The organism is Blastomonas sp., assembly GCF_046294995.1.
Classification (GTDB): Bacteria; Pseudomonadota; Alphaproteobacteria; order Sphingomonadales; family Sphingomonadaceae; genus Blastomonas.
Genome location: NZ_JBKBOG010000006.1, coordinates 54,925 through 110,093 on the forward strand (window position 1 = coordinate 54,925; position 55,169 = coordinate 110,093).

General features: G+C 65.6%; 56 protein-coding genes (2 of these 56 only partly in view). 46 read left to right on the forward strand and 10 right to left on the reverse strand.

What is annotated here, in order from left to right; genetic code table 11:
• Positions 1-811 carry the 3' portion of a threonine synthase gene (locus ACK4R0_RS09170; RefSeq protein WP_409673443.1) on the forward strand. Its footprint begins 419 nt before the window's first position, so 811 of the gene's 1,230 nt are visible here — the last part of the coding sequence; its start codon lies off the left edge, out of view; it ends in the stop codon at positions 809-811.
• Between the two features lie 204 nt (positions 812-1,015).
• Here ACK4R0_RS09170 and ACK4R0_RS09175 read toward each other — a convergent pair whose 3' ends face one another.
• The gene (locus tag ACK4R0_RS09175; protein ID WP_409673445.1) at positions 1,016-2,119 is read right to left on the reverse strand and encodes an acyl-CoA dehydrogenase family protein; all 1,104 of its coding nucleotides are present in this window, start codon (positions 2,117-2,119) and stop codon (positions 1,016-1,018) included.
• A gap of 104 nt (positions 2,120-2,223) precedes the next feature.
• Positions 2,224-3,399, reverse strand: a complete 1,176-nt coding sequence (locus ACK4R0_RS09180) for an acyl-CoA dehydrogenase family protein (RefSeq protein ID WP_409673448.1) — start codon at positions 3,397-3,399, stop codon at positions 2,224-2,226.
• 177 nt (positions 3,400-3,576) lie between these two features.
• Between ACK4R0_RS09180 and ACK4R0_RS09185 the strand changes: the two genes are divergently transcribed.
• The gene (locus ACK4R0_RS09185) at positions 3,577-5,241 is read left to right on the forward strand and encodes an FAD-dependent oxidoreductase (RefSeq protein WP_409673451.1); all 1,665 of its coding nucleotides are present in this window, start codon (positions 3,577-3,579) and stop codon (positions 5,239-5,241) included.
• A 180-nt stretch (positions 5,242-5,421) separates the two neighbouring features.
• Here the strand turns inward: ACK4R0_RS09185 and ACK4R0_RS09190 are convergent, their stop codons facing one another.
• Entirely contained in the window at positions 5,422-6,216 is a 795-nt protein-coding gene (locus tag ACK4R0_RS09190) for an enoyl-CoA hydratase/isomerase family protein (protein WP_409673454.1), read from the reverse strand.
• Positions 6,217-6,377: 161 nt separating this feature from the next.
• On the opposite strand from ACK4R0_RS09190, the gene ACK4R0_RS09195 reads away from it, so the two are divergent.
• Positions 6,378-7,109, forward strand: coding sequence for a methyltransferase domain-containing protein (locus ACK4R0_RS09195; RefSeq protein ID WP_409673457.1), 732 nt, complete (start codon positions 6,378-6,380; stop codon positions 7,107-7,109).
• A 38-nt stretch (positions 7,110-7,147) separates the two neighbouring features.
• The gene (locus ACK4R0_RS09200) at positions 7,148-7,570 is read left to right on the forward strand and encodes a VOC family protein (RefSeq protein ID WP_409673460.1); all 423 of its coding nucleotides are present in this window, start codon (positions 7,148-7,150) and stop codon (positions 7,568-7,570) included.
• A 133-nt stretch (positions 7,571-7,703) separates the two neighbouring features.
• Here ACK4R0_RS09200 and ACK4R0_RS09205 read toward each other — a convergent pair whose 3' ends face one another.
• Positions 7,704-9,017 (reverse strand): hypothetical protein, encoded by a 1,314-nt coding sequence (locus ACK4R0_RS09205; protein WP_409673463.1) that lies wholly within the window; start codon positions 9,015-9,017, stop codon positions 7,704-7,706.
• A gap of 208 nt (positions 9,018-9,225) precedes the next feature.
• Between ACK4R0_RS09205 and ACK4R0_RS09210 the strand changes: the two genes are divergently transcribed.
• The 6 genes from ACK4R0_RS09210 (at position 9,226) to ACK4R0_RS09235 (ending at position 17,011) form a co-directional block, all read left to right on the forward strand.
• Positions 9,226-10,770, forward strand: coding sequence for a DUF389 domain-containing protein (locus tag ACK4R0_RS09210; RefSeq protein WP_409673465.1), 1,545 nt, complete (start codon positions 9,226-9,228; stop codon positions 10,768-10,770).
• A gap of 66 nt (positions 10,771-10,836) precedes the next feature.
• Positions 10,837-12,297 (forward strand): glycosyl transferase family protein, encoded by a 1,461-nt coding sequence (locus ACK4R0_RS09215; protein ID WP_409673468.1) that lies wholly within the window; start codon positions 10,837-10,839, stop codon positions 12,295-12,297.
• Entirely contained in the window at positions 12,290-13,456 is a 1,167-nt protein-coding gene (locus tag ACK4R0_RS09220; protein WP_409673471.1) for a hypothetical protein, read from the forward strand. Before ACK4R0_RS09215 ends, ACK4R0_RS09220 begins: the two co-directional genes overlap by 8 nt.
• Positions 13,457-13,529: 73 nt before the next feature.
• Entirely contained in the window at positions 13,530-14,447 is a 918-nt protein-coding gene (locus tag ACK4R0_RS09225; RefSeq protein ID WP_409673474.1) for a sulfite exporter TauE/SafE family protein, read from the forward strand.
• Positions 14,444-15,208: a TIGR02186 family protein gene (locus ACK4R0_RS09230; RefSeq protein ID WP_409673477.1), complete on the forward strand. Its 765-nt coding sequence runs from the start codon at positions 14,444-14,446 to the stop codon at positions 15,206-15,208. Before ACK4R0_RS09225 ends, ACK4R0_RS09230 begins: the two co-directional genes overlap by 4 nt.
• 141 nt (positions 15,209-15,349) lie before the next feature.
• Positions 15,350-17,011 carry an ATP-binding protein gene (locus tag ACK4R0_RS09235; RefSeq protein WP_409673480.1) on the forward strand — a complete coding sequence of 554 codons (1,662 nt, stop codon included), beginning with the start codon at positions 15,350-15,352 and terminating at the stop codon, positions 17,009-17,011.
• A 48-nt stretch (positions 17,012-17,059) separates the two neighbouring features.
• Here the strand turns inward: ACK4R0_RS09235 and ACK4R0_RS09240 are convergent, their stop codons facing one another.
• Both ACK4R0_RS09240 and ACK4R0_RS09245 read right to left on the reverse strand, forming a co-directional pair.
• On the reverse strand, positions 17,060-17,800 hold the full coding sequence (locus ACK4R0_RS09240) for a 7-carboxy-7-deazaguanine synthase QueE (protein ID WP_409673483.1): 741 nt from the start codon (positions 17,798-17,800) through the stop codon (positions 17,060-17,062).
• Positions 17,801-17,905: 105 nt separating this feature from the next.
• Positions 17,906-18,739, reverse strand: a complete 834-nt coding sequence (locus ACK4R0_RS09245) for a TorF family putative porin (RefSeq protein WP_409673486.1) — start codon at positions 18,737-18,739, stop codon at positions 17,906-17,908.
• Between the two features lie 321 nt (positions 18,740-19,060).
• Here ACK4R0_RS09245 and ACK4R0_RS09250 point away from each other — a divergent pair, with 321 nt between their 5' ends.
• The 4 genes from ACK4R0_RS09250 (at position 19,061) to ACK4R0_RS09265 (ending at position 21,159) form a co-directional block, all read left to right on the forward strand.
• On the forward strand, positions 19,061-19,384 hold the full coding sequence (locus ACK4R0_RS09250; protein ID WP_409673489.1) for a hypothetical protein: 324 nt from the start codon (positions 19,061-19,063) through the stop codon (positions 19,382-19,384).
• Positions 19,385-19,439: 55 nt separating this feature from the next.
• Positions 19,440-19,973 (forward strand): MmcB family DNA repair protein, encoded by a 534-nt coding sequence (locus ACK4R0_RS09255; protein WP_409673492.1) that lies wholly within the window; start codon positions 19,440-19,442, stop codon positions 19,971-19,973.
• Positions 19,974-20,077: 104 nt separating this feature from the next.
• Positions 20,078-21,001 carry an IS1595 family transposase gene (locus ACK4R0_RS09260; RefSeq protein ID WP_409673495.1) on the forward strand — a complete coding sequence of 308 codons (924 nt, stop codon included), beginning with the start codon at positions 20,078-20,080 and terminating at the stop codon, positions 20,999-21,001.
• On the forward strand, positions 21,001-21,159 hold the full coding sequence (locus ACK4R0_RS09265) for a hypothetical protein (RefSeq protein ID WP_409673498.1): 159 nt from the start codon (positions 21,001-21,003) through the stop codon (positions 21,157-21,159). The genes ACK4R0_RS09260 and ACK4R0_RS09265 overlap by 1 nt, the downstream gene beginning before the upstream one ends.
• Here ACK4R0_RS09265 and ACK4R0_RS09270 read toward each other — a convergent pair.
• Complete coding sequence (locus ACK4R0_RS09270; RefSeq protein ID WP_409673502.1) at positions 21,156-21,983, reverse strand: hypothetical protein; 828 nt, start codon at positions 21,981-21,983, stop codon at positions 21,156-21,158. The two genes, ACK4R0_RS09265 and ACK4R0_RS09270, sit on opposite strands and share 4 nt — an antisense overlap.
• A gap of 169 nt (positions 21,984-22,152) precedes the next feature.
• Between ACK4R0_RS09270 and ACK4R0_RS09275 the strand changes: the two genes are divergently transcribed.
• The 24 genes from ACK4R0_RS09275 (at position 22,153) to ACK4R0_RS09390 (ending at position 41,151) form a co-directional block, all read left to right on the forward strand.
• A complete protein-coding gene (locus ACK4R0_RS09275) occupies positions 22,153-22,638 on the forward strand; it encodes a hypothetical protein (RefSeq protein ID WP_409673505.1) in 486 nt (161 codons plus the stop codon).
• The gene (locus tag ACK4R0_RS09280; RefSeq protein ID WP_409673508.1) at positions 22,635-23,963 is read left to right on the forward strand and encodes a DNA-packaging protein; all 1,329 of its coding nucleotides are present in this window, start codon (positions 22,635-22,637) and stop codon (positions 23,961-23,963) included. Before ACK4R0_RS09275 ends, ACK4R0_RS09280 begins: the two co-directional genes overlap by 4 nt.
• A 1-nt stretch (position 23,964) precedes the next feature.
• Positions 23,965-25,104 (forward strand): phage portal protein, encoded by a 1,140-nt coding sequence (locus tag ACK4R0_RS09285; protein WP_409673510.1) that lies wholly within the window; start codon positions 23,965-23,967, stop codon positions 25,102-25,104.
• Positions 25,104-25,412, forward strand: a complete 309-nt coding sequence (locus ACK4R0_RS09290) for a DUF6127 family protein (protein ID WP_409673512.1) — start codon at positions 25,104-25,106, stop codon at positions 25,410-25,412. The genes ACK4R0_RS09285 and ACK4R0_RS09290 overlap by 1 nt, the downstream gene beginning before the upstream one ends.
• Complete coding sequence (locus tag ACK4R0_RS09295) at positions 25,409-25,795, forward strand: HK97 family phage prohead protease (RefSeq protein WP_409673514.1); 387 nt, start codon at positions 25,409-25,411, stop codon at positions 25,793-25,795. Before ACK4R0_RS09290 ends, ACK4R0_RS09295 begins: the two co-directional genes overlap by 4 nt.
• Positions 25,796-25,900: 105 nt before the next feature.
• Complete coding sequence (locus tag ACK4R0_RS09300) at positions 25,901-27,106, forward strand: phage major capsid protein (protein ID WP_409673516.1); 1,206 nt, start codon at positions 25,901-25,903, stop codon at positions 27,104-27,106.
• A gap of 136 nt (positions 27,107-27,242) precedes the next feature.
• Positions 27,243-28,415: a tail fiber domain-containing protein gene (locus tag ACK4R0_RS09305; RefSeq protein ID WP_409673518.1), complete on the forward strand. Its 1,173-nt coding sequence runs from the start codon at positions 27,243-27,245 to the stop codon at positions 28,413-28,415.
• Between the two features lie 194 nt (positions 28,416-28,609).
• A complete protein-coding gene (locus ACK4R0_RS09310; RefSeq protein WP_409673520.1) occupies positions 28,610-28,891 on the forward strand; it encodes a hypothetical protein in 282 nt (93 codons plus the stop codon).
• Positions 28,891-29,433: a phage head-tail connector protein gene (locus tag ACK4R0_RS09315; protein ID WP_409673522.1), complete on the forward strand. Its 543-nt coding sequence runs from the start codon at positions 28,891-28,893 to the stop codon at positions 29,431-29,433. The genes ACK4R0_RS09310 and ACK4R0_RS09315 overlap by 1 nt, the downstream gene beginning before the upstream one ends.
• The gene (locus ACK4R0_RS09320; RefSeq protein WP_409673524.1) at positions 29,430-29,654 is read left to right on the forward strand and encodes a hypothetical protein; all 225 of its coding nucleotides are present in this window, start codon (positions 29,430-29,432) and stop codon (positions 29,652-29,654) included. The genes ACK4R0_RS09315 and ACK4R0_RS09320 overlap by 4 nt, the downstream gene beginning before the upstream one ends.
• Positions 29,651-30,043 (forward strand): DUF3168 domain-containing protein, encoded by a 393-nt coding sequence (locus ACK4R0_RS09325; protein ID WP_409673526.1) that lies wholly within the window; start codon positions 29,651-29,653, stop codon positions 30,041-30,043. The genes ACK4R0_RS09320 and ACK4R0_RS09325 overlap by 4 nt, the downstream gene beginning before the upstream one ends.
• Positions 30,044-30,060: 17 nt before the next feature.
• On the forward strand, positions 30,061-30,468 hold the full coding sequence (locus ACK4R0_RS09330; protein WP_409673528.1) for a phage tail tube protein: 408 nt from the start codon (positions 30,061-30,063) through the stop codon (positions 30,466-30,468).
• On the forward strand, positions 30,465-30,785 hold the full coding sequence (locus ACK4R0_RS09335) for a gene transfer agent family protein (RefSeq protein WP_409673530.1): 321 nt from the start codon (positions 30,465-30,467) through the stop codon (positions 30,783-30,785). Before ACK4R0_RS09330 ends, ACK4R0_RS09335 begins: the two co-directional genes overlap by 4 nt.
• A complete protein-coding gene (locus ACK4R0_RS09340) occupies positions 30,782-31,003 on the forward strand; it encodes a phage tail assembly chaperone (RefSeq protein ID WP_409673532.1) in 222 nt (73 codons plus the stop codon). The genes ACK4R0_RS09335 and ACK4R0_RS09340 overlap by 4 nt, the downstream gene beginning before the upstream one ends.
• Positions 30,993-31,559 (forward strand): tail tape measure protein, encoded by a 567-nt coding sequence (locus tag ACK4R0_RS09345; protein ID WP_409673534.1) that lies wholly within the window; start codon positions 30,993-30,995, stop codon positions 31,557-31,559. Before ACK4R0_RS09340 ends, ACK4R0_RS09345 begins: the two co-directional genes overlap by 11 nt.
• A gap of 4 nt (positions 31,560-31,563) precedes the next feature.
• Entirely contained in the window at positions 31,564-33,897 is a 2,334-nt protein-coding gene (locus tag ACK4R0_RS09350) for a DUF2460 domain-containing protein (RefSeq protein ID WP_409673536.1), read from the forward strand.
• The gene (locus ACK4R0_RS09355; RefSeq protein ID WP_409673538.1) at positions 33,894-34,715 is read left to right on the forward strand and encodes a DUF2163 domain-containing protein; all 822 of its coding nucleotides are present in this window, start codon (positions 33,894-33,896) and stop codon (positions 34,713-34,715) included. Before ACK4R0_RS09350 ends, ACK4R0_RS09355 begins: the two co-directional genes overlap by 4 nt.
• Positions 34,715-35,146: a peptidoglycan endopeptidase gene (locus tag ACK4R0_RS09360; RefSeq protein ID WP_409673540.1), complete on the forward strand. Its 432-nt coding sequence runs from the start codon at positions 34,715-34,717 to the stop codon at positions 35,144-35,146. Before ACK4R0_RS09355 ends, ACK4R0_RS09360 begins: the two co-directional genes overlap by 1 nt.
• A gap of 3 nt (positions 35,147-35,149) precedes the next feature.
• Positions 35,150-37,348, forward strand: a complete 2,199-nt coding sequence (locus tag ACK4R0_RS09365; RefSeq protein ID WP_409673541.1) for a phage tail protein — start codon at positions 35,150-35,152, stop codon at positions 37,346-37,348.
• Positions 37,349-37,393: 45 nt separating this feature from the next.
• Positions 37,394-37,837 carry a DUF2793 domain-containing protein gene (locus ACK4R0_RS09370; protein WP_409673543.1) on the forward strand — a complete coding sequence of 148 codons (444 nt, stop codon included), beginning with the start codon at positions 37,394-37,396 and terminating at the stop codon, positions 37,835-37,837.
• 218 nt (positions 37,838-38,055) lie between these two features.
• On the forward strand, positions 38,056-39,174 hold the full coding sequence (locus ACK4R0_RS09375) for an OmpA family protein (protein ID WP_409673545.1): 1,119 nt from the start codon (positions 38,056-38,058) through the stop codon (positions 39,172-39,174).
• A 145-nt stretch (positions 39,175-39,319) separates the two neighbouring features.
• Positions 39,320-39,661, forward strand: coding sequence for an iron-sulfur cluster insertion protein ErpA (erpA, locus tag ACK4R0_RS09380; protein ID WP_409673547.1), 342 nt, complete (start codon positions 39,320-39,322; stop codon positions 39,659-39,661).
• A gap of 116 nt (positions 39,662-39,777) precedes the next feature.
• Positions 39,778-39,951 (forward strand): DUF1328 domain-containing protein, encoded by a 174-nt coding sequence (locus ACK4R0_RS09385; RefSeq protein ID WP_409673549.1) that lies wholly within the window; start codon positions 39,778-39,780, stop codon positions 39,949-39,951.
• A 138-nt stretch (positions 39,952-40,089) separates the two neighbouring features.
• Positions 40,090-41,151, forward strand: coding sequence for an AI-2E family transporter (locus ACK4R0_RS09390; RefSeq protein WP_409673551.1), 1,062 nt, complete (start codon positions 40,090-40,092; stop codon positions 41,149-41,151).
• 9 nt (positions 41,152-41,160) lie between these two features.
• Here the strand turns inward: ACK4R0_RS09390 and ACK4R0_RS09395 are convergent, their stop codons facing one another.
• Entirely contained in the window at positions 41,161-43,497 is a 2,337-nt protein-coding gene (locus ACK4R0_RS09395; RefSeq protein WP_409673553.1) for a DNA translocase FtsK, read from the reverse strand.
• A 141-nt stretch (positions 43,498-43,638) separates the two neighbouring features.
• On the opposite strand from ACK4R0_RS09395, the gene ACK4R0_RS09400 reads away from it, so the two are divergent.
• Entirely contained in the window at positions 43,639-44,859 is a 1,221-nt protein-coding gene (locus ACK4R0_RS09400) for a UbiH/UbiF/VisC/COQ6 family ubiquinone biosynthesis hydroxylase (protein ID WP_409673555.1), read from the forward strand.
• Positions 44,860-44,991: 132 nt separating this feature from the next.
• Here ACK4R0_RS09400 and ACK4R0_RS09405 read toward each other — a convergent pair whose 3' ends face one another.
• Positions 44,992-45,633, reverse strand: a complete 642-nt coding sequence (locus ACK4R0_RS09405; protein WP_409673557.1) for a TetR/AcrR family transcriptional regulator — start codon at positions 45,631-45,633, stop codon at positions 44,992-44,994.
• 197 nt (positions 45,634-45,830) lie between these two features.
• Here ACK4R0_RS09405 and ACK4R0_RS09410 point away from each other — a divergent pair, with 197 nt between their 5' ends.
• Complete coding sequence (locus tag ACK4R0_RS09410) at positions 45,831-48,197, forward strand: TonB-dependent receptor (protein ID WP_409673559.1); 2,367 nt, start codon at positions 45,831-45,833, stop codon at positions 48,195-48,197.
• Positions 48,198-48,590: 393 nt separating this feature from the next.
• Positions 48,591-49,370, forward strand: coding sequence for a MerR family transcriptional regulator (locus tag ACK4R0_RS09415; RefSeq protein ID WP_409673561.1), 780 nt, complete (start codon positions 48,591-48,593; stop codon positions 49,368-49,370).
• Positions 49,371-49,492: 122 nt separating this feature from the next.
• Here the strand turns inward: ACK4R0_RS09415 and ACK4R0_RS09420 are convergent, their stop codons facing one another.
• A complete protein-coding gene (locus ACK4R0_RS09420; RefSeq protein ID WP_409673563.1) occupies positions 49,493-51,088 on the reverse strand; it encodes a phytoene desaturase family protein in 1,596 nt (531 codons plus the stop codon).
• Positions 51,089-51,202: 114 nt separating this feature from the next.
• Between ACK4R0_RS09420 and ACK4R0_RS09425 the strand changes: the two genes are divergently transcribed.
• The 5 genes from ACK4R0_RS09425 to ACK4R0_RS09445 form a co-directional block, all read left to right on the forward strand.
• Positions 51,203-51,478: a ferrous iron transport protein A gene (locus ACK4R0_RS09425; protein ID WP_409673564.1), complete on the forward strand. Its 276-nt coding sequence runs from the start codon at positions 51,203-51,205 to the stop codon at positions 51,476-51,478.
• On the forward strand, positions 51,475-53,331 hold the full coding sequence (locus tag ACK4R0_RS09430; RefSeq protein ID WP_409673566.1) for a ferrous iron transporter B: 1,857 nt from the start codon (positions 51,475-51,477) through the stop codon (positions 53,329-53,331). Before ACK4R0_RS09425 ends, ACK4R0_RS09430 begins: the two co-directional genes overlap by 4 nt.
• Before the next feature lie 76 nt (positions 53,332-53,407).
• Positions 53,408-53,968 carry a single-stranded DNA-binding protein gene (gene ssb / locus ACK4R0_RS09435; protein ID WP_409673568.1) on the forward strand — a complete coding sequence of 187 codons (561 nt, stop codon included), beginning with the start codon at positions 53,408-53,410 and terminating at the stop codon, positions 53,966-53,968.
• Positions 53,969-53,985: 17 nt separating this feature from the next.
• Entirely contained in the window at positions 53,986-54,339 is a 354-nt protein-coding gene (gene arsC, locus ACK4R0_RS09440; protein ID WP_409673569.1) for an arsenate reductase (glutaredoxin), read from the forward strand.
• 165 nt (positions 54,340-54,504) lie between these two features.
• Positions 54,505-55,169, forward strand: partial view of a 3-hydroxybutyrate dehydrogenase gene (locus tag ACK4R0_RS09445; protein WP_409673571.1) — the 5' portion only. Its footprint extends 118 nt past the window's final position; 665 of the gene's 783 nt are visible here — the first part of the coding sequence; the start codon lies at positions 54,505-54,507; the stop codon falls past the right edge of the window.

Below are 55,169 nucleotides of genomic sequence, written 5' to 3' on the forward strand. Positions count from 1 at the left end.
CAACGGCAACGCCGGCGCGGCACTGGCGGCTTACGCCACCCGCTGCGGGATCGAGACGATCGTGTTTTGCCCCGAGGACACCCCCGATATCAACGTGCAGGAAATCGCTTTGCAGGGCGCGCGCGTGTGGCGGGTCAACGGGCTGATCGATGATTGCGGTGCGATCGTCGGCGAAGGCGCGAAGCAGGGCCGCTGGTTCGATTTCTCGACGCTGAAAGAACCCTATCGGATCGAGGGCAAGAAGACGATGGGGCTGGAGCTCGCTGCGCAGTTCGGCTGGGAACTTCCCGATGCGATCTTCTATCCTACCGGCGGCGGCACCGGCCTGATCGGCATGTGGAAGGCGTTCGACGAGCTCGAGGCTCTGGGTTGGATCGGCCCGAAGCGACCCAAGATGTTCGCGGTGCAGGCTGCGGGTTGCGCGCCGATCGTCAAGGCGTTCGACGATGGCGCCGAGCATGCCGAACGCTGGGAGAACGCGCAGACGGTGGCGGCGGGCATTCGCGTGCCACGCGCGGTGGGCGATTTCCTGATTTTGCGCGCGGTGCGGCAAAGCGGCGGCAGGGCGCTGGCGGTCGAGGATTCAGCGATCGAGATGGCGGTGCAGCAAGCGGCGCGCCAGGACGGGCTGCTGCTGTGCCCCGAAGGCGGCGCGACGCTGGCGGCGTATCATCAGGCGCTGGCCGCCGGGCTGGTGAGCAAGGTAGACAGGGTTGTGCTGTTCAACTGCGCCACCGGGCTGAAATACCCGATGGCGGATGATTCGCGCACGCTCGATCGCCATGCGCCGATCGACTTCGACGCGCTGTAGTTCTCCGGCGGAAGCCGGAATCCAGGAGTCATATTGTACTGTAGTCGCTCTGGACTCCGGCTTTCGCCGGAGAACGGGGATTCGTTTGGAACCCAACCCCGTCATTCCCGCGAACGCGGGAATCCCGTTTTTCTTGGCGATCGTGGCGCAGAAGCGGGACCCCCGCCTGCGCGGGGGTGACGATGATGGTGCGGCGTAGATCTGTTAAAGCGGGAACGCCTGGCGGATCGCCAGCAGGCGGCGCAGCGCGCGGCCCAAGGGCAGCTCTTCGGACATGCCCATGCCGCCGTGCAGCTGGATCGCCTGCTTGCCGACCTCGACGCCATCCTCGCTGACCGCGCGATAAGCGGCGCGGGCCGAGCGGGTCATGGCGTCGGCATCGCCTGCAGCATCGTGCGTCACCGCCTCATAGACCAATGACCGCGCCTGATCGAACGCCACCGACATGTCGACCATGCGGTGCTGCAGCACCTGGAACGAGGCGAGAGGCACACCGAACTGCTTGCGGTCCATGGTATAGGCCTGTGTCGCGAGGCACACGCGGCGCATGATGCCGGTGCCCTCTGCGGCGAGCAGCAGCCGCGCCTTGTCGATCACCTTTTGCAATGCGTCAGCCGCCGCACCGGTGCCGAGCAGCAGCGCGTCGGCGCCAACCGAGGCATTGTCGAGCGCGACATCGGCAGCCCAATGGTCGTCGCGCAGGCGATACGGCGTTACGGTAACGCCCGCGTCATCGGCGGGGACGAGGAACAGGCCGAGGCCTTCGCCGCCGCTGCCCGGTTCGCCGTCGATCCGGGCAAGGACGATGATCTGTTCGGCCGCTGCCGCGCCATGCGCCAGCGACTTGTGACCGACAAGCGTCCAGCCGTCGCCGCTTTTGGTCGCGCGTGCTTCGCAATACCAGATGTCGTGCCGCGCGCGCGGCTCGTGCAGTGCCACGCCGATCGGCGCGCCGCCCGAGACGATGGCTTCGATCAGATCGCTGCGCTGCTGGGATTCGGGGGCGGCGGCGATCAGGCCGCCGGCGAGGATGGTGCTCGCCAGCACCGGCTCGACCACCAGGCCTTCGCCCAATACCTCGAACAGGCTGACGCAATCGCCAAGCCCCGACTGGCCTTCGCCCTGCAGCCCGCCATCGGCCTCGGCGAAGGGCAGCATCAGCCACCCGGCTTCGGCCATTTCGGCCCAGAGCGCGGTGTTGAGAGGGGCCTCGCCCATCTGGCCAAGCTTGTCGTCGGCATAATGTTTCTGGGTGAAGCGGCGGGCGCTGTCGGTCAGCAGCTGCTGGTCGTCATTGGGTGCGAACATGTGGGTGATCCTGTCACTAGTTCCGTCTGTCCCGAGCGCAGTCGAGGGACGTGCTCACGTGTCTCGACTACGCTCGACTCAGACGGGTAGGGAATTGGTGGTTATTACAGCCCTGCGGCCATCATCTTGGCGAGGATGTTCTTCTGCACCTCATTGGTGCCGCCATAGATCGACTGCGCGCGGCCGAAGAGGAACACCGACATCGCGTGCTCGCCTTCCTGGCCATAGGGGTGCGCCGGGTTCTCCGCCGGACGCGGCAATGCTGCCGGCCCTGCAATATCGAGCGCGAGTTCGGAGACGTCCTGCGACAGCTCGGTGCCGAGCAGCTTCAGGGGCGCGACCAGGCGCATCGCCTCCATCGACTGGCTGGGAGATTCGAGCGCTCGGGCTTCCAGCGCCGCCAGCTTGGCAAGCCGTTGCTCGAGATCGTCGAGCCGCTGCGCGATCCTGGGATCGTTGATCGGCGGATCGATGAAGCGTTCGGTCGAGCTCGCCCATTCGCGCAACCGCGCGAGATCGCCGCTGGTGCGGGTGACCCCGGCGATCCCGGCACGCTCGTTGCCCAGCAGGAACTTGGCATAGGTCCAGCCGTCGTTCTCGTTGCCGACCAGATTCTTCACCGGCACGCGCACATCGGTGAAGAACACCTCGTTGAGGTGATGCATGCCATCGATCGTGCGGATCGGGCGGACTTCGATGCCCGGCGTGTTCATGTCGATCAGCAGGAACGAGATGCCGTTCTGCTGCTTCACCTCGGTGTTGGTGCGCACCAGGCAGAAGATCCAGTCGGCCCAATGCCCCTGCGTCGTCCAGGTCTTCTGGCCGTTGACGACATAATCGTCGCCATCACGGACCGCTCGGGTCTTCAGGCTGGCCAGATCCGACCCTGCGCCGGGTTCCGAATAGCCCTGGCACCAGAATCGCGTGCCGTTGAGGATGTGCGGCAGATGCTCTGCCTTCTGCTCGTCGGTGCCGAAGGTGTAGATCACGGGCGCCACCATGGTGATGCCGAACGGGCTGTAGGATGGCGCGCCCGCCTTGGTCGATTCATCGGCGAAGATGCGCTTCTTGGCGAGCGACCATTCGCAGCCGCCATATTGCTTGGGCCAGCCCGGAGCGCCCCAGCCGCGCTTGGCGCGTACGCCCTGCCACCAGGCGGTCAGTTCCTTGCTGGCATTGGCAAAACCGTCGGCGGCAAAGCGCTTTTCGGGGGGAAGTTCGGCATCGAGAAAGGCGCGCACTTCGGCGCGGAAGCTTTCGAGGTCTTCGTCTTCAGTCATGGTCCTCACCTTTGGTGCCTGTGTTGGGCGTTGGCGCGCAATCTGCACCGGAAGCGCGCAAAAGCAAAGCGCATCTGCCAAAAAAGCTACGCATTTCCGCGCCATTCGCATAGGCTGCGGTGCCATGCCGGGCGCTGACGCTACGGCGCGCGAACATCCTTGTGGGAGACAACCGCGATGCGAAGTGCACAGACCAGCGGCACGCGCGGCGATGGCAGCGATCCTTATGCCCGGCCCGAGCAGACGTTCCCGGTGCTCAGCGAAGAGATGGCGGCGCGACTCGCCCGGTTCGGGTCGCGCGAATCGGTCGCCGATGGCGCCTATGTCTTCCACAGGGGCGAGCGGACGGTTGATTTCTTCCTGATCTGCGCGGGCGAAGTCGCGATCATCGACCATAATGATCATGGCGAGGAATCCATCGTCCACACCCACCGCGAACGCCAGTTCACCGGCGAACTCGACCTGTTCAACGACCGCAAGATCCTGGTCAGCGGGCGGGCGGTGGGCCCGGCCGAAGTGGTGCGGGTGCCGCGCGCCGATTTCCGCGCGATGATCGTCGCCGAACCCGATATCGGCGAGATCATCATGCGCGCGTTCATCCTGCGGCGGGTGGCGCTGATGCAGCACCAGCAGGGCGCGGTGACCCTGGTCGGCCCAGTGCGCAGCGCAGATACGGTGCGGATCAACGCCTTCCTCACCCGCAACGGCTATCCGCACCGGACGATCGACTCCGCGTCCGATCCCGATGCCGCGACGTTTCTGCAGGGCTTCGGCCTGACCAGCGGTGATCTGCCGGTGGTGATTTCCGAAGACCAGATCCTGCGCAACCCCAGCACCCACGAACTGGCCGACGCACTGGGCGTCGCGGTTGCGATCGATCACGATCGGCTGCACGATGTCATCGTGGTGGGCGCAGGTCCCGCCGGGCTGGCAGCAGCGGTCTATGCGGCCTCCGAAGGGCTCGACACGCTGATCGTCGAATCCACCGCGCCGGGCGGACAGGCGGGCACCAGCAGCAAGATCGAGAATTACCTCGGCTTTCCTACCGGCATTTCGGGCCAGGCGCTGGCCGGACGCGCGCAGGTGCAGGCGCAGAAGTTCGGCGCGCGGCTCGCGGTGTCGCGCGCCGCGACCGGGCTGGAGTGCAGCGGCGATCATTTCAGCATCGCGCTCGAGGACGGCACACGGGCCAGGGCCCGCGCCGTGGTCGCAGCGACCGGCGCGCGTTATCGCAGGCTCGATCTGCCCGATTACGCCCGGTTGGAGGGTGCGGGCATCTATTACGCGGCGACCGCGATGGAGGCGCAACTGTGCTCGGGGCGCCCGGTGGTGGTGGTCGGCGGGGGCAACTCGGCGGGGCAGGCGGCGGTGTTTCTTTCGCGCCACGCCGCGCATGTCCACATCCTGGTGCGAAGCCAGGGGCTGGCCGCGACGATGTCGAGCTATCTGATCGACCGCATCGAGGCATCGGACGCGATCACGCTGCACCCATTCACCCAGATCACCGCGCTTGAAGGCGATCCGCATCTCGAAAGCCTGGTCTGGCGCGACCGCAACACCGGCGAGACGACACACATCGAGCTCGGCGCGCTGTTCGTGATGATCGGCGCGCAGCCTTGCTCGGACTGGCTGCAGGGGTGCGCCGCGCTCGACGACAACGGCTTCATCGTCACCGGCGACGGCTGCACGCCGTTCGAGACCAGCAGGGCCGGCCTGTTCGCGGTGGGTGATGTCCGCTCCGGCTCGGTCAAGCGCGTCGCCTCGGGCGTGGGCGAGGGATCGGTGGTGATCCAGGCCGTCCACCGCTTCATCGAGCGCCAGAAGGTGGCGGAGATGGGGTGACCTTTTCTTAGATCCTTCCCCAGCTTGCTGGGGGAGGGGGACCGCCCGCGCAGCGGGGGGTGGAGGGGAAGCGGGATCGTGAAGCCGATTGGGCGCCGTGCCATCTCGCTTCCCCTCCACCACCGACCTTCGGTCGGCGGTCCCCCTCCCCGAGACAAGCTCGGGGAGGATTTCTTAAAGTCACCGGTCCCTGAACACGGGTGCGCGCTTCTCGATGAATGCCCGTCTCGCCTCGGCATAATCCTCGGTCATGCTGAGCATGATCTGCTGGCGGTCCTCCAGCGCCAGCGCCGCCTCGAAGCCGGGCGCATCGATGTTGCGGTTGAGCACGTCCTTGCTGAGCCTGAGACCCATCGGACTGGCCAGCAGCATGTCGCCGGCGAGCGCCTCAGCCCTGGCGAGGATGTCGCCGGGCTCGGCGATTTCGCTGACGAAGCCCGCCGCCAGCGCGCGATCGGCACCGACGAAGCGGCCTGACAGAATCATCTCGGAGGCGAGCGAACTGCCCACCAGCCGCGGCAGGAAATAGCTCGACCCCATGTCGCACCCGCCCAGGCCGATGCGGATATACGCTGCGTTCATCCGGAAATCGGGGGTGCAGTAGCGCACGTCGCTGGCGAGCAGCAGCGACATGCCGCCGCCGCAGGCCGCGCCTTGCGCACACGCGATGATCGGCTGCGGGCAGCTGCGCATCAGCTGCATCACCGTCGCGATGGCGCGCTGGGTGCGCCAGCCGCCATGCACTGCGCCGTCTCCCTCGCGCGGGGGCCAGCCCTTGAGGTCGAGTCCTGCGCAGAACGCGCGGCCTTCGGCGTTGAAGATCACCACCCGCACCTCGGGCCGGTCGGCGAGCGACCGGAAATAGTCCTGCAAGCCCAGGATCATCGGCTCGTCCATCGCGTTGAGCGCTTCGGGACGGCTGAGCGTCAGCGTCTCAACCTCTCCGCGCGAAGTGATCCGAATTGGGTCGGCCATGCTCTCCATCCTTAATCTGGGCAGATATGCCTTCTCATTTTACATCGGGCGTCCGCGAATGTTGGTTAAGCAGGTTCAAACGCCCGGTGCCATCGCGTAATCGGCACAATTCGTTTTTGGGCTCCGGCGCGCCGCAGTCCACCCACAAAGGCCCCTGTTTCATGATGTCATCGCTCGCTCGCCGCCTCAAGGGCCGCTCAACTGCCGAAATCGTCCGGCTGATCGGCCACAACATCGCCTATCATGCCAAGGAGATGACCCCGCAGGCGCGCGCGCGCAACCGCCAGTTCCGCGCGTTCGACGAGACCTGGGGCACCGACACCTTCGCGATCCGCGAGCTGCACACGCTGGACGTCGACCGGGCGGTTGCCGCCCATGCACGGCGCTATCAGGCAAGCAACGGCACCGATATGCCGGTGTGGTTCGCTGATCTGGATGTGGATTTCGTGCGTACCGTCTTCATCGATTACGGCTGCGGCAAGGGCCGGGCGCTGCTCGAGGCGGCGCGGTTTGCGTTCGCCAGGGCAATCGGCGTCGAATTTGCGCCCGAGCTTGTCGCGATCGCACAGCGCAACCGCGACATCATGCAGGCCAAGGGCGCGCTGGCAGCGCCTGTCGAGATCGTGTGCATGGATGCAGGGCTTTATGTGCCGCCCGCAGATGTCCCGCTTGTCTGCTATTTCTACGATCCGTTCGATGATGCGGTGATGGCCCCGGTGGCAGATCGGTTGACAGCGCTCACCCAGCCGGTGACGATCATCTATCTCGAACCCAATTGCATCGGCCAGTTCCGTCGCTGCGGCGGCTGGGCCGAGAGCCGCAGCGCAGGCACGCTGGTGCTGCGCAACACGGCAGCGCTGGACGCTGCCGGTGCCGGGCGTCTATCGGCCTGACTGTACCGATCAGCTATGGTCCGATATGGAGGCGCGTTATGACGATCAGACCCTTTCACCTCGCATTTCCGGTTGATGACCTGGCGGCGGCGCGCGGTTTCTATCGCGATGTGCTGGGCTGTGGCGAGGGACGCTCGTCCGATCACTGGATCGACTTCGACCTGTTTGGCCACCAGATCGTCGCGCATCTCGATCCTGCGGCAAGCCGCACGCGCGCCCACCACAATCCGGTCGACGGGCACGACGTGCCGGTGCCGCATTTCGGCGTCGTGCTGACGATGGATGACTGGCAGGCGCTCGCCGATCGCCTGCGCGCTGCGGGGACGCGTTTCGTGATCGAGCCGCATGTGCGCTTTGCCGGCCAGGTCGGCGAGCAGGCGACGATGTTCTTTCACGATCCGGCGGGCAACGCGCTCGAGTTCAAGGCGCTCGCCGACGACGCGATGCTGTTTGCGCGCTGATCGGGCGTTGGTTGCTGCAGCATCAAGCCCCGTCACCCCCGCGCAGGCGGGGGTCCCGCTTTTGTATTGGCCTAGGCTGAAAAGCGGGATTCCCGCGTTCGCGGGAATGACGAGGGGGTGAGGCAGCCGGTTGCTAACGCACCGCCAGATCGGCAGGCAGGGTCGGCTCGCTGATCACCCGCTCCATCGCGGCCCAGCGGGACTTGGCGTCGGGTCCCGCCGCTTCGACGAACTGGGCCACCATATCCTGACCCAGGCCGTAATTGATCACATAGCTGCGATAGGTGTCGGTGAACCCGATCGACTGTTTCGCCCGCGCTTCGCTCATCAGCTGGTATTTCTGGGTCAGCGCGATCGCCTGGGCGCGGTCGATCTGGCCGTCGAGATACATCTGCGCGATGGTGAAGCGCGCGCCGCGCAGGCCCGTCAGCGCCTTTTGCAGCGCGGCAAGGCGCGGGGCATCGGCGGTGGCCAGCCCGGCGAGCGGATAAAGCTCGCGCGTTTCAAAGGCGAGCTTCTCCTCGCCAGGAAAGGCAAGGTCGATGCCGTAGTTCGCCGAGCCTTCGGCGATCAGGCTCTGCGGGCTATAGAGCGGGTAGACGCTGTATTCCATCCAGCCGCGCGCGCGCATCAGCCTTTGTTCGAGCAGATAATTGAGCGCGTGGTGGCCGGGATAGCCTTCATGGCAGCCCAGATCGACCGCTCGGCTGATGCGGATCGGCAGATCGGTGTTGATCTGGATCAGGCTGGCAAGGTTGCCCTGATAGTAATTGTACCCGCTCCACGGCTTGCCGGTGACGAACTCCATGCGGAAGCTTTCGCCCTGGGGAAGCGGAATATGCGCAGCGGTGCGGTTGCGGCATTCGGCGATGGCGCGGTCGAACACCGGTTGCAAACGGTCGGCGGGGATGACGAAGCGTTCCTGGAACGCATCGACCCGCTCGGCCAGCGTGCCTGGCCCGGGCAGCAGCGTCTCGATCTCGGCGAGCACCGGGTCATAGCTGGCCAGCGGCTGGATATCGGGCGTCGCGCCGAACAGGCCGAGCGATTCCTCGCGGAAGCTCAGCCGTTCGCCGCGCAGCATGCGCAGCCGGGTGCGCGCGGCGTTGAGCTGGGCGCGCAGGAACGTGGCGCGGCGCTGCACCAGCAACTCGCTGCCCGACACGTCCACCGCCGAGATGTCGGCGTCCAGCGCATCGACCGCCTGGGCCAGCGCGGGCAGCGCGCGCGGCGATGCTTCGGCGGTGCGCTTCCACTCCGCCGGGCCGTAATAGGCATCGATATAGCCATCCTCGTGCGTGCCGATCTCGAGCGACAGCATGACATATTGCCGGGCGATGTCATCCAGCGGATCGGTGTTCGCGGTGGCGCGCGGTCCGGCCTTGGGCGCGCAGGCGGCGCACAGTGCCAGCAGGGCCAGCAACCCGAACCGTCTGATCGTGATCATGCGCACATCACCTTTGTCTTTGCTTTTCAGGTTTCTAGCCCAGGCGCTTCCGCCGACGGTGGGTGTCGATTTGCGTCCGTCTGGTCCCTGCCGAAAGAGGAATTGGAACACAAAAAGGCTGCGGGCGGCTGGCAAGGCTTTCGATATCCGTCTATCGGCAAAGCACAAGCCGGTCCACCCCTGGCCGGGCAGCAGATGGTAAGACACTATGATCGACCAGTCCGACCAGGCTGAAGTTGGCCGGAACGCCCGCGTGACTCCCGGCAGCGTGGGGGCGCTGGCGGCAAAAGTGGCGGGACCGTTGGGCACCTGGTGGCGCGGGTCCGTCATCCCGTCGATCGAACACCGCGCGGTGATCGCCAAGGTCGATGACGAATCCGGGCTCACTCCGCGTTATGCGTTCATGATCCTGATGTCGGCGGGCATCGCGGTGCTGGGGCTGTTGCTGTCTTCGCCTGCAGTGGTCATCGGCGCGATGCTCATTTCGCCGCTGATGGGACCGATCATCGGCCTGGGTTTCGGCATGGCGATGATCGATGGCAACGAAATCCGCCGGACTGCGGTGACGCTGGCCGGCGGGGTGCTGCTGGCGGTGCTGTTCACCGCCTTGGTGGTCTTCTTTTCGCCGATCAAGGATATCACGCCTGAAATCGCGGCGCGCACCCGGCCCAACCTGTTCGATCTTCTGGTGGCGCTGTTTTCCGCATTGGCAGGCGCTTATGCGATGATCCGCGGGCGCGAGGGCACCATCGTCGGTGTGGCGATCGCAACCGCGCTGATGCCGCCGCTGGCCACGGTCGGCTTCGGGCTGGCGACGCTCAACGGCCCCGTGTTCTTCGGCGCGCTGCTGCTGTTCGTCACCAACCTGATGACCATCGCGATCGCCGCTGCGGTGATGGCGCGGCTCTATGGGTTCGGGCCCAAGCTCACCAGCCGTCAGAGCGGGGTGCAGGCTGCGGTGATCACTGCGGCATTCCTGGCGCTGGCCATTCCGCTGGGCTATTCGCTCAGCCAGATCGCCTGGGAGGCACGGGCGCAGCGGCAGACGCGCGACATGCTGGCCAATGAATTTCCGCGCCAGGCCAAGATCGACCAGCTCGACATCGATTTTTCCAGCGATCCGCTGACGATCCGGGCGACCATCCTGACGCCGGAGTTCAGGGCGCAGGCCGCCGCGCGCAGCGAGGCGCTGCTGGCCGAGGCGCTGGGGCGGCCGGTCAAGCTCAGCCTCGACCAGTTCAGGGTCGGCACCGCCGCCGGCGATGCGGAAGCCGCTCAGCTGGCATCGGCATCGGCGCGCGAGCAGGCGAGCAAGGAGCGCGCTACCGTGGCGCTGGTCGGGCGAGAGCTGGCGATGCTGGCGGGTGTCTCGCCCGATGCGGTGCTGATCGATCGCGAGAAACGGCTGGCGCAGGTGCGTGCCGCGCCGTTGCCGGGGGCGACGCTCGCAACCTATCGCGCGCTCGAGCAGCGGCTGGCGCAGGCAGAACCGCAGTGGCGCATGCAACTGATCCCGCCGCCGCTCGATTTGCCGACGGTAAGCTTCGGGGGTGACGCTCCCGATGCCGCTGGCGCGCAGAACCTGGCGCTGGCCATCTGGGCTGCAAGGCGCACCGGCCTTGCGGTGACCGTCGGCGGAGACGGCGATGCTGCCGATTATGTTTTGACGAAATTGCGCGAAGCAGGCATTGAAGCGCAAACAGACGGATCGCGCAATTCAGCGGGCCCCATTCGTATCGACTGGGCGCTTTGATGGGGGCATGACTGCCCCGCCGGGGGGCATTGCTTGGGGTCGATTGGGGCAACAGCCGGGCAAGAGATGTGTGCGCCAGCAGCGTGCGCTGTTTTCGCATCGCTAGACTTTGCTACCTCAGAGCTTTTGTTATTCTCTTCAATCTGGTTCTTTATCGGGGCGCTCGATGATCTTGCCCTCGATGCCGTCTGGTTGTGGCAGTGGGTTGCCCGGCGGCAGAACCACGAGACGCGCGGGCTGGTCTTTGCACCGCCACCGCCAGCAGACCTGACGCGAAACGCCGATGCCTTTCCGCGCCATGCGGTCTTCATCCCGGCCTGGGATGAATCCGATGTGATCGCCGACATGGTCGGACATTGTCTCTACCGGTGGCCGTACCAGAACTACCGGTTGTACGTCGGCGTCTATGCCAACGATCCGGCGACCGGGCTGGCCGCGTTGCGCGATGCACGCGGCGATGACCGGGTGAGGATAGCGCCGCTGGGCGTCGACGGGCCGACATCCAAGGCCGATTGCCTCAACCGCATCTGGCGCGCGATGCAGGCCGATGAGATTGCCGAGGGTTTCAGCTTTGCATGCATCGTGCTGCACGATGCCGAAGACGTGGTGCATCCGTGCGAGCTGCAGGTGTATGACCGGCTGCTGGCCGATCATGCCTTCGTGCAATTGCCGGTCAGCCCGTTGATCGACCCGGCGGCGCCGCTGATCAGCGGCCATTATGCCGACGAGTTCACCGAAGCCCATGTCCGGGTCATGCCGGTGCGCAGCCGCCTGGGTGTCGCGATACCATGCGCAGGCGTGGGCTGCGGATTTGCGCGCCAGACGCTGCAGGCAATCGCCGACCTGTCGCCGGATGCATCCCCGTTCGCGACCGACAGCCTGACCGAGGACTATGAGCTTGGCATCCGAATCCATGAGGCAGGCGGGCGCGGGCGGTTCGTGCGTGCGCGTGATGACGCAGGCAATCTGATCGCGACGCGCGCCTATTTTCCCAGCGATCTTTCCGCCTCGGTGCGGCAGAAGACACGCTGGACGATCGGCATCGCGCTCAGCGGTTGGGACCGCACGGGCTGGGGCAGGGGTGTCGCCGACATCTGGATGCGCGCGCGAGACCGGCGGTCGGCGCTGGCCGCACTGGTGCTCGTCACCGCCTATCTTGGGCTGATCGGCTGGGTTGTGGTCGGTGCGGGCGCGGTTGTAGGGGTCTATCGGCCATTGCCGCTCGATGCGGCGTTCCACGCGCTGCTGATCGCCAATGGGTTCATACTGGCCTGGCGGACGATGGTGCGCGCGGTGTGCACCGGGCGGGAATATGGCTGGCGGCAGGCTGTCTGGTCGGTGCCGCGCGTTCTGGTGGGCAACATCATCGCGGTCATGGCGGCGCGCCGGGCGCTGGTGGCCTATGTCGCGACGCTCACCGGGTCTAAACTGGCGTGGGACAAGACCCGCCATCACATCCCGCCCGCGCCGCCTGCAGCACTGGCATCGCAGGGGGCAGGCGCGCCGGGCGGATTGGCCGATGGCTGACGGCGGCCTCCAGCCGCGCGCGCGTGCCCCGATGCGCGGACAGCCATTGGTGTTCCTAGGCACCGTCGTGCTGGTGTGGACGGCGGCGCGCACCTTCCACCATATGCCCGATTTCGGCCCGGTGGCTGCTGTGGTGCGGACCGCGCCGACCGGCTCGGTGCGTGCGCAGGCCCGTTCGCGGTCGAAGGGGCCGGTTGGGCTGGTCCAACCGAGCGCTTCTGCGGGATCGGCAAGACCCGTGGCGAGGCAACATCTCGGCTTGCAGCGGACCCGTTTCCAAGGCGCCGATGACGCGCATGCTGATATCGCAAACGGCCTGGATGATTGGCTTGTATCGGCTGCAGGCCCTGCCCGTTCCGCGGCACCGATCGATCCCGGCGGAGTGCCGATCGCAGGTGGACCCCTGCCGTTCGATCCCGAATGGATCGCATTGCGCCCCGCCGCCGACGAATCCAGACCCGCGCCAGGTACAGCGTCGATCGTTTCTGGCACGCGATGGTCGGTCTATGGCTGGTCGCTTCTGCGGCAGGGCACGCGCGCGGGCGCATTGGCACCCGGCGCGCAATATGGCGGCAGCCAGGCCGGGCTGATCGTGCGTTATGCGATGGGGGATCGTGCGCGGGCGCTGTCGGTCTATGCCCGCGCGGCGACGGCGCTTGCCAGTGACGACGACCGGACGCTGGCGATCGGCGCTGCGGCGCGACCCTGGGCGGGTGTTCCGGTCGATCTTGCGGTCGAGCGCCGATTCGGCCTTGCCGATGGCCAGCGCGACCGGTTCGCCGCGATGCTGCTGGCTGGTGGTGGCGGCGCGATTGCGCGCAGCCAGGTCCGTCTGGATGCTTTCGGTCAGGCAGGCATCGTCGGGCGAAGCCAGCCCCAGGGTTTCTTCGATCTGCAGATGCTGGCCACGCGGCAGGTGGCCCAAGCGGACAACCATGTGATCACGGTCGGCGGCGGGGTGTGGGCGGGAGGTCAGCAGGAGTTCGATGCGACAGGAGGCAAACGCTGGGTGCACCGGGTCGATCTGGGTCCGCGCGTGGCGGTTGCGCTGCCTGTCCGCGAGGGGCGGCTGACCGTGGCGTTGGACTGGCGGCAGCGGGTCGATGGCAATGCGTTGCCCGCATCGGGTGCCACGATCACGGTGTCGACAGGTTTTTAGCCTCCATCCCGGCATCCCGGTCGCGTGCCCCCTTCTGCTTGGGCCGTAAAGCGTCTAGCGTCGCGCGCACACCATGGACGTCTATCTTCCCATTGCGAATCTGTCGGTCAACGGCCTCGTCATCATCGGGCTGGGCGGGCTTGTGGGTATCCTGTCGGGGATGTTCGGCGTCGGCGGAGGGTTTCTCACCACGCCCTTGCTGATCTTTTATGGCATCCCCCCCACGGTTGCAGCGGCATCCGCCTCCACCCAGGTCACCGGATCGAGCGTCTCGGGCGTCATCGCCTATAGCCGCCGCAAGGGGGTGGATTACCAGATGGGCGGGGTGCTGGTGGTCGGCGGGATATTCGGTACGTTTGCCGGCGCCGCGCTGTTCCGGGCGCTGCAGCAGCTCGGCCAGATCGATACCGTGATCAACATCGTCTACGTTCTGCTGCTCGGGTCGATCGGCGGCATCATGGCGCGCGAAAGCCTGGCCAGCGTGCTGGCGATGCGGCGCGGCGAAAAGCTGCCCGCCAAGAAGCGGCGGCACCACCCGCTGGTCGCCAACCTCCCGCTGCGCTGGCGGTTCTATCGCTCGGGCCTGTATATCTCGCCGCTCGCGCCGCTGATCCTGGGATTTGCGACGGGTATCCTGACGATCCTGCTCGGCGTGGGCGGCGGCTTCGTGATGGTGCCTGCAATGCTGTATCTGCTGGGCATGGGCGCGCAGGTCGTGGTTGGCACGTCGCTGTTCCAGATCCTGTTCGTGACGCTGGCATCGACCATGGTGCACAGCCTGACGACCAAGGCGGTGGACATCGTGCTTGCGGTGCTGCTGCTGATCGGCAGCGTTACCGGCGCGCAAATCGGAGCAAGGTTCGCGCAGAAACTGCCGCCCGAATATCTGCGACTGCTGCTGTCATTGCTGGTACTGCTGGTGGCGTTGCGGCTGGGGATCGGGCTGGGCTTTCGTCCGGCGGAAATCTACAGCGTCGAGTTGCTGCAATGAAGGCGCTGCGGTGGGTGGCCCTGCTGATGGGTGCGTGGCTGATGACCACCGCCGCGACCGAGCCCGTGCTGGTGCCCGAAGTGTCGCAGCGCGACATCCAGATCCAGTACGGCTTTACCGGCGCGGAACTTCTGCTGTTCGGCGCGATCGTCTATCCCGGCGGCATACCGCCCTCGGGCAACAGCGATATCGTGGTGATCCTCAAAGGTCCGCCCCAATCGATCATCCTGCGCGAAAAGCAGCAGATTGCCGGCATCTGGATCAATGCTGCAAGCACCGAGTTCCGGTCGGCGCCGGCCTATTATGCGCTGGCCTCATCGCGCCCGATCGACCAGATCGTCGATGGCCGTACGGCGGCGATCTATGAGTTCGGCCTTGGCAACCTTCAGCTGTCGCCCGCCGGATCGATCGATCCCGAAGAACAGAGGCGTTTCCTTTCGGGCCTGGTCGATCTCAACCGGCGCGAAGGACTCTACAAGCAGCGGGAGGGCAGCGTCGAGATCCTGGAGGGCGTGCTCTATCAGGCCCGGCTTTCGATCCCCGCCAGCGTGCCGACCGGAATGTACACCGCAGAAACCTTTTTGGTCCGCGACGGGCAGGTGCTGGCTGCGGCGGTGCGCGAGATCGAGGTGCGCAAGTTCGGGTTCGAACGTTTCGTCGCGACCGTGGCAGAGGTTCAGCCGTTTTTCTATGGCGTCAGCGCGGTGCTGGTATCGTTGCTGCTGGGGTGGCTTGGCGGCGTCGTTTTCCGCAAGATCTGACGCCGACGCAGCATCCGGGCACAAGTTCCGGGCATAGATGGAAAATTTACCCTCTATGGCTAAACCGACAGCTGTACTTGCAGCAACAAGGCAGCGGACGGTGCGATGACCGAATTCAATCCCAGGAGCTTTCAGACCCGTATGCCAGCCGCTCCAGCCGATATTCCCGAATTGCCACGCCCGGCCCAGCGTCCTGCAGAACAACTCAAGATCGGCGAGGTGATCGAGATCGCCGGGTCAAGCTCGCAGGTTCTGCTCGACGCCAGCCGTCTTTCGGCCCTGATGGAAAACCCCGACCCCAGCGTGTCGATGGCCGGGCAGGTCGGCAGCCAGGTCAAGATCCGCATGGGCACCCGCTGGCTGGTCGCCAGTGTGCGCACCCAGCGGATGCACCAGCGCGAGGCCGGGCTGATCGTCTGTCAGATCGACTTCCTGGGCGAGGGCGACGAGGAAAAGCTGACCGGGCGCATCTTCAATTTCCGGCGCGGGGTGACGCGCTATCCGGTGCCGGGCACGCCGATCCATGCGATGACCAGCGCCGACCTCAAACAGGTCTATGCCGCCGATTCGCGCCCGCACATCGAGGTTGGCACGGTCTATCCGACCGCCGATACGCGCGGCGCGCTCTACGTCGATTCGCTGCTCGGCAAGCACTTCGCGCTGCTGGGATCGACCGGCACCGGCAAATCCACCGCTGCCGCGCTGATCCTCCACCGGATCTGCGACATGATGCCCGACGGGCATATCCTGATGATCGATCCGCATGGCGAATATGCCAGCGCGTTCAGCGAAAACGGTGCGCTGTTCGATGTCGGCAACCTCGCGATGCCCTATTGGCTGATGAATTTCGAAGAGCATTGCGAGGTGTTTCTGACTTCGTCGGGCGCCGAGCGGCAGACCGATGCCGAAATTCTCGCCAAATGCCTGCTCGCCGCCCGGATGAAGGGCAAGCTGGCGCAAGGCTCGACCAAATTCACTGTCGATACGCCGATCCCCTATATGCTGTCCGATCTCGTCGCCAACATCCAGAACGAGATGGGCAAGCTCGACAAGGCAACCTCGAGTGCACCCTTCCTGCGCATCAAGGGCAAGATCGAGGAGATGAAGGCCGACCCGCGTTACCATTTCATGTTCTCCGGCATGCTGGTGGGCGACAACATGGCCGATTTCATCGCCAAGATCTTCCGTCTGCCCGCAGACGGCAAGCCGATCTCGATCATCGATGTCTCGGGCGTGCCTTCGGACATCACCTCCACGGTGGTCGCGGTGCTCAGCCGCATGGTGTTCGATTTTGCGATCTGGAGCCGCAAGGACCGGATCACCCCGGTGCTGCTGGTCTGCGAGGAGGCGCACCGCTATATTCCTTCCGATCGGGTGCTCGAGCACAGCGCGGTGCGCGACGTGCTCAGCCGCATCGCCAAGGAAGGCCGCAAATACGGCGTATCGCTGGGCCTGATCACGCAGCGCCCGTCCGATCTTTCCGAAGGCGTGTTGTCGCAGTGCGGCACGATCATCGCGATGCGCCTCAACAACGATCGCGACCAGGCGCATGTCCGCTCGGCGATGCCGGAAGGTGCGCGTGGTTTCCTCGATTCGATCCCGGCGCTGCGCAACCGCGAATGCATCATCTGCGGCGAAGGTGTCTCGATCCCGATCCGCGTCGCCTTCGACGATCTTGCCGAATCGCGGCGTCCGGCATCGGCCGACCCGCTGTTCAGCAACCTGTGGTGCGAACGCGGCGGGGAGAAAGAGATGGTCGCGCGCGTCGTCGGGCGCTGGCGCAACCAGGGCAGCCACCGCTAGGATCAATCTTCGGTCCGATCCGGTCCGATCCGGTCCGATTTGCGCCGATCAGGTTCCGCGGGTATCGCCGTACAGGTGAATGTGCAGCCTGTCGGTGAACCGCCAGCCACGTTCCAGACACAATGGACCAAGCCAGGCGCTGCGCGCATGGAGCTCGGCCGGACTGGTGCCTTCGGGCATCAGCATGATGCGTTCCGGCGCGATGCCGCAGCGCGCCGCGAGATGTGCGATCTCGTCGGCATCGGCGGGGCTGGCAACGACGAACTTGAACCATGCACGGCTGTCGCGCGCATGGGCCGCAAGTGTCGCCTCGGTGAACCGCAGTTCCGCAGCGTTGCCCGAATGGGCGAGCTTGGGGGACAGATTGAGCTGGTCGACATGTGCGTCGAAGGCCGGGGTCAGCGCGACCGTCCCGTTACTTTCGATCTCGATGTGGTGCTCCGGCCCCAGCAGGTTGCACAATGCGGCAAGGGCAGGCTGTTGCAACAACGGCTCGCCACCCGTGAAGACGATGTGGCGGCAGCCAAATGCGGTGATCTGCCGGGCGACCTCCGAGACATCGAGCGTCACGCTGTTGTCGCTGCGGCTGTAGAACTGCCCGCCCCGATGATCGGCGGCATGGCCGGTGAAGTACCAGGTATAGGGCGTGTCGCACCATTGGCAGGCGAGGTTGCAGCCTGACAGGCGCACGAACACGGAGGGCCTGCCAGCCGAAATGCCTTCGCCCTGCAGCGAATGGAAGATTTCCGGTTCTCCCGGACGGGTGGTGGCGAGGCGAAGGCTGGGCATGGGTCCCAGCCCATAGCGAAAAACCCGGCGGCTGCCAAAGAATGTGGCCGCACCCGTCGCTGACAGATGCGGCCACGCCCCCCGAAAGGTAAGGTCGAACGGTGATCAGAAAGCTGCGGTGACGCTCACAACCACGGTGGCATCGGCGATCTGGCCGCCCTGCGCGTTGGCAAAGCCACCACCGAGATAGGCCGATTCCGCGCGGGTGATGTCGGTATCGACATAGGCAATGCCCAGCGTCAGTGGTCCATAGACATTCACCGATGCGCCCAGCGACCAATCCCAGTACTTTCCTGTCGGTGCAATGCTGGTTCCGTTGGGGCCAAGGCCGGGGTTGCCGTCCGAATAACCGATATGCGCGCTAAAGCTGACCGGCGTGTCGGGAATGCTGAAGCTGGCATCGCCGGCAAGATAGAGGTTATCCTGCTTCTGGCCGCGGCTGAACGGCGTGTTGGAGAAATTCCCAAGCGCCTCCTGCTTGGGTGCGTAGAACACAGATGCCGTGAGCTCGACGGGGCCAGCAGTTCCGCTCAGCTTGGCATAGCCTTCGAAGAAATCGGTGTTGTCGGCACCGGCGGGATACATGTACCAGGTGACGCCGACGTCGACCCCTGCCGAGCCAATGGTCGTGGCGTAGCCTGCAAAGATGTCGAGTTCCATATTGGTGCCGCCAAAGGTGCCCCAGCCTGCGAGGTTTGATCCCCAGGTGCCGGCATAGAAGCCGTCTTCGTGCGCGATCGTGAAACCGCCCTGAATGGCCAGGTTTTCATCGGACTGCGAAACGCCGCGGAAGCGATAGTCGGACACAAGGCCGACGGAGCCCGACACCATCACCGGCGGCGCGGGTTCAGCCTCCTGCGCGAATGCAGGGGTGGCGACAGCCGACGATACGAGAATAGCGAGGCCAGCAAGGCCCCGGTGGAATTTGGACGTACGCATGGTTTTCCTTTCAACTGGATGCGTTTCGTCCCTGCCTGCACTGCAATGGCGACCCTCTGTCGTTGCGGCGTCCCTGTGCGCCATACCGGGGTGCTCATGATCAGCGACAGAAATGCTGCCCTGTCATGCTGCGCTGCACAAGATAAAAATGACAAAATACACAAGGTAAGTGAAAGATTGTGTCTTTCACGCCACGCGTACTTGACCGGATCGGACCTTTAGACCGCTGTTAACCTTGCCGCGCTATCCGATGTTCCGATGTATTCCCCGCTCGCCCCGATTCTGGCCGCCGACTCGCCAAGCCAGGCAGATCTTGCGCAAATGCATGCGCGGATCGAAGGGCTTGCTGTCGTGCTGGCGACCGTGTCGCGGCTGGCAGGCACCGCACAGGGTGCCTTGTTCGACGCATTTGCGAGCAGGGCGCAACTTGCTGCGGCGCTGGCATCGGCGGCTCCAGACAAGGCTGGTCAGGCGGCGCGCGCGCTCGATACCTTGGGGGTCCAGCTTCAGGCTGGCCTGCTTTCGCTCGAAAAGGCCCGCAGGTCCGCAAGGCTCAACCGTGCCGCGGCAGCGATGCTGTACCGCGAATCCTTCGAGAGCCTTGGGTCGATACTGGCCGCTTTGGGGTACCGCACCGCGCAATAAGCGCGAGACGGTCACTTCGCCTTTTATTTGTTCCCGTTTTGTATTAGGGTCGGGCATGGCCAATTTCTCCTCTCATGCCCTGTCCGACGCGATAGCCGATCAAGCTGCCGCAGATGCCGTGACGATCAGCGGCCCGCCGCAAGGTGCGGCGGCGGTCGCGCGCGGCATCGCCCGGCTGTTCCGTCGCAACCAGATTTGGGTCGCCCCCGAAATCGCCCTGCCCAATGGCCGCCGCGCCGATCTGATGGGGCTCGACGCGCGTGGCGGGATCGTGATCGTCGAGATCAAGGTGTCGCGCGCCGATCTGCTGGGCGATACCAAATGGCCCGAATATCTTGACCATTGCGACCGGTTCTATTGGGGGCTGCCGCCCACGCTCAACGCTGCGCTGGTCGAGGCGCCCTCGTTCCTGCCGGAAACCACCGGACTGATCATCGCCGATGCCTATGATGCAGAGATCATCCGTCCCGCCGCGACCCGGCCGCTGGCCGCTGCGCGCCGCAAGAGCGAGACCGCGCGGCTGGCCTGTCTGGCGCTGCGCAGGCTCAACCTGCTGTGCGACCCGGCGCCGCCCGATGAACCATATTGATAACCAGGTAGGTTATTTTCGATTGACATCGTCACGGCGATATTATACTTGACATACCCACGCAAAGCAGGGAAAAGGGACCATCTTAAACGAGGCTCCTAACCATGTCGGCACTTTCAGCACCCCATTTCCACAACGAAGAAGCGGCCTACGCCTATGTGGAAGCGCGCATTTGGCCTGAAGGCCCTGTTTGCCCGCATTGCGGTGGCGTTGACCGCATCGGTAAAATGGGTGGCAAGTCCACCCGCATTGGGGCCTATAAGTGCTACCAGTGCCGCAAGCCGTTCACCGTCAAGATCGGCACCATCTTTGAAGCCTCACACGTGCCTATGAACATCTGGCTCCAGGCGATGTATCTGATCGCTGGCAGCAAGAAGGGCATCAGCAGCAACCAGCTTCACCGCATCCTTGGCGTGACCCTCAAGACCGCTTGGTTCATGTCCCACCGCATCCGCGACGCCATGCGCGACGGTGCACCCGATCTAATGGGCGGTAGCGGTGGCCGGGTCGAAGTTGACGAGACTTTCATCGGCTACAACCCCCGCGTGAAGAAGGCCAAGGGCAAGGGTGGCTCTGCTCACAAGTTGCGCGTGGTGGCCCTTATCGACCGTGACAGCGGCAAGGCGCGCTCCATGCCCGCTAACTCACTGGTCCGCGATGAGGTGGCCCAGATCGTGCGCACCAACGTCGCCAAAGAAGCCCAGCTTACCACCGACGAGAGCCGCCTGTATGCCGCTGTCGGCAAGGAATATGCCTCGCACGAGTTCGTGACCCACGGTCGTCACGAGTATGTGCGCGGTGACGTTTCGACCAACACCGTCGAAGGCTATTTCAGCATCTTCAAGCGCGGAATGCGTGGCATCTATCAGCATTGCCACGAAAACCACCTGCACCGCTATCTGGCTGAATTTGACTTCCGCTACACCAACCGTCAGGCTCTGGGCTGCAATGATGCAGACCGCGCCGATCGCCTGTTGCAAGGCGTGGTCGGCAAGCGGCTCACCTATGAAACGATTGGTGCGCGGTAATGCCCGAAAAGAAGCAGCCAGAAAGCCAGGAGCAGCAAAGCGCGAGGTTTCGCGCCGAAGTCGAGCGCATGATCGCCGATGGCGAACTAAGCCCCACCGAGGCTAGTTCGGCGCTTGATAAGTTCGTTTCCAAATTGATTGCACCGAAAGCACCTTAGGCTTCCGGCTTTCCGTCTTCATCCATACGCTCGGCCAGACGCCGCATAAAGGATTTCACAACATTAAAAACGTTTGAAGCCTGCTCCTCGGTATAAAATTGATCGAGATGCATTGTGGCATTTCGCCAAGGGTTTTGCATTCCTGCTAGCGCGCCGTAAAGCTCGTCAAATTCGCGACCGTCGCCAGCAAGCAAGTCCTTTGCGAGCCACCTCTTTTTTCGCTCCGCATCTATTGAACCAAGTATTTTGCTCCAACTGCGCTCTGCCCCTTTGGTTGGGTCAGGAAGGCAAAGACATCGTGATAGTGCGAGGATTCCAGCTTCCAAGCAGCGCAATGAATGAAAAGCTGATGCGGTATAACGGCCCAAGCCGAGGCATTTGCCCGCTTCGGTTATGTCATCCTGAATGCTTGGGAATCCCTGCGCCACCTTGTCACCCCACAAAGGCGATTTTGGCTCAAATAGTGCCACCTCTGCCTGCGATAGCGTCAGCAAATACGAGCTTTCTATCTCGTCCATGATCCGCCCATGAAGCTCACGCATGATATGGCCGAACCCCTGCGGGGTGATTGCCGGATCGGCGATCTGGGCTTTTGCCCTGCTCAGGGAAATTAGCGCTATTTTGAAATCCAACGACACCAGTTCAGTTCTGAGTTCATCGAGTTGATGCTCGATGTGCCCGACTGTGTCGGGAGCAAACCTTTTGACATGCTGGTCATGCATAGCCAGCATCAGCTGCGTTATTAGATAATGAGCCGACAAAATCGGCTTCCCCTTGATTTCCAGCATTTCCCACAAGCCACAGATTTGATGTTCGCTACGCATCACCTAGCACCCCCTTTCTCGGTTGGGTATGCGAAATATAACAACGCCCATCGTCACGCTGATATGGCACAAATCGTGAACATCGAGATGGAGCGACTCGGGCCGATGGCCTGACGGGACGCCCTTTCGATCTTCCCGTTGCTGGTGCCTTTCGTGCGGAGATCCCCGTTTGTCCGATACCGTGTCGGAGGAATGCCTGCGGGCGTTTCTCGATCATCTGGCCGAAACGTCCAACGTTTCGGTCGCCGCGAAGCGTGCCGGGGTGTCGCGCTCGGCGGTGTACCGGTTGCGCGCGATCAGCCCGGCGTTCAGCAACGGCTGGCAGTCGGCCATCGCCACCGGCTATGACGAGCTCGAATTCAGGATGCTCAAGACCGCGCGCTTCGGCACGCTCAAGCCGGTCAAACGCCCCGACGGCACGATTGGCCGGGCGACCGAGTATGACGACGCGCAGGGCCTCAAGTTGCTGATGGCGTACAAGGCCAGCGTGGAAAAGGGCCGCACTGACGCCACGCCCGACCCGCTGGCGGCCAAAGGTGCGCGCGACCAGCTTGCAGCGACGCTCGAGCAGATTCGTCAGCGGCTCGATACTGCCATCGGAACCGACAAAGCCGATGGTTCTCCCGATGACCAGAGCGCGGCGGCGCCGACATGAACGGACGCTCGCTCGCCGAACGGCTGGCGGCGATGCCGGCTGCTGCGGCGCGGCGCTATATCGACGCGATGAGCGACACCGAAGCGGCGGGTCTGGCGCATCACTGGGAGTTCTGGGCACGGCCCGCACAGATAGCACCTCCGGGCGCCTGGCGAATCTGGCTGATCATGGCCGGGCGCGGCTTTGGCAAGACCCGCGCCGGCGCCGAGTGGGTCCGCGCGATCGGCGAGGCGCAGCCCGAGGCAAGGATCGCGCTGGTGGCGGCCAACCTCGCCGAGGCGCGCAGCGTGATGGTGGAGGGGCAAAGCGGTTTGCTGCAGATCGCACCCGATGCCACGCGGCCACACTGGGAGCCCTCGCTGCGCCGCTTGCGCTGGCCCGGCGGGGCGCAGGCGATGCTGTTTTCGGCCGCAGAGCCCGAGAGCCTGCGCGGGCCCGAGCACAGCCATGCATGGTGCGACGAGATTGCCAAATGGGACAATGCCTCGGGCCGTGCGATGGCCGCGTGGGACAATCTGCAGCTGGGCCTGCGCGTCGGTGCGCTGCCGCAGATCGCCGCGACGACCACGCCGCGTGCGGTGCCCTTGGTGCGGCATCTGCTCGGCGATCCTTCGGTGGTGGTCAGCCGGGGCAGCAGCCACGCCAACCGGGCGAACCTGCCGCCTGCGTTCCTGGACGCGGTGCAGCGGCATTACGGCGGCACAGCGCTGGGGCGGCAGGAGCTCGATGGCGAACTGCTCGACGATATCGAAGGCGCCTTGTGGAGCCGCAGCCTGATCGAGGCGTGCCGGGTCCGCTGGAGCGCGCAAGCATTGGTGCGGGTGGTGATCGGGGTCGATCCACCGGCGGGGTCGGCGGGCGATGCCTGCGGCATCATCGTGTGCGCGCTGCTCGAGGACGGGCGTGCCGCCGTGCTCGCGGATGGCTCGGTCGAACGCGCCTCGCCAGAGGGCTGGGCCCGCGCCGTCGCGAACGCTGCCGAGCAATGGAACGCCGACCGGATCATCGCTGAGGCCAACCAGGGCGGCGAGATGGTGGGTGCGGTGCTGCGCGCATCGAACATCGCGCTGCCGGTGCGGCTGGTGCATGCGAGCCGCGGCAAGGTCGCGCGGGCCGAGCCGGTCGCCGCGCTCTACGAGGCGGGCCGGGTGATCCACTGCGGCACCTTTGCGCGGCTCGAAGACGAGATGTGCGGGCTGATGACTGGCGGCGATTATCAGGGCCCGGGCCGCTCGCCCGACCGCGCCGATGCGCTGGTCTGGGCACTGACCGAATTGATGCTGGGACGGCGCGGAACCCCGCGCATCCGCTCGTTGGAGGATTGAGATGGGATATTGGAAGGAGCTTGCCCTTGCGCTCAAGGGCGGCAGAGCGACCGAGCGGCCTCCACTGGCGCGCGCGTTCACCAGCCCGTGGAGCCTGGCGCTCGCCGATCCGCCCGCATCGTATTCCGAGCAGGTGCGCAGCGCCTATTGCGACAACCCGATCGCCCAGCGCGCGGTGCGGCTGGTGGCAGAAGGGGTGGGCGGTGCGCCGATGACGGCATCCGATCCTGCCCTTGCCGCCCTCGTCGCTACCACCAGCGCGGGCCAGGGATTGCTCGAGACGCTGGCGGCGCATCTGCTGCTCCACGGCAACGGCTATGTGCAGATATTGCGCGATGCCGATGGCAGGCCGGCGGAGCTGTTCGCGTTGCGCCCCGACCGGGTGACGATCGAGCCCGATGCGCGCGGCTGGCCAGCCGCCTATGTCTACCGCGTCGGCGACACCGCGACGCGGTTGGCGGCGCAGGAGGGCGATGGCGCGCCGGTGATCGTCCACATCAAGGGCTTTCACCCCACCGACGACCATTATGGCTTGGGCTGTTTGGGCGCGGCGGCGCGCGCGGTGGCGGTGCACAGTGCCGCCAGCCGCTGGAACCAGGCGCTGCTCGATAACGCCGCGCGGCCCTCGGGCGCATTGGTCTATCGTCCCGACGAGCCCGGCGGGGTGCTTTCGCCCGATCAGTTCGCGCGGTTGAAGGCAGAGCTCGAGGCGAGCTTTGCCGGAAGCGCCAATGCCGGGCGGCCGATGCTGCTCGAAGGCGGCCTGAGCTGGCAGAGCATGGCCCTGTCGCCCGCCGACATGGATTTCGTCGCGCTCAAATCGAACGCTGCGCGCGAGATCGCGCTGGCGTTCGGGGTGCCGCCGATGCTGCTCGGCCTGCCGGGCGACAACACCTATGCCAATTATCGCGAGGCCAACCGCGCCCTGTGGCGGCTGACATTGCTGCCGCTCGCGGACAAGATCACCGCAGCGTTGCGCCAAGGCCTCGGTCATTGGTGGCCCGATGCCGTGCTGACGATCGACCAGGACAGGGTGCCGGCGCTGTCCGAGGACCGCGAGCGGCTGTGGGCGCAGGTCGGTGCGGCGGACTTTCTGTCGCCTGAGGAGAAGCGCGCGATGTTGGGGATTGGAAACACGTGATGGACAATGAGGATATGCTCGCCAGCCTGATCGCGCAGGCGGCGGAAGAAGGCGCGGACCTAGGTTCGCTGCGCGCGATCGTCGAGGAATCGGGCGATCTTGGCGCGGCGCGCGCGCTGGCGCGGATCGGTCTCGACGATGCCCGCGCCGGGCAGGACATGCGCGAGCTGCGCGAACTGCTGCAGGCCTGGCGCGATGCACGCTCCGGGCTCTGGGGTGCAACGTTCGACAAGTTCGTCCGCGCGGTGATGGCGATTTTGCTTGCTGCACTCGCGGTGAAGCTCGGCGTCGGCGACCTGGTCCAGTGACGGTGCGCTTCGCTGGCTATGCCGCGCTGTTCGACCGGGTCGACCGCGGCGGGGACATCGTGCGGCGCGGTGCATTCGCCGGGTCGCTGGGGAATAGTAACCTGCCATTGCTGTGGCAGCACCGGCCCGATGTCCGGATCGGCACTATCGAACACGCAAGCGAGGATCGGCGCGGCCTGAGGGTGATCGCCGAGCTCGACCGGCAAGCGGATCATGCGCTGGATGCGCTGCGCAGCGGCCATGTCACCGGCCTCAGCTTCGGCTACCGCGTCCGTAAGGCGCGGGGCACGTCCCCGCGCGAATTGCTCGCGCTCGATCTGGTCGAGGTGAGCCTGGTCACGCTGCCGATGATGCCGGGCGCAAAGGTGCACATGCTGCGCTGAATGCCCGACTGAACTGGACCATCATTCTCCCCGCTCTGGCGGGGTTTTTTGTGCCTGAATTCCGGGGACGGTCCCCGTGAGATGTAGCAACCGAAGGAACAGCATATGGAAATGCCCCCCAATCCGATCGAAATGAAGGCCGACGCCGATCCGCTCGAGGCGTCGTTCGATGCGATCCTGCAATCCGAAGACCACGAAGAGCGCATTGGAGCACTCGAAACCGGGCTCGACGGCGTGAAAGGCGAGGTCGATGGACTCAAGGCCGAAGGCGCGACGATGCGCGAGCGGATCGAGCGGCTGGCGCGCGCATCCGGACGCCCATCGCTCGGCGGTGGTGATGCCATGGCGCCCGAGACCAAGAGCTTCGTCGACCAGTATCTGCGCCGCGGGCTCGAGACCGGGGTCAAGAGCTTTGCCGCCACCACCGGCCCCGATGGCGGCTATGCGGTTCCGCGCGAGATCGACGCGCTGATCGCGCGCACGCTTGCCGACATCTCGCCGATCCGCGCCATCGCCTCCGTCGTACAGACCGGCACCGCGGGCTATCGCAAGCTGGTGACCACCGGCGGCACGCCCTCGGGCTGGGTCAGCGAGGTTGCGGCGCGGCCCGAGACCGACACGCCCGCCTTCGCCGAGATCGCGCCGCCCACCGGCGAGCTCTATGCCAACCCGGCGGCCAGCCAGGCGATGCTCGACGATGCCGCTTTCGATGTCGAAAGCTGGCTGGCGGGCGAGATCGCCGAGGAGTTCGCGCGGGCCGAAGGCGCGGCGTTCGTGAACGGCACCGGCACCAACCAGCCGCGCGGGTTCCTGAACGGCACGCCGACGACGCAGGACGATGCCGCGCGCGCCTTTGGCGTGCTGCAATATGTCGCCGCCGGAGCGGACGGGGGTTTTGCCAGCACCAATCCGCAGGACCGGCTGGTCGATCTGGTTCATGCGCTGCGCCCCGCCTATCGCCAGGGGGCGAGCTTCGTGATGAACTCGTCGACGCTGGCGCGGATTCGCAAGATGAAGAGCGACGATGGCGCGTTCCTTTGGCAGCCCTCGCTGGCGGCGGGGCAGCCGGCGACTTTGCTCGGCTATCCGGTGGTCGAGGCCGAGGACATGCCCGACATCGCATCGAACAGCCTGTCGATCGCGTTCGGCAACTTCCGCGCCGGCTATCTGATCGCCGAGCGCAGCGCGACGACGATTTTGCGCGATCCGTTCACCAACAAGCCGTTCGTGCATTTCTATGCGACCAAGCGGATCGGCGGCCAGGTGATGAACGCGCAGGCAATCAAGCTGATGAAGTTCGCCGCCAGCTGACCAGCTGCGGTGGTTTTCCCAAACCTCACCCGATTGCCGGTGCCCCGCACGGGCAATCGGCAGGATGCCCGCGCGGGTCCTCCCCGCCCGCGCGGGCATTTCGCGCTCAACGCGATCCATCAAGGACAGCTCTGTCATGCCCGATCTCTTCTTCGCCGATCTGGTACGCGAAACCAGCACCAGCACCGGTATCGGCCCGGTCGCGCTCGATGGCGCAACCCCTGGCCACCGGCGCTTTGCCGATGCCGTCCCGACGGGCCAGCGGTTCCATTATGCGATCGCAGGCGTCACCCATGAACAGCAATGGGAAGTTGGCGAGGGCGAGATCGCCGACGGCGCACTGCTGCGGCACATCGTGCTTGCCTCGTCCGCGGGGGGCGACCTGGTGGATTTGCTTGCGGGACTCAAGATCGTATCGCTGACGGTGGCGTCGGCGTGGTTCGCCGCGCGCGATGAACCCGGCGCGCACAACCACGACACGCTTGCCTTCGCCGATGGTAGCGCGGCGGCGCCGACGATCGGCTTTGCTGGCGACAGCGACACCGGGCTGTTCCGTCCGGCGGCCAACACCCTTGGCATAGCCATAGGCGGCGCAGAGGCCGCCCGCTTTGCCGCCTCGGGCGGGCTGGGTATCGGGACCGAAACCCCGGCAGGCGCCGTGCATGTCCGCTGGAACGGCTATGACCCGTTCGGCAACACGACACCGGCGATGACCCTGGACGGGGCCTATGGCGGCGGCCTGATCTTCAGGGATGGTGCCGGCTATGTCGGGCTGTGGGCGACCGAAAGCGGCGACGCGCTCAATGTCAGCCTGGGCGGCATCAGCCACATGCATGCGCTGCAGATCACGCCGAGCTTTGTCCGTCCGGCATTCGATGCTGCGCTGGCGCTGGGGCAGGCATCGACCAGATTTTCGCAGCTCTACGCCATGACCGGCACGATCAACACCTCGGACGCGACCGCCAAGCTCTGGCGGGGCGGGCCGGACGCGCAGGAACTGGCTGCCGGGCGCGCGCTAATGGCAGAGCTGGGTTTCTTCCAGTGGCTCGATGCGATCGAGGCCAAGGGGGCCGAACACGCGCGCCGGCATTACGGGCTGCGCGCGCAGAACGCCTTTGCCATCCTGTCCGCGCATGGCCTCGACTGGCGGCGCTATGGCTGGTGCTGCCATGACCGCTGGACCGACGAGGATGGCGAGCATGAGCGCTTCGGCATCCGGCCCGATCAGTTGGCACTGTTCCTGGTCACGGTGCTGGCACGCCAGATCGGGCTTCTGGGTGATCAGGGCTCCGGCGATGCTGCAGGGTAGACCCGTGGCGGCCCAGCCGATCGCCAGCGGTGGCGCGCGCCGGGGGGCCGCCGACGCGCTGGGACCGCTCCGCGCCAATGTCCGCCCGGCCAATCGCGGCGGGGCAGCAGGGCGTGTCCCCGCCATGACACCGCGCCGCCCATGATTCCCCGAACCTTCGTGCTGCCCCGCCATCTGTTGCAAAGGAAAAAGCCATGAGCCTGTTCGTCAAGGATCCGGACAGCCGGATCGATTATCGCGTGGATTGGGGCGCGGCCTATCTGGGCGATGCCATGATTACCGCCAGCACTTGGTCGGTATCGCCTGAGCAGGCGGGCGGGCTGGCCGTGGCGGCGACATCGCACGACGGGCGCAGCGCCAGCGCGACGCTGACCGGCGGCGTCGCCGGGGCAACGTACGCGCTGGTCAACCGGGTCACCCTGTCCAATGGCGAGATCGACGAGCGCTCGGTCGCCGTCCGGGTCGAGCAACGCTGATGGCGATGGTCACCAGCGAGCCCCCCGTGCTGGCGCCGCTCGCGCTCGCCGAGGTCAAGGCGCACCTGCATATCACCCGCGATGCCGATGATGCGCTGCTGACCGGGCATCTGCGCAGTGCCGCTGCCCTGTGCGAGAAGTTCATCGGCCAGTCGCTGCTGGTCCGGTCACACCGCGAGACGCTGGATATCGCGCGCGACTGGCAGCGCCTGGGCGCGGTGCCGGTGGTTGCGATCACCGGCGTTTCAGGGATCACCGCAGACAATGGCCGGGTCGCAATGGCGAGCGATGCCTATGCACTCGCCATCGATGCCGGCGGAGCGGGCCGGGTGCGGGTGCTGCGACCGGGGTCCGCGAGCCGGATCGAGGTGACATACGCTGCAGGATTGGCGCAGCACTGGGGCGAACTTCCCGAACCGCTCAGGCAGGGCATCGTCCGGCTGGCGGCCTATGTCCATCTGGCGCGCGATGGTGACGGCGATGCAGGTCCGCCCGCCTCGGTCAGTGCGCTGTGGCGGCCCTGGCGGGTGGTGCGACTGTGAGCGTGCACCCTTTCGGCCGCGTGCTGCTGCGCCGTGCCGAGCGGATCGGCGAACGGCGCGCTGAGACGATAGCACAGCGGCTGTGTGACGAGATCGGCGTGATCCTGCCCGACATCAAGATTCTGCGCGAACGGGGCCGGGTCCGGCTGACCGGGCGCGCTCTTCGCCGCCGCTGGATCACCGACGCCGCCCTGCGCTGGCTGGGGAGGTTGCTGCGATGAGCCTGGAACAGGATTTTGCCCGCGCCGCGATCGACTGGCTGGCGGGCGATGCCGCGCTGATGTCGCGGGTCAACGGCGTGTTCCACCGGAGCCCCGTGCGGATCGCAGCGCCCTATGTGGTGCTCGACGACGTGCTGGCGACCGATTGGAGCACCAAGGACCGGCCCGGACGCGAGGCGCGGCTGGCGTTCACCATCCGCGATGGCTCGGACGACGCCGCGCCCGTCGCCGCGATCACCGCCGCGCTTGAGACCCGGCTCGCCGCAATGCCACGCACCGGTGAAAGCTACCGGCTGGTCAACCTCACCCCGTTGCGCAGCCGGACGCTGCGGATCGATGCCCTGTGGCTCGTCACGCTCGATTACCGCGCGCGGCTCCTGCAATTCTGATGAAAGGATAACGTCTCATGACAGCGGAAAAAGGCAGCGCGTTCCTGCTCAAGATCGGCGATGGCGCCAGCCCTGTGGCCTATCGCACCGTCGCCGGCCTGCGCACCACGCAGATGGCGATCAACGGCGAGCAGGTGGTGATCACGCACAAGGGCAGCGGCGGCTGGCGCGAACTGCTTTCGGGCGCAGGCGTGCGCTCGGTCTCGGTCTCGGCTGCCGGGCTGTTCCTGGGGTCCGATGCGGAAGACGCGATCCGCGGTCATGCGCTCGCCGGGACACTCGACGATTACGAGCTGAGCTTCGAAAGCGGTGCGCGGATGCGCGGGCGGTTTCTGGTCGCGCGGCTCGAATATGCCGGCGATTTCAACGGCGAGCGCAACTACACGCTGGCGCTGGAAAGCTCCGGCGCGGTGACCAGCCTGTGAGCGCAGAACACACCGCAAACCCGGTGCGCGGCGAGGCGCTGCTGCAGCTTGGCGGGGCAGAGGTCGTGTTGCGCCCGAGCTTTGCCGCATTGGTCGCCGCCGAGCAGGAGACAGGACCGCTGTTCGATCTGGTCGAGCGCGCGGCAAGCGGCAAGCTGGGGCTGGCCGAGATCGCCGCTTTGTTCTGGCACTGCCGGGTCGAGGCCAGCTGCCCGTTGTCCCGCGAGGCGTTTGGAGAGGCGCTGGCACAGGCCGGGCTGGTCGCGCTGACACCGGTGCTGCGCGTTCTGCTGCGGCAGATATTGCAGGGCCGGTGAGCACCGCGAGCTTTGCCGAGGCGGCGCGTGCGCTCTCGGGGCTTGCCGCCTGGACGCTGGGTTGGCGGCCGCACGAGTTCTGGCGCGCGACGCCCGACGAGCTGGCGGCATCGCTGAATGGCCCGGCCCCCGCCGCGTCCGCACCCCCCGACACCCAGGCGATCGCGACGCTGCGCGCGATGTTCCCCGATGCTGTGGAGACACCTGATGGACGATGAGATCGAACAGCTGATGGTGAGCGTGCGCGCCGATACGCAAGCCTTCGCGCGCGATGTCGCGGTGATGCGCAGCCAGATCGACGGACCGCTGGCCGAAGGCTTGGGCCGCGCTGGCCAGGTGCTGGAACGCGGTCTGCTCACCGCGTTGCGTCGCGGCTCGCTGGGGTTCGAGGACCTCAAGCGCATCGCGCTGGCGGTGATGGAGGAGATCGCGGCAGCGGCAATTTCGCGCGGGCTGTCGGCGATCGGTCTGGGGGGTGCCGATGGCGCGTCGTCGCTCGGCGCGGGGCTGCTCACCAGCCTGCTGGGATTGCCGGGGCGCGCGACCGGAGGGCCGGTGACTGCGGGCCGCCCCTATCTGGTGGGCGAGCGCGGGCCCGAACTGTTCGTCCCTTCGGGCTATGGCCGGGTGGAGCCGCGCGGGGCGGGGCCAAGTGCGCGCGACGTGCGGGTGTCGATCAGCATCAACGCCGCGGGCCAGTCTGCGCCCGCCGCATTGCAGGCCTCCAGCCGCCAGGTGGCGCGTGCGGTGCGCCGTGCGTTGAGCGAGGAGTAACGCGATGGCCTATTGGCTGTGCGATGCGCGCGGCGACCAGACCGCAAGCCACATCAAGCGCTTCGATCCGCGCTTCTGGACGGTCAATTTTCCGCGTCCGATGATGGCATCGGTGGTCACCACCGCGCCCGATGCGCTGCGGGTCGACGCGCTGTTCTACGATCGCGAGGCGCTGGCCGGGCTGATCTGGGAGAGTGCGGACCGATTCGATCACCCGCTGCTGGCCTATGCCACCGACTGCGATTATGCGCGGACGACGCTCAAGTTCCGCTGGCGCTCGTCGGGGGTCAAGCCGCTCGATGCGGTGCACGGGCCGACGCTGACCATCGACGGGCGCGATGCCGCAGGCGCGCCGCGCAGCTGGTATGTGCGGCTGTGGAACTATGCCGTCGGCATGCCCGAGGATGCGGTGATCAGCCTGCCGTTCTCGGCGCTGTCGGGTGGCTTTGTGCTGCCGGGCGAAGCAGACCCGGTGCATCCTTCGGGCATCGACCGGATGTTCATCTCGCTGGTCCCGCCGGATTATGACGGCACCAGCGGAGCGCTGGCCGCGCCTGCATCCGGCTGGGTCGAGATGACCGATATCACCTGCGATGGCGCACGGTCGATGCTCGAGATCGGCGATGTGCTGGTGCCGCCGCACGGCCTTGCGATGGCGACCGCGTATGACGACAGCTTCAACCTGACGCCCGCTCGGCTGGTACGCAACGTCATCGGCCTGGGATATCGCGGATCGCTCAACCATTATGTCGGGATGAGCCATTATTTCGGGCTCGAGCGTGCCGGTGCAGCATTGCTGGTGACGACCGAGGGCGGCGCGATCAACACGCCGTGCGCGGCCTGGCACCGGAGCCTCGCGCAACAGGCCAGGCTATGGGGGCTGAGCCCGATCGTTTCGCTGTCGTACGAACTTTTCGATGCGCATTGCCCCGAGCCGTGGAAGCAGCGCGCCGAGAATGGCGACCCTGCGCTGACCGGATGGGTGCCGCCCTCGACCCTGCTCAGCCCCGCCAATCCGCACGCGATGGCCTATCTGCAAGCGGTCGGCATCGCGTTTGCGCGGATCATGGCAGACGAAAGCCTGCCGGTGCGCTTCCAGGTCGGCGAACCGTGGTGGTGGATCATGCACGATGGCCGCATCTGCCTTTACGATGCCGCGGCGATTGCCGCATTCGGCGAGGCGGGCGTATCGATCCCCGATATCCGGGCGTCGATGTCTTCAGCGCAGACGGCGATGCTGGATCAGGCGGGCGCGATGCTCGCCGCATCGACGGCGGCGCTGGTCGAGGCGGTACGCGAGGCGCTGGCGCCGCTGCCGGTGGAATCGCTGGTGCTGGTGTATCTGCCGACCGTGCTCGATACCGCCGCGCCCGATGCGCGGCGCGCCAACGTTCCTGTTGGCTGGGCCTGGCCCGCGTTCGATGTCCTCCAGCTCGAGGATTACGACTGGGTGATCGAAAGGCGTTTTGCCGCGCAACGGGCCGGGCTTGATCTGATGCAGCAGCGGCTGGGCTATCCGCTGGCGCAGCAGCATTACATAAGCGGCTTCGTGCTGCTCCCCGAGCAGGCAGAGGTCTGGGAGAGCATCGCGCGCGCAGCGGACACAAACAAGGCGCGTGGGGTCGCAGAAACCCTCATCTGGGCACTGCCGCAGGTGACGCGCGACGGCTTCACCTATTTCGATCTGGCAGCAGAAGGAGACGGCGCGATGCAGGCGTTTGACGATGTGAGCTTTCCGCTGGCGCTGGGGCGCGAGGCACAGAGCACCAGCCGTTTTTCCACCCAGATCTTCCGGTCGGTGACGGGGCACGAAACGCGCAACAGCCTGTGGGCGGATGCGAGCCTCAGCTTCGATGTCGGTCCGGGCATCCGGTCCGAAGCCGATTGTGCCGAGCTGGTCGGCTTTTTCCGCGCGCGGCGCGGCCCTGCGCGGGGGTTTCGCCTGCGCGATCCGCTCGACCACAGCTCTGCCGAGGAGTGCGGCGTGCCGCATCACGGTGACCAATTGCTGGGCGAGGGCGACGGCGTGCGGTCCGAATTTGCGCTGATCAAGCATTATGGCGACCCGCCGGATTCGCAGCAGCGGCGAATCACCCGGCCTGTTGCCGGCAGCGTCTCCGTCTCGATCGGCAGCGCGCCGGTCACGGGCTGGACGCTGCACCCCGGTGGCATCATCCGCTTTTCCGATCCGCCCGCTGCCGGGATGAAGGTGCGCGCCGGTTTCCTGTTCGACGTTCCGGTCCGCTTTGCCGAAGACGCGCTGACGGTCAGCGCCGCGACCTTTAGGGCAGGTGAGGCGGTGTCGGTGACGCTGGTCGAAATCCGCGAGGCGACATGAGGACGCGCTGGTTCGACCGCCCGCTGGAGACGATCGCGATGCTCTGGCGGGTCGAGCGCCACGATGGGATCGTTCTGGGCTTTGCCGCGCACGACCGGGACTTGGTCGTCGATCATGTCCGCTATCATGCCGCGCCGGGGATGCTGCCATCGGCGATCGAGATGGATGACGGGCTCGACCCGCTCGACATGGATATCGCAGGCGCGCTCAGCCACGATCTGATCCGAAGCGACGATCTGGCTGCCGGGCGATGGGATCATGCCGCGGTGCGCATCGGCCTGATCGACTGGCAGGTACCGGGCGAGGGGGCAGGGTGGTTCTGGCACGGGCATCTGGGGGCGGTGTCGATCGAGGGCCATCGCTTTTCCGCCGAACTGCGCGGGCTGAAGGCGCAGCTCGACCAGCCCTTCGTGCCCGTTGCCTCGCCTTCTTGCCGCGCCGAATTCTGCGGCGTGGGCTGCGGGCTCAGCCGGAGTGCGTTCGAGCATATCGCGACGGTCGATGCCGTCAGCGCCGAAGGTTTGGCGTTCACCGGCATGGACGAAGCGCCCGCGTCCGGCTTCGTCCACGGCAGCATGCGATGGATCGATGGAGGCAACGCAGGGCTGCATGCCGACATCGTCGGTTCGACCGACGCCGGGCTGCAGATCGATGGGCCGCTGCTGCGTGCACCCGCACCAGGCGACCGCGCGCTGCTGCTCCAGGGCTGCGACAGGTCGCTTGCCACCTGCGCGGGACGGTTCGGCAACGCGCTCAATTTTCGCGCTGAGCCGCATCTGCCGGGCAATGACCTGCTGACCCGGTTCGCTGTGTTGTGATGGCCAATACCGATGGCGAAAGGCCGGGTGAACGCCTCAGCGCAGCGGCGCTTGCGCTGGTGGGCGTACCCTTCCGCATGCACGGCCGCGATCCTGCGACCGGCCTGGACTGCGTCGGCGTCGTGGTGGCGGCGCTGGCGCGGATCGGGCGGTCTGTGACCCCGCCTGCCGATTACCCGATGCGCGGAGGTTCGCTGCACCGCTTCGACCGCTGGGCGGCAGGATGCGGGTTCGCGCCTGTCCCTTCGCAGGCGGTCCCGGCCTCAGGGGATGTGCTGCTGTGCGCCCCGGCCAGGCAGCACTTTCATGTGATGATCGCGTGCGGGGGCGCGCTGGTCCACGCCCATATCGGGCTGCGACAGGTGGTCGCGGTCCCGCCGCCGGTCACCTGGCCGGTGCTCCGCCGCTGGCGGCTGCAAGCAAAGGGTTGAACCATGGCGACGCTGGTTTTGAGCACCGTTGGTACCCTGGTCGGTGGCCCGCTCGGTGGCGCGCTTGGCGCGCTGATCGGGCGCACGATCGATCAGACCGTGCTGTTCCGCCCCAAGGACCGCGAGGGTCGTCGGCTTGCAGATCTTGCGGTACAAAGTTCGCAATATGGCAGTCCGTTTGCGCAGGTGCATGGCCGCGCGCGGATCGCCGGAACGGTGATCTGGGCGACCGACCTCAAGGAACGCCGCATCCGCGAGGGCGGCGGCAAGGGGCGGCCGGGAACGACGCGCTACAGCTATTCGGTGTCGTTCGCGGTGGCTCTGTCGAGCAGGCCGATCGCGGGTGTCGGACGCATCTGGGCTGAAGGCAATCTGCTGCGCGGCGCAGATGGCGTCTTCACCAGCGAGACCGGCTTTCGGCTGCACCTTGGCCATGGCGACCAGCCGCTCGATCCGCTGATCGCATCCGCCGAAGGGCTGAGCAGCTGCCCGGCCTATCGCGGGCTTGCCTATGCGGTGTTCGAAGACATGGCGCTCGAAGAGTTCGGCAACCGCATTCCGTCGCTGACCTTCGAGGTGATCGGCGATGCAAGCGATGCCGATCTGGGTGGCATCGTGGCGCGCGCGATCGGGATGGACGAGCCCTGGGAAGCATCGCCCGCCGTGACCGGCGCCAGCCTCACCGGCGAAACCCGGCGCGACATGCTGCGCACGATCGCTGCCGGCTTCCCGCTGGTGCTGACCGATTCGGATCGAAACCTGCGGGCCGTTCTGCGCGAGGCCCAGCTTCCCGGCGGGGCGGTGGTTGCGACATCCACGCTGCTGCAGCGCGCACAGGGCAGTGCCGAACAGAGCCATCTCACCAGCCAGCGAAGCACGCCGCAGACCGATGGTCTGGTGCTGCGCTATTACGAACCGGAGCGCGACTATCAGCCGGGGTTGCGTCGCACGGGTTCCAGCGGCAGCGGAAGGCTGCGACAGATCGAATTGCCGCTGGTGCTGAGCGCCAGCCTGGCGCAGCACCGCGCCGAACTGCTGGTGCGGGCCGAACGCGATGGCCTCGAGCGGATCGATCTGCGCACGTCGGTGCTCGATTTTGCGATGCTCCCGGGCAATGTCGTCACGATAGAAGGATGGGCGGGAAGCTGGCGCGTGCTGCGCTGGCAATGGAGCGCGGAAGGCATCGATCTGGCGCTTGCCAGCCACCGGGCCGCCGGTTCGGCGCTGCCGGTCATGGTCGATCCCGGACGCAGCGTGAACGCTCCCGATGGCGGCATCGGTCCGACCCGGTTTGCCCTGTTCGATCTGCCATCGCCGCTCGATCGGCCGATGGCGCATTCGCACATCGCGCTCGCCGTCGCAGGCCCGCTGGCCGGCTGGCGCGGCGCGACGGTGTATCGGCTGGAGAGCGATGACACGCTCGGTGATGCGCTCGAACACCTGCGCGTCAATGCGACGATGGGCGCGGTTGCCGGGATACTGGGCCCCGGAACGCCGCTGCTGCGCGACGATACCAATGCCCTGATCGTCAACCTGGTCCGCGACGGCCCGTTCGCCCTGGTCAACGCCGACGATGCGGCGCTGTCGCGCGGAGCGAATCTGGCCATGGTGGGGGCAGAAGCGATCCAGTTTGCGCATGTCGAGCCCCTGGGAGGCAATCTGTTCCGATTGACCGGCCTGTGGCGCGGGCGGGGCGGGACCGAGGACAAGATCGCCGACCATGCGCCGGGCGAGAGCTTTGTCCTGATCAGCGAGGCCTTGGGACTGGTCGATCCTGCCTTCATCGGCGCGGAGCCCGGCTTCGATGCCGCAGCGCAGGGCCGTGATGATCCCGAACCCGCCATCGCACGGCTGGGCAGCCACGGCAGAGCGGTGCGGCCCCTGTCGCCGGTGCATGGTCGCTGGCGTGACAACGGGGCGGGCGGGATCATCGTGCAATGGACGCGCCGCAGCCGGGGCGGCTTTGCCTGGCGCGACGGCATCGACGCGCCGCTGAGCGAAGACGCCGAGGTTTACCGGATGGCGGTTGCTGCCGATGGCATCAGCATCGCAGACCTTGTGGTGCACGAAGCGTCCGTTTCGCTCGATGCGGGCGTTCTGGCGGCGTGGCGATCTATGGCCAGTGCAACGCTGGAAGCGTCGGTTGTCCAGCAGGGGGCGCTGGGGCTGTCGCCACCGCTGATTATCCCGTTGCCGCTTTAAGTTCGCCCGCAAGTCCGCCCGCAGCATTAGCCGAGGAACCAGACCATGTCGCAGACCGCCAATTTTGCATTGCCGTTGCTGTTCGCCGCGCAGGCGCAGAAGGAAATCACCCACAACGAAGCGCTCGTCATCATCGACGCGTTGCTGGGCGGCTGTGTCGAGGCCGTCGCGGCGGACCCTGCCGAACTCGAACCGGCCGAAGGAAGCGCCTGGATCGTCGGGCCTTCGCCCGTGGGGGCATGGGCGGGCAAGGCCGCGCAGATCGCGATCTTCACCGCCGGGGGGTGGCGGTTCGTGGCCGGCCTCGCCGGGATGCGGATGTATGACCGGGCCGCGGCCATTGTCCGCATGCACGATGGCGGCACATGGTCGGCGCCCCCCGCCATATCCGGCGCCAGCGGCGGCACGGTCGTCGATGTCGAGGCCCGCTCCACGGTGGCTCTCATGCTGGCAGCGCTGCGATCACACGGACTGCTCGATGCTACTTGATTGATCTTGCCGCATTATGCTTTTATGATTCGCAGCGGCCGGTCAGGGCCGACCTGGCTTGCATTAAAGGCAACTGCTGCCATTTTTTGCCCGTCACCCCCTGAAATGGCGACATTTCGGCAACACTCCCGCCAAAACCGCGCTTGCGTGGCAACTAGGTTAGCGTTAGTAACGTTGCCGAGTTGTCGTTTCAAATCCTAATTATAAGGGGAATATCTATGCGAAAGTTAGTCATAGGACTGGCATTGGCATCTACCGCCCTGACCACACCGGCTTTTGCCCGTGATGGCGAGTGGTACGTTGGCGTCGAAGGCGGCGCCATGATCGTTGAGGACATCGAGTTCGATGTCGGCGCGCTCAGCAATGCGGTGATCATCGATTCGGACAAGGGTTATGACGTCGGCGCAATCGTCGGTTATGACTTCGGTCCGTTCCGCATGGAAGCTGAAGTCAGCTATCGTGAAGCTGACCTGACCGACCTCCAGACCTCGGTTGCTGTCGCACGCGGTGCGCCCCTTCCTGCTCTCGTTGGTCGTTCCAACGCAGTCGGTTCGGCTAACGTGCTTTCGTTCATGCTCAACGGCTTGATCGATTTCGGCGACAATGATGGCCTTCAGGGCTTTGTTGGCGGCGGCGTCGGTGTTGCTCGTACGGACATCACCGCAGCAGCCACCAACCCCGGTCGCTCGGCGTTCCTGAACGATTCCGACACCGGCTTTGCATGGCAGGTTCTCGCTGGCGTTCGTGCTCCTCTCAGCGACAGCTGGGACGTGGGTCTGAAGTATCGCTTCTTCAACAGCGACTCGGTCAGCCTGATCGACGCTGGTGGACGTGATTTCGATGGCCGCTTCCGCAGCCACTCGATCCTGGGCAGCATCATCTACAACTTCGGTGGTCAGGATGCGGCTCCGCCTCCTCCTCCCCCGCCGCCGCCCCCGCCGCCTCCGCCGCCTCCGCCGCCGCCTCCTCCGCCGCCTCCGCCGGTTTGCGAGAAGGGTCCGTACATCGTGTTCTTCGACTTCGACAAGTCGAACATCACGCCGGAAGCAGCGACCATCCTGGACAACGCCGTGGCAGCCTATGGCAGCTGTGGTTCGGTTCCGGTCATGCTCGCAGGTCACGCCGACCGTTCGGGCGCAGCCTCGTACAACGTCGGCCTGTCTCAGCGCCGTGCGGACTCCGTCAAGGCCTATCTGGTCTCGCGGAACATCCCCGCAAGCGCGATCAGCACCCGGGCATTCGGGGAAACCCAGAACCGCGTGCAGACCGCCGATGGCGTTCGCGAACTGCAGAACCGTCGCGTGGAAATCACGTACGGTCCGGGTTCGGGTATGTAAGCCACACGCTGGATCGCAAGATCTGGCTACAAAATCGGGGTCGGTCTTCGGACCGGCCCCTTTTTTGTGCCTTGCGCGGGCGCAGCGATGCCGGTTCGGCTGACGGCGGCTTGTCGCTGCGGCCTGGAAGGCTTATGTTGGCCCTATGGAACAGACCGCCACCACTGACATCACCCTCACCCCCAGTGCCGCAACCCGCGTGGCTGCCATCGCGGCCAAGCAGGGCAAGCCTGCCATGCTCCGGCTGTCGGTCGAAGGTGGCGGGTGCTCGGGCTTCCAATATCGCTTCGGTCTCGCTGATGCCCCGGAAGATGGCGACACCATCGCCGTGCAGGACGGCGTGTCGCTTGTCGTCGATGAGATGAGCCTGGACCTGGTGCGCGGCAGCGCGGTCGATTTCGTTGAATCGCTCGGCGGTTCGGCGTTCCAGGTGACCAACCCCAACGCCGCCTCCGGTTGCGGATGCGGATCAAGCTTTTCGATCTGAACCCTGGTCGGGACCCAGCCGGGGGCTTGGTCATCGCTGACGCGGAACCTTTCGGCGCGGCGTGGCGTAACGTGAAGCGAAACGTTACCGCGAACCTACGCTGGAAGGACCCCATCATGCTCAGAGCCGCCCTTATCTTCGCCATCATCGCCCTCGTGTTGGGCGTGCTGGGCTTCGGCGGCCTTGCCGACTTTGCCTGGGATCTTGCCAAGATCCTGTTCTGGATCGCCGTCGTGATCGCGGTCGCGCTGTTCGTGATCGGAACCTTCATCTACAAGAAGGTGACATAGGCCTCACCGTCCCCGGCGCCGACAACGACCAGCTGTCTTTCGCCGCTTCTCCCGCTGAATAACCGATGATATCTTAGTCTTCAAAAGCACCACCGGCTCCTTGCCGGTGGTGCTGTTCTCTTGCGAAAGTCTGACCTGATGGAGCCTGCCAACCAAGACGACCGGGATCCGACGCTGGGTATCAGCAGGGTCGCCGCGATGACGATGGTGGTCGTTGGCATCCTGGGCCTCGCCTGGTTGCTGGTCGAGCTCGCCGGCTTCCTGATGATGGTCTTTGCAGCACTGGTCCTAGCGGCGGTGTTTTCCTCGATCGCCGGCGGGGTTTGCCGCGTTACCCGCATGAGTCGTGGCCCGGCGCTTGCGATTTCGGTGCTGCTGTTGCTGGGTGTTTTTGCCGGGGTGTTCACGCTGTTCGGGTCGCAGCTGGCAAACCAATTCGACACCATCCGGCAAAGTATCCCGCCTGCCATCAACAATGTCGAGGCACAGCTTGATCAGCTGGGGCTGGGCGATTCCGCGCGCGAAATGTTCCGGCAGGGCAGTGGCGATATCTCGACCATGGCATCCCGGCTGGGTGGTTTCGCAATGACGGCCACGAGCAGCCTTGCCAATTTCCTGCTCATCTTTTTCGGCGCGATCTTCATCGCCAGCGACCCTCAGGTCTACAGGCGCGGCGTGGTGCTGCTGATGCCGCGCAGGGCCGAGCGGCCGTTGGACGAAGCGCTCGAGGACGCAGCCCGCGGATTGCGCGGGTGGATGCTCGGCCAGGCGGTGTCCTCGGTGTTCGTCGCGCTGTTTTCGGGGGCGGGGCTGGCCTTGCTGGGCGTTCCGGCCGCCGGCGGCCTGGGGCTGATCGCAGGCCTGCTGGATGTCATCCCGATGGTCGGTCCAATCATCGCCGCAGTGCCTGCCGTGCTGCTGGCGTTCACCGTCTCGCCCACCGTGGCCCTGTGGACGCTGGTCTTGTATATCATCGTCCAGCAGCTGCAGAGCTATCTGCTTCAGCCGATGATCCAGAAGCATGCGGTCGATGTGCCGCCTGCCGTGCTGCTGTTCGCTGTCGTCGCCGCCGGCTTGCTGTTCGGTTTCATCGGCGTGCTGCTGGCTGCGCCGCTGACGGTCGTGCTGTTCGTGATGGTGCAGCGCCTTTATGTGAAGACGCTGCTGGAAAAGGACATCAAGGTCGCAGGCGAGAAATAGCCCGCGGCATCACAGCGGGTTGCCATCCTTGTCGCGAAAGACCTCCCGCCGCCCGACATGGTTGGGCGCGCTGATGAAGCCATCCTCCTCCATCCGCTCGACAAGCCGCGCGGCGCTGTTGTAGCCGATGCGCAATTGCCGTTGGAGCCAGCTGGTCGATGCCTTCTGACTTTCGAACACGATCTGGCAGGCGCTGCGGTACATCTGCTCCTCGGGGCTGTCGTCAAGGCTCGCGCCGTCGAGCGCAAATCCGCCGTCCTCGGGCTCCTCGGTGACCGCCTGGATATAATCGGGCTGCCCTTGGGCACGCCAGTGATCGGCAACGCGGCGTACCTCTTCGTCCGAGACGAACGGTCCATGGACGCGTTCGACCTGCTTGCCGCCCGACATGTACAGCATGTCACCCTTGCCCAGCAGCTGCTCGGCGCCCTGTTCGCCCAGGATGGTGCGCGAATCGATCTTGCTGGTGACGTGGAAGCTGATCCGGGTCGGCAGGTTGGCCTTGATCACCCCGGTGATGACGTCGACCGAGGGACGCTGCGTCGCCATGATCAGATGGATTCCCGCCGCGCGCGCTTTCTGCGCCAGCCGCTGGATCAGGAACTCGACCTCCTTGCCCGCGGTCATCATCAGGTCGGCAAGCTCGTCGACGATGACGACGATCTGCGGCATCGGCTCGTAATCGAGCTGCTTCTTCTCGTATTGCGGCTGACCGCTGACGGGGTCCCAGCCGGTCTGCACTTCTTCGCCCAGCGGGATGCCCTTGGCCTTGGCGACGCGGATCTTGTCGTTGAAGTTGACGAGGCTGCGGACCTTGAGCTCGCTCATCATCCGGTATCGCTCTTCCATCTGCTCGACCGCCCATTTGAGCGCGCGGATCGCCTTTTGCGGCTCGGTCACCACGGGCGAGAGCAGATGGGGGATGCCGTCATAGATCGACAGCTCGAGCATCTTGGGATCGATCATGATCAGCCGCAGCGTCTCCGGGGTCATCCGGTAGAGCAGCGACAGGATCATCGCGTTGAGGCCGACCGATTTGCCCGATCCGGTGGTGCCCGCGATCAGCAGATGCGGCATCGGCGCCAGATCGGCGATCACCGGGTCGCCCGAGATGTTCTTGCCCAGGATCACTGGCAGCTGGCCGGTATTCTCGGCGAAATGCGTCGATCCGATCATCTCGTGCAGCACCACGGCATCGCGGTGCTGGTTGGGCAGTTCGATGCCCAGTTCCTTGCGGCAAGGGATCGCAGCGACACGGGCCGAACGCGCCGACATGTTGCGCGCGATATCGTCGGCGAGCTGGATGACGCGGTTGGCCTTGATGCCCGGCGCGGGCAGCAGTTCATAGCGGGTGACGACCGGGCCGGGGCGCACCGCAGTGATCTCGCCCTTGACATTGAAGTCGCTGAGCACGGTTTCGAGCAATCGCGCGTTGCGCTCCAGCGCGATCTTGTCGAGCGCAGGGCCGGTGCTGGACGGTGGCGGATCGAGCAGATCGACCGAGGGCAGGTCATAGGGTCCGAAAAAGTCACCCTGCTTGCTCTTGGGGCCAAGCTGGGCCTTGGCCGGGCGCAATGACGGCTCGGTGATCTCCGGCGGCGGGCGGTTGTCGGGAACGGCTTCCTTGCGCGGTGCTGCCAGCGCGGGACGCGGCGTCTCCGGCAGATCGCCGATCGCCTCTTCATCGTCCTCGTCGACCGTCGGGCCGATCGGCTTGCGGAACAGGGCTTCGGGCACGCTGACCTTGATCGGCGGCATGCGCAGCAGTCCGCGCTCAAGCCCCAGCGCCTTCCAGCCCAGTCCAATACCGAGCAGGCCCAGAACGGTGGCACTGCCATACACGCCCCATGCGACACCCGCCGGTGGCAGCAGCCCCGCCAGCGCCTGAATGCCTCGCGCACCGACAAGACCGATCAGGCCGCCGGGTCCGGCAGGAAAGTGCTGCGCCGACTCTCCGAAAAAAACAGCAGCGGCGACTGCCAGCAGCAATATGCTCATCACCGTCGCCAAAGCGGCCCGGCGCCAGTGGCCAAGCGGACGGTTGATCCACAGCCGGTGCGCCTGCACTGCGGTGATCGGCAGGATCAGCGCGCTGGCGGGACCGGCAACGAACAGCATCAGGTCCGCGATCCAGGCACCGGCTGCCCCCATCCAGTTGTCGATCGGGCCGCCGGCCGCTGTGTTGAACGAGGAATCGGTCTGGTGATAGGTGGCCAGCGCCAGTGCGGTAAACAGGACCAGTGTGAACAGCGTCAGCGACAGGATCAGGCTGCCGCTGCGCAACAGGCTTTGACGCATCAGTTCGCGCCAATCGGGCGCGTTTCTGGTGGCGGCGCGACTGGCCATATCCTGTAAAACTCCGGCGTTATGGTAAATGCCCGCGCATTTTGCACAGACGAGGGACTCCGCGTCAAGCAAGGACTTGGGACCCGACTCCGGGTGGCAAAGCCTCTGTTCAGGCCGCCAGTTGCGCCCTACATTGCGGCCATGAACGAAACACAGCATAGCGACATCCTGATCATGGGCGCAGGGCCGACGGGCCTTGCACTGGCACTGGCATCGGCGCGCAATGGAATGAGCGTCCGGGTTGTCGACCGCATCGGCCCGCAGACGCTTGCCGACCCGGCATTCGACGGGCGTGCATCGGCGCTGGCCAGCACCAGCTGGCAAATGCTGCAGAACCTGGGGCTGGGCGATGCGTTGTGGCGCGATGCCTGCCCGATCGACCGCATTGCCGTCAGCGACGGCCTGCGCAAGGGCGGGCTTGATTTCGATGCCGGGGTCGAGGGCATGGGCGTCATGCTGCCCAACAGCCTGCTTCGCGCCGCGCTGTTCGAGGCAGCCAGTGCCGACGCCGATATCGATCTGGTGATGGGGGGCGAGGTCGCTGCCCGCACGATCGACGCCCATCGCGCCACGGCGACCCTGGCCGATGGACGCGTGTTATCAGCGTCGTTGCTGGTCGGCGCGGAAGGCCGCGTGTCACCCACCCGCGATCTTGCCGGAATCAATTTGGGCCAGTGGTCGTACCATCAGCGCGGGATCGTTACGGCGGTGACGCTGGAAAAGCCGCACCACAGCACCGCGTTCGAGATATTCTATCCCGACGGTCCGGTCGCGATCCTGCCGCTCAACGACGATGACGAGGGCCGGGCGATGGCCTCGATCGTCTGGACCGTTCCCGAGGGCAAGGCCGATGCGTGGGTGTCGCTGTCCGACCGGGCGTTCGGCGCGGCGCTGACCAAGATGACCGGCGGTTTTCTCGGAGAGATTACCCCGGTGGCGCCGCGCAGCAGCTGGCCGCTGACATTGTGTCAGGCGAGCGCGATGGTCGCTCCCCGGGTCGCTCTGGTGGGCGACAGCGCGCACATTATTCACCCGATTGCCGGGCAGGGACTCAACCTGGGTCTGCGCGATGTCGCGGCGCTGGCGCAGGTGCTGGGCGAAGGCGCGCGGCTGGGGCTCGATCCCGGCGATCTGGCGCAATTGAAACGCTATCAGGACTGGCGGATGCTCGACAACGCGATGATGGCGGCGGCGACCGATGTGCTCAATCGGCTGTATGGCCTGCCGGGCGGCGCGCCCTCGCTGGTGCGGCGTCTGGGGATGCAGATCGTCGGGCGCACGGGGTTGATCCGCCGGTTCATCATCGACGAGGCCCGCGGCGCGAGTGGGGAGCTGCCCGAACTGCTGATGGCGAGCGATTGAGGGATTGAGAGATTTTGCACTATCGTCACCCCCGCGAAGGCGGGGGTCCCGCTTTTGCGCAGCCGTGGAGTACAAGCGGGATTCCCGCGTTCGCGGGAATGACGGGTCAGGGCGCAATCACCTTGACTACCATCAAGGCTTCAACCCCCGCGCGATGAAATCATTCGCGGCGCTGGCAATCGCCTCGGGGGTCATGTCCTCGGTCCACACCCCATAGCGCAGGCCCAGAAACACGTTCATCCCCATCACTGCCCAGGCGTGCAGTTCGCTGACATCCTCGCGCAGTTCGCCGGTCTTGGCGCCTGCCTTCAACCTCGCCAGAATACGCGAAGCGGTCACCTGGTAATGCGCGCGATAGCTGTCTGAATCGACGAACTCTGCTTCGTCGATGATCCGGTAGATTTCCTTGTGCTCGCGGGCGAACTCCAGAAAGCCCTGCAGCGCCGCGCGCTCGCGATCGAGCGCGGTCTCGGCCGCCTGCATCGCGGCGGCGGCATGGACCCCGACCTGCGCCGACATGTCCTGCACCAGCGCGCGGAAGATCTCATCCTTCGAATCGAAATAGGTGTAGAAACTGCCCAGCGCCGTGCCGGCGCGGCGGGTGATGCCGCTGATCGAGGCCTCGTGGAAGCCGCGCTCACCAAACTCGATCGCCGCAGCATCGAGCAGCTTGCGTAAGGTGGCACGGCCGCGCGCCGTGCGCGGCGTCTTGCCTGATCGTTCGGGCGATGCGTCTGCCCTGATGTCTGCCTGCCCAGGCGCCTGTGCCGCCATAATCCACTCCCACCGCCGCACATGATGCACTGATGCAACACGTCTGGCCGATTAACCCTGCTTTGTCTTCCCCAAACGGATAAGAGTTGAAAGCTGGTTCAACTTTCAGTAATGGACAATCACGCCCTGTGCAAGGCCGGTCAAAAGACGAACCGGTACACCGCGGGACTTCAGGTTTGGATGATGGGAGGATTGCCATGACATCGTATCGGTTTACCCGCTTTGCCACTATGCGCGCCGCGCTGACGCTGGGTGTGGCAGCAGCCGCACTGACCGCGCTTCCCGCCACCGCCCATGCGCAGGACGTTCAGGAGGAAGCGGAAACCACGTCTGCCGGTGGCAATGTCATCGTAGTGACCGCCCGCCGCCGCGCGGAAAACCTGCAGGACGTTCCGATCGCGATCAGCGCGTTTTCCGCCGAGCGGCTGGAAAACCAGGGTGCGCTCGACATCACCGATATTTCGCAGATCACCCCCAACACCACGCTGGAAAACTCGCGCGGCACCAATTCGACGCTGACCGCCTTCATCCGCGGTGTCGGCCAGCAGGATCCGGTTCCCGGCTTCGAGGCGGGTGTCGGCATCTATTTTGACGACGTGTATCTCAACCGCCCGCAGGCCGCCGTCCTCGATATCTACGAGGTCGAGCGGATCGAGGTGCTGCGCGGGCCGCAGGGCACGCTCTATGGCCGCAACACGATTGGCGGCGCGGTCAAGTATGTCACCAAGATGCTGCCGCAGGACTTCAGCATGAAGGTGCGTGCGACCTATGGCACCTATGACCAGGCCGAGGGCGTGGTCACCGTGTCCGCGCCGATCAGCGATCTCGTCCGTGTCGGTGGAACGGTCGCGCGGCTGTCGCGCGGCGGTTTCGGCGACAACCTCAACATCCGCAGCCTCGAAAACTACAACCGCGATGTCTATGCAGGCCGCGGCACGCTCGAATTCGGCGGCTATGGCGCGCCGGTGCTGATCCGCATCTCGGGCGACTACACCCGCGACAAGTCCGATCCACGCAACGGCCACCGCCTGATCCCCGGCATCCGCAGCGGCACCCCGGTGCTGCGCGACGTCTATGATACCCGCGCCGGGCTCAACGATCCCAAGCAGGACATCGAAGCTTATGGTCTGGCGATGAACATCGCCGCCGAGCTCACCGACACGCTGACGCTGCGGTCGATCAGCGCGTGGCGCAAGGACGACAGCTTTACCCCGATCGACTTCGACGCGCTGCCCGCGATCGATGTCGACGTGCCGGCCTTGTACCGCAACGAGCAGGTTAGCCAGGAATTCCAGCTGCTTTACGAAGGCAGCCGCCTCAAGGGCCTGGTCGGTTTCTATTATCTCGATGCCAAGGCCTCGACCGCGTTCGACGTGCTGCTGTTCACCACGCTGGCGAACCTCAACGCGTTCACCGCAGGCGATATCCGCACCGACACCTGGTCGGTGTTCGGCGATTTCACTTATGATTTCACCGATCAGCTCTCGCTGTCGCTGGGTGGTCGCTACACCGTCGACAAGCGCAACTCGACCATCCTGCGCCAGACCAAATTGGGCCGCTCGGCCGAGTTCGGCGGCAACCCGATCGTGCTTGCCACCACCTCGAACTTCAACGGCCAGGCGCGGTTCACCGATTTCAACCCGCGCGCGTCGTTGAGCTTCAAGCCCAACACCGATCACCTGTTCTTCGCCAGCTACTCGCAGGGCTTCAAGGGCGGCGGCTTCGATCCGCGCGGCCTTTCCACCGCCGCGCCCGATCTCAACCGCGACGGCGTGCGCAGCGAGGACGAGATTTTCGATTTCCTCAGCTTCGAGCCCGAAACCGTCGACAGCTATGAACTGGGTTGGAAGGGCAGCTTCGCCAACAACGCGATCAACCTGGCGGTGACCGGTTTCTATGCCGACTACACCAACGTCCAGGTGCCAGGCTCGGCAGGCTTCGATTCGAACGGCGATGGCGTCAACGACACCTTCATCGGCGTCACCACCAATGCCGGCAAGGCGGAGTTCAAGGGGATCGAGTTCGAAGGCAACGCCGTGTTCGCGCAGGAATTTGCCGGCAGCGGATCGTTCCTGAGCTTCAACGCGACGCTGGGTTACATCGATGGCGAGTACAAGCGCTTCATCGATGCCCGCAACATCGACGTCGCCGATCTGCGCCGCATCCAGAACACGCCCAAATGGACTGCATCGGGCACCTTCACCGGCGCGGTTCCGGCGTTTTCCGGCATGATCACCGGATCGACGACGCTGAGCTATCGCAGCAAGACCTTCCAGTTCGAAACGCCAAGCCCGTTCCTCGATCAGGAGGGCTATGCGCTCTGGGATGCCGCGCTGATCTGGCGCGACGAGGCCGATCGTTTCAGCTTCGGGGTCAACGCCAGGAACATCCTCAACAAGCAGTACATCACCTCGGGCTACCAGTTCCTCGCCACCGCACCCGATGGCACCCCGACCCGCAACGCGGCGGGCAATTTCATCCCCACGCTGGGCACCGAGGGCGTCGCCACCGCATTCTACGGCAACCCCCGCCAGGTCTTCGCCACGGCGACCGTGAAGTTCTGACCGGCTGACATCGGCTCTCCGTGTCTCTGACGCACCCTGCTTCGCCTCTCCCTTGATGGGAAAGGCAGCGAGACTTGGTGGCTTGCCACTTAGCCGCAGCGGCGAGGGTGATGGTGCGGCTGGATACTACTGCGCGGTGTCGCAACCCGCCTTTGCGCCCTGCGAGACTGTGGCGATCGAGCGTTAGTTCGGCGTGGTGGCACCAGCGCCTCTCCCCTCCCGCTTGCGGGAGGGGCAGGTCCGGCTGGCCGGACCGGGGTGGGCAGGGAGCACGACCCTCAATCCTTGGACAGGCCCACCCCGGCCTTCGGCCACCCCTCCCGCAAGCGGGAGGGGAGAGGTCCGAAAAATTCCGCTTGAAGCTGACGCTGCGTCAAGTGGCATAAGCCGCTGATGGCTGATTCGCTCGACATTGCTGCCGTGACCCGGCGCACCGGTCTCACCGCGCGCGCGCTGCGCTTTTACGAGGCGCGGGGGCTGGTGGAGCCGTTGCGGACCGCGTCGGGGCGGCGGCATTATGATGCGGCGGCGCTCGAGCGGCTGAACCTGATCCTGTCGCTCAAGAAGGCGGGGCTGACGCTGGCGCAGATCCAGCGGCTGACCGCCAACCGGAAGATCGACTTGCATGGTCTGATCACCGCCCAGCTCGACCATCTCGAAACGCAGGCGCGGCGCATATCCGAGGCGCAGGCGCTGCTCGTTTCCGTCAAGTCACGCATCGATCGCGGCGAGCCCATCGATGCCGAGACCTTCTGCTCGCTGATCCGAACCGAACAACAGGACACGACCACGATGTCACAAGACCAATGGAAAGCGGTGACCGACCGCTATTTCACGCCGGAAGAGCAGGCCGAATGGGCCGAGAAGATGGGCGAGATGACGCCCGGTTTCGATAACGAGGCCTATGCCGCGCAGTGGAAGGATCTGGGCAACGAGATCAAGGCCGCGCTGCCGATGGACCCGGCAAGCGAGGCGGCGGCGGGCTTCGTCGCGCGCTGGTTCGACCTGCTCAAGCCGTTCACCGATGTCGCCAGCCCTGCGATGTGGACTGGCACGATGAAGATGTACGATGACATGCCCAATTGGCCGGTACAGGCCGATCCCGGCTTCGATGCCGAGGTGTGGGCGTTCATCAAGCTGGCGTCGGCTGCGCGGCTGGCGGCGTCGGACTGACCTGAAGCGTTCCGAACCCGTTTTCCGGCGAAAGCCGGAATCCAGGGCGATTGCAATGCAATCTCGCTCCTGGGCTCCGGCTTTCGCCGGAAAACGGTCGGCAGGAGAAAGGGCGGTCAGGACTATCCCCGCCGCCACCTCTTGTCCGACAGCACCACCCTGGCCGCATTGTGCCCCGGCGCGCCGGTGACGCCGCCGCCGGGGTGGGTGCCCGATCCGCACATGTATAGCCCCTGCAATGGCCCGCGATAATCGGCATGGCCCAGCACCGGGCGCGCCGCCCAGAGCTGGTCGAGGCTCATCCGGCCATGGAAGATGTCGCCGCCGATCAGGCCGAAGGTGCGCTCAAGTCCCCTTGGGCTGAGCACCTGCCGTCCGAGGATCGACGCGCGGAAACCCGGCGCGTGCGCTTCGACCGTATCGATGATCGTATCCGCCGCTGCTGCTTCCTGCTCGGGCGTCCATTCGAGCGCGGGATCGAACTGCTGGCAGAACAGGCTGGCGACATGCTGCCCGGGCGGCGCCAGGCTGTCATCGACGATCGAGGGGATCAGCATCTCGACGATCGGTTCGCGCGACCAGCCGTGCGCCTTGGCGTCGTTGAACGCGCGGTCCATATAGTTGAGGCTGGGCGCGATCACGATGCCCGCGCGCAGATGCTCGCCATCCCCTGGAAGCGCGGAAAAATCCGGTAGTCGGTCGAGCGCGACATTCATCCGGAAGCTGCCCGACCCGCAAACGTAGCCATCGATCCGCCGCGCGAAATCTTGCGGAAGCGCGTCGCGCGGCACCATCTGCCCGTAAAGCAGCTTCGGTCCGACATTGGCGATGATCCGCGCAGCGCGCAGCTCCTCGCCGCTCGCCAGCCGCACCCCGGTGGCGCGCCCGTTCTCGACCAGCACCTGATCCACCGGCGCGTTCAGGCTGATCTCGACGCCCTGCTCGGCGCAGGCTTGGGCCATCATCCGCGTGATGCTGCCCATGCCGCCGATGACATGCCCCCAGCTTCCTTTGTTGCCGTTGACCTCGCCGAAAACGTGATGCAGCAGCACATAGGCCGAGCCGGGCGTATCGGGGCTGGCGTAATTGCCGACGACCGCGTCGAAGCCGAACGCCGCCTGCACCGGATCGCTCTTGAACCAGGGTGCCAGGAATTCGCGCGCGGACTTGGTGAACAGGTCGAGCATATCGCGCTGCACCTCGCGCGGCAGCCGGGCGAGCAGCCGCCCGGTGGTCAGCGCCTCGACCAGCCCCGCCACGCCCCCGCCGATATTGGGTGGCGGGCGCAGCGCAAGGTCGCGCAGCACATCGGCGACCCGATCGAGCATCGCGTAGTAATGCGGGAGCGCCTCGGCATCGGCCTGCGAGAAGCGCGCGAACTCAGCCTGCGTCCGCTCCAGCCCGCCGCCGAGCAGAAGGTGATCGCCACCGGGCAGCGGCAGGAAGTTCGATACCGGGCGCTCGATCACGCGGTAGCCGCGCGCGACCAGCCCCATGTCGGTGATCACCTTGGGCTGCAGCAGGCTGACGGTGTAGCTGGCCACCGAATTGCGAAAGCCGGGGTGAAACTCCTGCGTCACCGCCGCGCCGCCGATAATGGCGCGCGCCTCGAGAATGCGCACCTTCATGCCCGCCCGTGCGAGATAGAAGGCGCAGGTCAGGCCATTGTGCCCACCCCCGATGATGATCGCGTCCGGCGTTGCGGTGCTGTTCCCCATGAGCGAGGGCGTACCCCAGTCGGTCAGCCGCGCCAAGTGCGCGACGTTGTCCGCGCGGCACAAGAATTAACTGGCGCAGCCAGACGGATATTGATAGCGGTTCGCAACACCATCATGCTTCTTGACCAGCTCCCCACCGGCCAGCGCGCGGAAATTGCCGCGATCGACTGGAGCGTATTGCCCCAGGACGAGGGTAAAAGGCTGCGTGCGCTGGGAGTCGATGAAGGCGCGACGGTAAGCATTTCGCATCGCGGAATCTTTTTCGGGCGCGATCCGATCGCGCTCAGCATCGGCCGGATGACGGTGGCGATCCGCCGTGTCCACGCCCGCGCGATCACCTTGCGCGAGCCAGGATTTGGGCCCGCAGCCCTGCCGGAAGCCGCCGAATGACCCGCCACCAGCCGCTGATCGCACTGGTCGGCAACCCCAATGCCGGCAAAAGCGCGCTGTTCAATGCGTTGACCGGCGCGCGCCAGAAGATCGCGAATTATCCCGGTGTCACCGTCGAACGCAAGTCGGGCCGTTTCACCTTTGCCGATGGCCGTCCCGGTGAACTGATCGATCTGCCCGGCAGCTACAGCCTCGATCCAACCAGCCCCGACGAGGCGGTCACCCGCGACGTGGTGATGGGGTGCCAGGCGGGCGAGCGCCAGCCCGAGGCGCTGATCATCGTGCTCGATTCTGCCAATCTCGATCAGCATCTGGTGTTCGCGCTCGAACTGCTGGCACTGGGCCTGCCCACGGTGGTGGCGCTCAACATGGTCGATCTTGCCGAACGCGACGGGCTGACGCTCGATGCGGCGCGGCTGGCGGCGGATCTGGGCGTGCCGGTGATCCCCACCGTCGCGGTGCGGCGCAAAGGGCTGACCGAGCTTGCCGCCGCGCTCGATGCGGTGATCCTTGCCAAGCAGGCACCGCATGCGCCCTTGGGCGAGCCCGACATGCGCGCGCGTCGTCGGCGGGCGGAGCATATCGCCAACAGCGCCATCGTTTCGCAGACCGACAGCCGCCGCTGGACCGATCGCGCCGATGGTGTGCTGCTCCACCCCTTTGCCGGGCCGATCATCCTGTTCGGATTGCTGTTCGTCATCTTCCAGGCGGTGTTCAGCTGGGCCACGCCTTTTGCCGATGGGCTCGAAGCTGCGGCAGCGGCGCTGAGCGACCTTGCCAGCGCGACGATCCCGGAAGGCTTCTTCCGATCGATGATCGTCGATGGCGTCATCGCCGGCGTCGGCTCGGTGGTCGTCTTCCTGCCGCAGATCATCATCCTGTTCTTCTTCATCCTGCTGATGGAGGCGACCGGATACATGGCGCGCGCGGCGTTCATCATGGACCGGATGATGGCAGGTGTCGGCCTGTCGGGTCGCTCGTTCATTCCTTTGCTGTCGTCATTCGCCTGCGCGATTCCCGGCATCATGGCGACCCGCAGCATCTCGGACGAGAAGGATCGGCTGACCACGATCCTGATCGCGCCGCTGATGACCTGTTCGGCGCGGCTGCCGGTCTACACCGTGATCATCGCCGCCTTCATTCCGTCCACCGCCGTCGGCCCCGGCATCGGCATGCAGGGGCTCGTGCTGTTCGGCCTCTATGTCTTCGGCATCATCGGCGCGATGGTCGTAGCCCTGGTGCTGCGCTCGACCGTCGCCAAGGGCGGCGCGAGCGGCTTCCTGATGGAAATGCCCAAATACCAATTGCCTCGGATCACCGATCTGGCGCTGGGGCTGTGGCAGCGCGCCGCGTTGTTTCTTCGCCGCGCAGGCACGATCATCTTTGCGGTGACCATCGGCCTGTGGCTGCTCCTCACTTATCCGCAGGCGCCCGAAGGCAGCGGCATGAGCCAGCTCGATTATTCCGCCGCCGGGCGGATCGCAGGCGTGCTCGAGCCGGTCGTCGCGCCGATCGGGTTCAGCCGCGATATTGCACTCGCGCTGATCCCGGCGATGGCGGCGCGCGAGGTCGCGGTGTCGGCGCTGGCGACCACCTATGCGATCGATGCGCCCGACGAGGAGACCGAGGCACTGGCGCTGGGCGAGCGTTTGGCGGGGCGCTGGTCGCTGCCCACTGCGCTGGCGTTCCTCGCCTGGTTCGTGTTCGCGCCGCAGTGCATATCGACGATCGCGGTGACCAGGCGCGAGACCAACGGCTGGAAATGGCCGATCTTCATGCTGACCTATCTGTTCGCACTGGCATGGGTTGCAGCGGGCATTACCTTCTGGACCGCGACCGCAATCGGGCTATAAACGCTCTTCGATTTCTGGCCAGCGCCACCGCGCGCCGCGCCTTCGTCCATCCATTCATTATTTTTCGGGGAAAGCTATGTCGGGCAGCGTCAACAAGGTCATTCTGATCGGCAATCTGGGCGCCGACCCGGAAGTGCGCAGCTTCCAGAACGGCGGCAAGGTCGCCAATCTGCGGCTGGCCACCACCGAATCGTGGAAGGATCGCAACACCGGCGAAAAGCAGGAACGCACCGACTGGCACACCGTCGCGATCTTCGGCGAAGGCCTGGTCGGCGTTGCCGAACGCTTCCTGCGCAAGGGCTCCAAGATCTATGTCGAAGGCCAGCTGCGCACCCGCAAATGGGCCGACAAGGACGGCAACGACCGCTACACCACCGAAGTCGTGCTACAGGGCCCCGGCGCGGTGATGACCATGCTCGACGGCAAGCCTAGCGGCGGCGGAATGGGCGGCGGCGGCGGTGATTACGGCGGCGGCGGTGGCCGCAGCAGCGGTGGCGGTTCGGGCGGCGGACGCGGCTTCAACGACAGCGGTTCAGGTGGCGGCTCGGGCAGCGGATCGGGCGGCGGTTCCGGCGGCGGCTGGGGCAGCACCGGCGGCGGCTTCGACGACGACCTCAACGACGACGTGCCGTTCTGATTCGGGCGGGGCAGGCGATGCAGTTCACCGTCTATCACAACCCCCGCTGCGGCACCTCGCGCAACGTGCTCGCGGCCATCCGCGAGGCGGGGCACGAGCCTGATGTGATCGAATATCTCAAGACCCCGCCGTCGCGCGACATGCTGGAAAGCCTGATCGCGCGCGCAGGGGAGGGTGCCCGCGGGCTGCTGCGCAGCAAGGAACCATTGGTCAAGGAGCTTGGACTCGACGACGCTGGCGTCACCGACGCGCAGATCGTCGATGCAATGATGGCGCACCCCATCCTGATCAACCGTCCGATCGTGGTGACCCAGGATGCGGTCAGGCTGTGCCGTCCCAGCGAGACTGTGGCCGAGTTGCTCACCGCCTGATCGCCTGGTCTGTATTCGGTCTGGCACAGGCCGGATCCGCCGGTGTCTTTTTCCGTTCGCATGTGCAACATTGGAGCTGGCTGGCGGTTGATGCTCGTCGGGGCTGGCGGATTGAGTCGTGCCGACACCTGATGTCTGCCACGCGTCAACAAGGGAGTTTTTTCGATGCTCAAGGGACTGAACGCCATTGTTACCGGATCGACCAGCGGGATCGGTCTGGGCATCGCCAAGGTGCTTGCCGCCAAGGGGGCCAATCTGGTGCTCAACGGTTTCGGCGATGCCGATGCGATCGAGCAGGAGCGCGCCGGGCTGGAAGCGGACTATGGCGTAAGTGCGGTCTACAGCAGCGCCGACATGTCCAAGCCCGACGAGATCGCGGCGATGGTCGATCTGTGCGTCAGCAGCTTCGGTTCGGTCGATATCCTGGTCAACAACGCCGGCATCCAGCACACCGCCCCGGTTGAGGACTTTCCTCCCGAAAAATGGCACGCGATCATCGCGATCAACCTGTCGAGCGCGTTCTTCTCGATCCATGCTGCGATGCCGCACATGCGCAAGAAGGGCTTCGGCCGGATCATCAACATCGGATCGGCACATGGCCTTGTCGCCAGCGCCAACAAGGTCGCCTATGTCGCCGCCAAGCATGGCGTGGTCGGCATCAGCAAGGTGGTCGCGCTGGAAACCGCAGGCACCGGCATCACCTGCAACACCATCTGCCCGGGCTGGGTGCACACCCCGCTGGTGCAAAAGCAGATCGAGGCGATGGCGCAGGACAAGGGCATCAGCGTCGAGGCGGCATCCAATGAGTTGCTCTGCGCCAAGCAGCCCTC

What these genes read in the sequence shown, in the direction of transcription:
- ACK4R0_RS09175 (WP_409673445.1), bottom strand. Translation starts at nt 2,119, where the DNA reads ATGTTCGCACCCAATGACGACCAGCAGCTGCTGACCGACAGCGCCCGC.
- ACK4R0_RS09180 (WP_409673448.1), bottom strand. Translation starts at nt 3,399, where the DNA reads ATGACTGAAGACGAAGACCTCGAAAGCTTCCGCGCCGAAGTGCGCGCC.
- ACK4R0_RS09185 (WP_409673451.1), top strand. Translation starts at nt 3,577, where the DNA reads ATGCGAAGTGCACAGACCAGCGGCACGCGCGGCGATGGCAGCGATCCT.
- ACK4R0_RS09190 (WP_409673454.1), bottom strand. Translation starts at nt 6,216, where the DNA reads ATGGCCGACCCAATTCGGATCACTTCGCGCGGAGAGGTTGAGACGCTG.
- ACK4R0_RS09195 (WP_409673457.1), top strand. Translation starts at nt 6,378, where the DNA reads ATGATGTCATCGCTCGCTCGCCGCCTCAAGGGCCGCTCAACTGCCGAA.
- ACK4R0_RS09200 (WP_409673460.1), top strand. Translation starts at nt 7,148, where the DNA reads ATGACGATCAGACCCTTTCACCTCGCATTTCCGGTTGATGACCTGGCG.
- ACK4R0_RS09205 (WP_409673463.1), bottom strand. Translation starts at nt 9,017, where the DNA reads ATGATCACGATCAGACGGTTCGGGTTGCTGGCCCTGCTGGCACTGTGC.
- ACK4R0_RS09210 (WP_409673465.1), top strand. Translation starts at nt 9,226, where the DNA reads ATGATCGACCAGTCCGACCAGGCTGAAGTTGGCCGGAACGCCCGCGTG.
- ACK4R0_RS09215 (WP_409673468.1), top strand. Translation starts at nt 10,837, where the DNA reads ATGTGTGCGCCAGCAGCGTGCGCTGTTTTCGCATCGCTAGACTTTGCT.
- ACK4R0_RS09220 (WP_409673471.1), top strand. Translation starts at nt 12,290, where the DNA reads ATGGCTGACGGCGGCCTCCAGCCGCGCGCGCGTGCCCCGATGCGCGGA.
- ACK4R0_RS09225 (WP_409673474.1), top strand. Translation starts at nt 13,530, where the DNA reads ATGGACGTCTATCTTCCCATTGCGAATCTGTCGGTCAACGGCCTCGTC.
- ACK4R0_RS09230 (WP_409673477.1), top strand. Translation starts at nt 14,444, where the DNA reads ATGAAGGCGCTGCGGTGGGTGGCCCTGCTGATGGGTGCGTGGCTGATG.
- ACK4R0_RS09235 (WP_409673480.1), top strand. Translation starts at nt 15,350, where the DNA reads ATGCCAGCCGCTCCAGCCGATATTCCCGAATTGCCACGCCCGGCCCAG.
- ACK4R0_RS09240 (WP_409673483.1), bottom strand. Translation starts at nt 17,800, where the DNA reads ATGCCCAGCCTTCGCCTCGCCACCACCCGTCCGGGAGAACCGGAAATC.
- ACK4R0_RS09245 (WP_409673486.1), bottom strand. Translation starts at nt 18,739, where the DNA reads ATGCGTACGTCCAAATTCCACCGGGGCCTTGCTGGCCTCGCTATTCTC.
- ACK4R0_RS09250 (WP_409673489.1), top strand. Translation starts at nt 19,061, where the DNA reads ATGCATGCGCGGATCGAAGGGCTTGCTGTCGTGCTGGCGACCGTGTCG.
- ACK4R0_RS09255 (WP_409673492.1), top strand. Translation starts at nt 19,440, where the DNA reads ATGGCCAATTTCTCCTCTCATGCCCTGTCCGACGCGATAGCCGATCAA.
- ACK4R0_RS09260 (WP_409673495.1), top strand. Translation starts at nt 20,078, where the DNA reads ATGTCGGCACTTTCAGCACCCCATTTCCACAACGAAGAAGCGGCCTAC.
- ACK4R0_RS09265 (WP_409673498.1), top strand. Translation starts at nt 21,001, where the DNA reads ATGCCCGAAAAGAAGCAGCCAGAAAGCCAGGAGCAGCAAAGCGCGAGG.
- ACK4R0_RS09270 (WP_409673502.1), bottom strand. Translation starts at nt 21,983, where the DNA reads ATGCGTAGCGAACATCAAATCTGTGGCTTGTGGGAAATGCTGGAAATC.
- ACK4R0_RS09280 (WP_409673508.1), top strand. Translation starts at nt 22,635, where the DNA reads ATGAACGGACGCTCGCTCGCCGAACGGCTGGCGGCGATGCCGGCTGCT.
- ACK4R0_RS09285 (WP_409673510.1), top strand. Translation starts at nt 23,965, where the DNA reads ATGGGATATTGGAAGGAGCTTGCCCTTGCGCTCAAGGGCGGCAGAGCG.
- ACK4R0_RS09290 (WP_409673512.1), top strand. Translation starts at nt 25,104, where the DNA reads ATGGACAATGAGGATATGCTCGCCAGCCTGATCGCGCAGGCGGCGGAA.
- ACK4R0_RS09300 (WP_409673516.1), top strand. Translation starts at nt 25,901, where the DNA reads ATGGAAATGCCCCCCAATCCGATCGAAATGAAGGCCGACGCCGATCCG.
- ACK4R0_RS09305 (WP_409673518.1), top strand. Translation starts at nt 27,243, where the DNA reads ATGCCCGATCTCTTCTTCGCCGATCTGGTACGCGAAACCAGCACCAGC.
- ACK4R0_RS09310 (WP_409673520.1), top strand. Translation starts at nt 28,610, where the DNA reads ATGAGCCTGTTCGTCAAGGATCCGGACAGCCGGATCGATTATCGCGTG.
- ACK4R0_RS09315 (WP_409673522.1), top strand. Translation starts at nt 28,891, where the DNA reads ATGGCGATGGTCACCAGCGAGCCCCCCGTGCTGGCGCCGCTCGCGCTC.
- ACK4R0_RS09325 (WP_409673526.1), top strand. Translation starts at nt 29,651, where the DNA reads ATGAGCCTGGAACAGGATTTTGCCCGCGCCGCGATCGACTGGCTGGCG.
- ACK4R0_RS09330 (WP_409673528.1), top strand. Translation starts at nt 30,061, where the DNA reads ATGACAGCGGAAAAAGGCAGCGCGTTCCTGCTCAAGATCGGCGATGGC.
- ACK4R0_RS09345 (WP_409673534.1), top strand. Translation starts at nt 30,993, where the DNA reads ATGGACGATGAGATCGAACAGCTGATGGTGAGCGTGCGCGCCGATACG.
- ACK4R0_RS09350 (WP_409673536.1), top strand. Translation starts at nt 31,564, where the DNA reads ATGGCCTATTGGCTGTGCGATGCGCGCGGCGACCAGACCGCAAGCCAC.
- ACK4R0_RS09355 (WP_409673538.1), top strand. Translation starts at nt 33,894, where the DNA reads ATGAGGACGCGCTGGTTCGACCGCCCGCTGGAGACGATCGCGATGCTC.
- ACK4R0_RS09360 (WP_409673540.1), top strand. Translation starts at nt 34,715, where the DNA reads ATGGCCAATACCGATGGCGAAAGGCCGGGTGAACGCCTCAGCGCAGCG.
- ACK4R0_RS09365 (WP_409673541.1), top strand. Translation starts at nt 35,150, where the DNA reads ATGGCGACGCTGGTTTTGAGCACCGTTGGTACCCTGGTCGGTGGCCCG.
- ACK4R0_RS09370 (WP_409673543.1), top strand. Translation starts at nt 37,394, where the DNA reads ATGTCGCAGACCGCCAATTTTGCATTGCCGTTGCTGTTCGCCGCGCAG.
- ACK4R0_RS09375 (WP_409673545.1), top strand. Translation starts at nt 38,056, where the DNA reads ATGCGAAAGTTAGTCATAGGACTGGCATTGGCATCTACCGCCCTGACC.
- erpA (WP_409673547.1), top strand. Translation starts at nt 39,320, where the DNA reads ATGGAACAGACCGCCACCACTGACATCACCCTCACCCCCAGTGCCGCA.
- ACK4R0_RS09385 (WP_409673549.1), top strand. Translation starts at nt 39,778, where the DNA reads ATGCTCAGAGCCGCCCTTATCTTCGCCATCATCGCCCTCGTGTTGGGC.
- ACK4R0_RS09390 (WP_409673551.1), top strand. Translation starts at nt 40,090, where the DNA reads ATGGAGCCTGCCAACCAAGACGACCGGGATCCGACGCTGGGTATCAGC.
- ACK4R0_RS09395 (WP_409673553.1), bottom strand. Translation starts at nt 43,497, where the DNA reads ATGGCCAGTCGCGCCGCCACCAGAAACGCGCCCGATTGGCGCGAACTG.
- ACK4R0_RS09400 (WP_409673555.1), top strand. Translation starts at nt 43,639, where the DNA reads ATGAACGAAACACAGCATAGCGACATCCTGATCATGGGCGCAGGGCCG.
- ACK4R0_RS09405 (WP_409673557.1), bottom strand. Translation starts at nt 45,633, where the DNA reads ATGGCGGCACAGGCGCCTGGGCAGGCAGACATCAGGGCAGACGCATCG.
- ACK4R0_RS09410 (WP_409673559.1), top strand. Translation starts at nt 45,831, where the DNA reads ATGACATCGTATCGGTTTACCCGCTTTGCCACTATGCGCGCCGCGCTG.
- ACK4R0_RS09415 (WP_409673561.1), top strand. Translation starts at nt 48,591, where the DNA reads ATGGCTGATTCGCTCGACATTGCTGCCGTGACCCGGCGCACCGGTCTC.
- ACK4R0_RS09420 (WP_409673563.1), bottom strand. Translation starts at nt 51,088, where the DNA reads ATGGGGAACAGCACCGCAACGCCGGACGCGATCATCATCGGGGGTGGG.
- ACK4R0_RS09425 (WP_409673564.1), top strand. Translation starts at nt 51,203, where the DNA reads ATGCTTCTTGACCAGCTCCCCACCGGCCAGCGCGCGGAAATTGCCGCG.
- ACK4R0_RS09430 (WP_409673566.1), top strand. Translation starts at nt 51,475, where the DNA reads ATGACCCGCCACCAGCCGCTGATCGCACTGGTCGGCAACCCCAATGCC.
- ssb (WP_409673568.1), top strand. Translation starts at nt 53,408, where the DNA reads ATGTCGGGCAGCGTCAACAAGGTCATTCTGATCGGCAATCTGGGCGCC.
- arsC (WP_409673569.1), top strand. Translation starts at nt 53,986, where the DNA reads ATGCAGTTCACCGTCTATCACAACCCCCGCTGCGGCACCTCGCGCAAC.